At 37.8% G+C, this 40449-nt stretch carries 36 protein-coding genes and 2 pseudogenes; 4 read left to right on the top strand and 34 right to left on the bottom strand.

The genetic code is table 11. The features are described 5' to 3' along the window. Window positions 1–376: 376 nt before the first annotated feature. The 4 genes from sstT to E4K67_RS27955 form a co-directional block, all read right to left on the bottom strand. Window positions 377–1609 (bottom strand): serine/threonine transporter SstT, encoded by a 1233-nt coding sequence (gene sstT / locus E4K67_RS27940; RefSeq protein ID WP_135552772.1) that lies wholly within the window; start codon window positions 1607–1609, stop codon window positions 377–379. Between the two features lie 433 nt (window positions 1610–2042). Beyond that, the gene (locus E4K67_RS27945; protein ID WP_135552773.1) at window positions 2043–3005 is read right to left on the bottom strand and encodes an NAD-dependent epimerase/dehydratase family protein; all 963 of its coding nucleotides are present in this window, start codon (window positions 3003–3005) and stop codon (window positions 2043–2045) included. A gap of 86 nt (window positions 3006–3091) precedes the next feature. Next, on the bottom strand, window positions 3092–4282 hold the full coding sequence (locus E4K67_RS27950) for a glycine C-acetyltransferase (protein ID WP_135552774.1): 1191 nt from the start codon (window positions 4280–4282) through the stop codon (window positions 3092–3094). A gap of 303 nt (window positions 4283–4585) precedes the next feature. Then, window positions 4586–4906, bottom strand: coding sequence for a DUF6897 domain-containing protein (locus E4K67_RS27955; RefSeq protein ID WP_135552775.1), 321 nt, complete (start codon window positions 4904–4906; stop codon window positions 4586–4588). Between the two features lie 1060 nt (window positions 4907–5966). On the opposite strand from E4K67_RS27955, the gene E4K67_RS31240 reads away from it, so the two are divergent. Together E4K67_RS31240 and E4K67_RS30345 are read left to right on the top strand one after the other, a co-directional pair. Continuing rightward, on the top strand, window positions 5967–6101 hold the full coding sequence (locus tag E4K67_RS31240; protein WP_274594919.1) for a hypothetical protein: 135 nt from the start codon (window positions 5967–5969) through the stop codon (window positions 6099–6101). 149 nt (window positions 6102–6250) lie between these two features. Beyond that, window positions 6251–6418, top strand: coding sequence for a hypothetical protein (locus E4K67_RS30345; protein WP_199242677.1), 168 nt, complete (start codon window positions 6251–6253; stop codon window positions 6416–6418). Window positions 6419–6433: 15 nt separating this feature from the next. On the opposite strand, the gene E4K67_RS27960 is transcribed toward E4K67_RS30345, so the two are convergent. The 15 genes from E4K67_RS27960 to E4K67_RS28030 form a co-directional block, all read right to left on the bottom strand. Beyond that, window positions 6434–6709, bottom strand: a complete 276-nt coding sequence (locus E4K67_RS27960; protein ID WP_135552777.1) for a hypothetical protein — start codon at window positions 6707–6709, stop codon at window positions 6434–6436. Between the two features lie 102 nt (window positions 6710–6811). Beyond that, a complete protein-coding gene (locus E4K67_RS27965) occupies window positions 6812–7396 on the bottom strand; it encodes a GNAT family N-acetyltransferase (protein ID WP_135552779.1) in 585 nt (194 codons plus the stop codon). A 190-nt stretch (window positions 7397–7586) separates the two neighbouring features. After that, a complete protein-coding gene (locus E4K67_RS27970) occupies window positions 7587–8144 on the bottom strand; it encodes a class I SAM-dependent methyltransferase (RefSeq protein ID WP_135552780.1) in 558 nt (185 codons plus the stop codon). A 308-nt stretch (window positions 8145–8452) separates the two neighbouring features. Then, the gene (locus tag E4K67_RS27975; RefSeq protein ID WP_135552782.1) at window positions 8453–9616 is read right to left on the bottom strand and encodes an NAD(P)/FAD-dependent oxidoreductase; all 1164 of its coding nucleotides are present in this window, start codon (window positions 9614–9616) and stop codon (window positions 8453–8455) included. A gap of 192 nt (window positions 9617–9808) precedes the next feature. Beyond that, window positions 9809–10009 carry a hypothetical protein gene (locus E4K67_RS27980; protein ID WP_135552784.1) on the bottom strand — a complete coding sequence of 67 codons (201 nt, stop codon included), beginning with the start codon at window positions 10007–10009 and terminating at the stop codon, window positions 9809–9811. A 478-nt stretch (window positions 10010–10487) separates the two neighbouring features. Next, window positions 10488–11339: a DMT family transporter gene (locus E4K67_RS27985; RefSeq protein WP_135552786.1), complete on the bottom strand. Its 852-nt coding sequence runs from the start codon at window positions 11337–11339 to the stop codon at window positions 10488–10490. A gap of 197 nt (window positions 11340–11536) precedes the next feature. After that, complete coding sequence (locus tag E4K67_RS27990) at window positions 11537–12010, bottom strand: VanZ family protein (protein ID WP_135552788.1); 474 nt, start codon at window positions 12008–12010, stop codon at window positions 11537–11539. 219 nt (window positions 12011–12229) lie between these two features. Next, complete coding sequence (locus E4K67_RS27995) at window positions 12230–12622, bottom strand: iron chaperone (RefSeq protein ID WP_135552790.1); 393 nt, start codon at window positions 12620–12622, stop codon at window positions 12230–12232. A 112-nt stretch (window positions 12623–12734) separates the two neighbouring features. Beyond that, window positions 12735–12962: an arsenate reductase family protein gene (locus E4K67_RS28000; RefSeq protein WP_135552792.1), complete on the bottom strand. Its 228-nt coding sequence runs from the start codon at window positions 12960–12962 to the stop codon at window positions 12735–12737. Between the two features lie 345 nt (window positions 12963–13307). Continuing rightward, window positions 13308–14162: an NrfD/PsrC family molybdoenzyme membrane anchor subunit gene (gene nrfD / locus E4K67_RS28005; protein ID WP_135552794.1), complete on the bottom strand. Its 855-nt coding sequence runs from the start codon at window positions 14160–14162 to the stop codon at window positions 13308–13310. A 19-nt stretch (window positions 14163–14181) separates the two neighbouring features. Next, on the bottom strand, window positions 14182–14853 hold the full coding sequence (locus E4K67_RS28010; protein ID WP_135552796.1) for a 4Fe-4S dicluster domain-containing protein: 672 nt from the start codon (window positions 14851–14853) through the stop codon (window positions 14182–14184). Between the two features lie 758 nt (window positions 14854–15611). Next, complete coding sequence (locus E4K67_RS28015) at window positions 15612–17351, bottom strand: cell wall-binding repeat-containing protein (protein ID WP_135552798.1); 1740 nt, start codon at window positions 17349–17351, stop codon at window positions 15612–15614. Between the two features lie 247 nt (window positions 17352–17598). Next, window positions 17599–17907 carry a zinc-ribbon domain containing protein gene (locus E4K67_RS28020; protein ID WP_135552800.1) on the bottom strand — a complete coding sequence of 103 codons (309 nt, stop codon included), beginning with the start codon at window positions 17905–17907 and terminating at the stop codon, window positions 17599–17601. Window positions 17908–18215: 308 nt separating this feature from the next. Next, complete coding sequence (locus E4K67_RS28025; protein WP_135552802.1) at window positions 18216–18980, bottom strand: S1C family serine protease; 765 nt, start codon at window positions 18978–18980, stop codon at window positions 18216–18218. A 292-nt stretch (window positions 18981–19272) separates the two neighbouring features. Then, window positions 19273–20118 (bottom strand): ATP-binding protein, encoded by an 846-nt coding sequence (locus tag E4K67_RS28030; protein ID WP_135552804.1) that lies wholly within the window; start codon window positions 20116–20118, stop codon window positions 19273–19275. 612 nt (window positions 20119–20730) lie between these two features. Here E4K67_RS28030 and E4K67_RS28035 point away from each other — a divergent pair. Then, window positions 20731–21228 carry a hypothetical protein gene (locus E4K67_RS28035; protein WP_135552806.1) on the top strand — a complete coding sequence of 166 codons (498 nt, stop codon included), beginning with the start codon at window positions 20731–20733 and terminating at the stop codon, window positions 21226–21228. A gap of 78 nt (window positions 21229–21306) precedes the next feature. Here E4K67_RS28035 and E4K67_RS28040 read toward each other — a convergent pair whose 3' ends face one another. The 8 genes and pseudogenes from E4K67_RS28040 to E4K67_RS28075 form a co-directional block, all read right to left on the bottom strand. Beyond that, window positions 21307–21882 (bottom strand): nitroreductase family protein, encoded by a 576-nt coding sequence (locus E4K67_RS28040; RefSeq protein WP_420841598.1) that lies wholly within the window; start codon window positions 21880–21882, stop codon window positions 21307–21309. A 163-nt stretch (window positions 21883–22045) separates the two neighbouring features. Continuing rightward, on the bottom strand, window positions 22046–22780 hold the full coding sequence (locus E4K67_RS28045; protein ID WP_135552808.1) for a SagB/ThcOx family dehydrogenase: 735 nt from the start codon (window positions 22778–22780) through the stop codon (window positions 22046–22048). 151 nt (window positions 22781–22931) lie between these two features. Next, the gene (locus E4K67_RS28050) at window positions 22932–24845 is read right to left on the bottom strand and encodes a cell wall-binding repeat-containing protein (protein WP_135552810.1); all 1914 of its coding nucleotides are present in this window, start codon (window positions 24843–24845) and stop codon (window positions 22932–22934) included. A gap of 242 nt (window positions 24846–25087) precedes the next feature. Next, a pseudogene (locus E4K67_RS28055) lies at window positions 25088–26281 on the bottom strand (MFS transporter); the annotation flags it as partial. A gap of 40 nt (window positions 26282–26321) precedes the next feature. Continuing rightward, entirely contained in the window at window positions 26322–27026 is a 705-nt protein-coding gene (locus tag E4K67_RS28060) for a DUF6483 family protein (RefSeq protein ID WP_135552814.1), read from the bottom strand. A gap of 97 nt (window positions 27027–27123) precedes the next feature. Then, window positions 27124–29148, bottom strand: coding sequence for an alpha-amylase family glycosyl hydrolase (locus E4K67_RS28065; RefSeq protein ID WP_135552816.1), 2025 nt, complete (start codon window positions 29146–29148; stop codon window positions 27124–27126). 103 nt (window positions 29149–29251) lie between these two features. Next, a complete protein-coding gene (locus E4K67_RS28070; RefSeq protein ID WP_135552818.1) occupies window positions 29252–29806 on the bottom strand; it encodes an NUDIX hydrolase in 555 nt (184 codons plus the stop codon). A 239-nt stretch (window positions 29807–30045) separates the two neighbouring features. Continuing rightward, complete coding sequence (locus E4K67_RS28075) at window positions 30046–30267, bottom strand: CsbD family protein (RefSeq protein ID WP_135552820.1); 222 nt, start codon at window positions 30265–30267, stop codon at window positions 30046–30048. A 244-nt stretch (window positions 30268–30511) separates the two neighbouring features. Here E4K67_RS28075 and tlp point away from each other — a divergent pair, with 244 nt between their 5' ends. Next, window positions 30512–30727 carry a small acid-soluble spore protein Tlp gene (gene tlp / locus E4K67_RS28080; protein WP_135552822.1) on the top strand — a complete coding sequence of 72 codons (216 nt, stop codon included), beginning with the start codon at window positions 30512–30514 and terminating at the stop codon, window positions 30725–30727. A 106-nt stretch (window positions 30728–30833) separates the two neighbouring features. Here the strand turns inward: tlp and E4K67_RS28085 are convergent, their stop codons facing one another. From E4K67_RS28085 to E4K67_RS30940, 7 genes and pseudogenes are all read right to left on the bottom strand, one after another. Next, window positions 30834–31487: a superoxide dismutase gene (locus E4K67_RS28085; protein WP_135552824.1), complete on the bottom strand. Its 654-nt coding sequence runs from the start codon at window positions 31485–31487 to the stop codon at window positions 30834–30836. A gap of 295 nt (window positions 31488–31782) precedes the next feature. Further along, window positions 31783–32055: pseudogene (locus E4K67_RS28090) on the bottom strand (sporulation initiation factor Spo0A C-terminal domain-containing protein); the annotation flags it as partial. A gap of 669 nt (window positions 32056–32724) precedes the next feature. After that, window positions 32725–34233: a hypothetical protein gene (locus tag E4K67_RS28095; RefSeq protein WP_135552826.1), complete on the bottom strand. Its 1509-nt coding sequence runs from the start codon at window positions 34231–34233 to the stop codon at window positions 32725–32727. Continuing rightward, window positions 34230–34727 carry a hypothetical protein gene (locus E4K67_RS28100; protein ID WP_135552828.1) on the bottom strand — a complete coding sequence of 166 codons (498 nt, stop codon included), beginning with the start codon at window positions 34725–34727 and terminating at the stop codon, window positions 34230–34232. The genes E4K67_RS28095 and E4K67_RS28100 overlap by 4 nt, the downstream gene beginning before the upstream one ends. Before the next feature lie 976 nt (window positions 34728–35703). Further along, window positions 35704–36723 carry a protein kinase family protein gene (locus E4K67_RS28105; protein ID WP_158408601.1) on the bottom strand — a complete coding sequence of 340 codons (1020 nt, stop codon included), beginning with the start codon at window positions 36721–36723 and terminating at the stop codon, window positions 35704–35706. Window positions 36724–37652: 929 nt separating this feature from the next. Then, complete coding sequence (locus tag E4K67_RS28110) at window positions 37653–38879, bottom strand: deoxyguanosinetriphosphate triphosphohydrolase family protein (protein WP_135552832.1); 1227 nt, start codon at window positions 38877–38879, stop codon at window positions 37653–37655. Between the two features lie 150 nt (window positions 38880–39029). Then, window positions 39030–39245: a hypothetical protein gene (locus tag E4K67_RS30940; RefSeq protein ID WP_243454670.1), complete on the bottom strand. Its 216-nt coding sequence runs from the start codon at window positions 39243–39245 to the stop codon at window positions 39030–39032. Between the last annotated feature and the right edge of the window lie 1204 nt (window positions 39246–40449).

The following is a 40449-nucleotide window of genomic DNA, read 5'->3' on the forward strand; positions in this document are numbered from 1 at the left end:
GAGTTTCTCTCATTGGCTGTCCTTGTTGTTTAGTTTTCAAAGACCATTAAAGTCCATGGTTTATGAGTTTGTATCCCCTGCACCCGTTTGGGCCGGATCTAAATCTTAGCATTTTCAACTTGCGTTGTCAATGACTAATTTACTGTGTTTAGATTGAATAGTTTGAAGGTTTAACCCCTCACTTGTTCATTCAGTGTGCGTCTTCGTGGCGCTCAGTTAGAATACCATTTCCGCAATGCGTTGTCAACTTTATTTACTCGAAAACGCTAGTTAAGTGATCATATCCACCTATTCAAAAGAGAAAGCCCTCTATCGCAGATCATATACAACGAATAGAGGACTTCAATATGCGTAAAAGCAATACCTTGGGTTGTTTCTATTTATTAATAATGATTTCTTTTCCTTCTTTACGCCACTTAGCAAATTCAGCTGTTGCTGTGAAAAGTGCGTCTGTGGATGAGTTAAGTGCCGTTTCGAAAGAGTCTTGTAAAACACCTACGATAAAGCCTACACCAACTATCTGCATAGAAATATCATTTGGGATACCAAATAAACTCGCCGCTAGAGGAATCAACAATAACGAACCTCCAGCTACGCCTGAAGCACCGCAAGCGCTTACAGCTGCTAATACGCTGAGGATTAGCGCCGTAGCGATATCCACTTCAATACCAAGCGTGTGAACCGCTGCAAGGGTCATAACAGAAATGGTAACCGCTGCGCCAGCCATGTTGATGGTAGCGCCTAACGGAATGGATACCGAATACGTATCTTTATCTAAACCTAGATTTTCACACAAGGTCATATTTACAGGAATGTTTGCCGCTGAGCTACGTGTAAAGAATGCTGTGATACCACTTTCTCTTAAGCACCTAAACACTAGTGGGTAGGGGTTTTTACGAATATTTACGTACACAATAATTGGATTGACAACAAGAGCGATAAAGACCATACAACCAATTAGAACTGCAAGTAACTGTCCATAGCTGAGTAAGACCCCGAGTCCACTTGTAGCAATCGAATCAAATACGAGACCCATAATACCTAAGGGCGCGAACTTTATGACCCATCTAACCATTAGGGTTAAGGCATCCGAAAAATCAGAAATCATCGTTTTTGTAGTATCAGGCACATTTTTTAAAGCAGCGCCAAGAACTAACGCCCAAGCCAATATACCAATATAGTTGGCATTAAATAGTGCTTTCACAGGGTTATCAACAACATTCATCAGTAATGCTTTGAGAACCTCGACTACGCCTCCAGGAGGAATCACATCCTTAGCGCCCGCCGCCAGTGTTAAGGTTACCGGAAATATAAAGCTTGCAGCAACCGCCACAACTGCGGCTAAGAATGTTCCTAAAAGATAAAGGAAGATAATAGATTTCATATTGGTTTGATGACCACTCTTGTGTTGAGAGATGGCTGACATGACCAAGAAGAAAACCAATATTGGGGCAATCCCTTTCAAAGCACCCACAAATAAAGAACCAAAAATTGTGATAGGTTTTGCTAAGTCTGGAACTGTTACAGCTAAGATTATACCAATAATCAACCCTATAATTATTTGTTTTACCAAGCTCAATTGATTCCACTTGTTCATCAGATTTTTCATAATCACTTTTCCTCCTATTATTTAAGATAGAAACAAAACAGCGCAGCAGTTTCTTGTTATTACTGTCCAGATTCCGGGTAACGAGCCTTCGAAGCCTCATAGAGCTTGTCCCATTTCTCATGAATTCATCACCTTGGTCACAAATAACACTGGTGAGTCGATGAGGAATTTAACCCTAATATGATGATGGTTGTAGTTTACCAATCGACGATTTTCTTTATCCATGTACTAGCATATTAATAATAGCGAATTCTCAAGCTGGATGGCTTAGCTGATATTTGAAGGCTCGGAAAGTGAACTCGCTCAACTAAGTCGCTACTTACGCCAAAATCAGAGTACTAGGTCACGCCCATATTAAGTGGGAGTTTAAAATAGATGATACGAGTAAGGAGTGAGGTCTGACATGACGGCAGACCTCTCAATAGTTTTCTCACTAGCTTGCATTCTGTCTTAACTTTTGTTGAATCTTCTGCAGCATATCTGAAGTCAATTTTGCTAAATCATAGTTAGTTGTAAAACCCCATTCTGCAATAGCTGCTGTAGGATCAATGGAATTCGGCCAACTATCCGCTATACCTTGACGGATAGGGTCAACATTATAATCCATTTTAAAAGCTGGTAGAGATTTTTTAATTTCAGTTGCAAAATCATCTGGCTGAGCGCTAATAGCAGTAACGTTATAAGCATTTCTGTGGATAAGCCTAGTAGGATCGGCCTCCATTAATTTAATAATTGCATCTAGCGCGTCGGGCATATACATCATATCCATATAGGTCCCTTGTGCGATATAAGAGGTATATTGTCCCTTTCTCAAGGCTTCATAATATATTTCGACAGCGTAATCTGTTGTTCCGCCCCCTGGTGGTGTGACATAGGAAATCAGTCCGGGGAGACGAACTCCTCTGGTGTCCACTCCGAACTTAAGGTTGTAATAATCACACAGCAGTTCACCAGCCACTTTATTTACTCCATACATGGTTGTCGGTCTCTGGATCGTAACTTGTGGTGTATTATCTTTGGGAGTTGATGGCCCGAACGCACCAATCGAACTTGGAGTAAAAAATTGGCACTGGAGTTCTCTGGCCGTTTCCAGAGCATTGACGAGCCCTCCCATATTTAAATTCCAAGCAAAAAGGGGTTTTGCTTCCGCCGTTGCAGATAACAGTGCCGCTAAATGAATAAATGTGTCGACTTGATATTTTTTGGCTATATCGAACATAGCTTGAGCATTTGTTACATCCAGAGCTTCATGAGGACCTGACTGCGTCAGCCAAAACTGCTTCTCCTGTCTAATATCAGTAGCAATGACATTGTCATTTCCATAAACGTCGCGTAATTTCGGTATAAGCTCTGAACCGATTTGCCCAAGGGCTCCGGTAACTAATATTTTTTTCATAATACTACCTCCGCTCATTTCTTAAGTAATACCCCTTGTGAACCGGCAGGTTCATGGAAGTAAGACTAATAATCTATGGCTCATTTCTACAGAATTTTCATTTCTAATCCAACTTTTCTGTAAATGACTAAAGCCTGGTCCAGCATTACTCTGGTATGAGCAGCTGTCGGCATATTTCTCACTCGGCCCGTTCCTTTGGGAACAGTAGGAAAAATGATTGCCTTGGCATAGACGCCATTTTCATAGAGCTTTCTACTGAATATTTGAGTTTGAATTTCGTCCCCAATAATACACGGAGTGATCGGGGTTTGACTTGCACCAATATTAAAGCCCAGGCCTTTTAGCCCTTCTTTCAGATAGTTTCCGTTTTCCCACAGCCGTTTTTGTAATTCTGTACTGTTTGATAAAATGTCAATAGCGGTAATACAAGCAGCGACATCACCAGGGGTTAACGCCGTAGAGAAAAGGAAGGGTCGGCTTCTCACCTTCAGCCAATCAATTAACTCTTTTTTGCCGGCTACATAGCCACCTATAACCCCTAGAGCTTTAGAAAGAGTACCCATCTGAAAATCAATTTTGTCGGATAAACCAAAATGTTTGACCGTTCCTACCCCGTCTCCTAACACGCCTGAACCATGAGCATCATCGACGTAAGTGATCAAATCAAGTTCTTCGGCGACTTCCACAATCTCAGGCAGCTTAGCGATATCACCGTCCATTGAGAAGACCCCGTCCGTAATTACCATGATTTTCTTATACAAACCCGATTTTTTAGCCTGCAACGATTTTGCTCGCAAATCAGCGATATCAGAATGTTTATAGGCAATGACTTTGGCTCTCGATAAGCGGCATCCATCAATAATAGAGGCATGGTTTAATTCATCCGACAGGATTGCGTCATCCTTATCCATGACAGCGGAAATAGCACCCATATTACAATTGAAGCCAGATTGAAAGGCAATAGCCGCTTCGGTATGCTTAAAGGCAGCTAGTTTTTCTTCTAATTTGACATGAAGTTCCATCGTACCATTAATTGTTCTTACGGCCCCTGCGCCGACCCCATACTTATTGATAGCTTCGATTGCCGCTGCTTTTAATCTAGGATCGGTAGCCAATCCTAAATAATTATTTGAAGATAAGTTGATCATTTCTTTTCCGCAAATTTTAATTAATGGGCCATTGGAACTTTCTAAGGGATCGATCACATTGTACAACCCTTTACTTTTCAAATCTGCCAGGTTTTCTTTTAAAAAGCTTTGTAATATTTTACTATCCATAAATTAAATCCCCCCCATTTGATGTCCGCTAACTGAATCTATGGTTTATAAAACCACATGTCCTCACCACGGAGACACTTTGATATATTATTCTAAATATATTTAATATATCCTCTTTAAAGTACCATTTTATCTCCGAAATGTCCACCCTATAAAGACATTTAAGGTGGAATATTTAAATATATATTTATACTCTTAGGATTAGTTCACGTCTTACCCAAAATATAAAAGGATTGTATTAAAAAAAGACTCCAAAAAACTCGGAATCTTTGAGGCCTAATTCTTTAGATAAGAACTTTGAAATCACACATCTAATATTTTAATGCTCATAATAAACTCCGCATTAATAAGTTCTTTACCCTTTTTCGTTTCTACTTCAAGCCAATTTTCATTGACATCAATAATTTTGCCCTTGACACTATTATTAAAATTCCCTGTAGATATCTGGCAATTCTTGCCGATATATTTCTTGATGAGCTCGTTTATCATCTTTACAACACCTTTACCTTTCCGCTTCTTAATTCTTAATAGTACTGCCTTCTGGGCTGCGCGTTGCTGTGGCAAAATAATTATAAAAATAATGAACAGTGGCATATAGATTGCAATCCATGATCCTGTATCCAATAGCCTCATCCTTCATTCATAGTATTGAATTGATTCAACGTTTTCAACCCAACTTACAACATGCTCAGTGTCGTGTGGGGTACTTTTAAGGTATTAAAACTCATCTTTGCTCCTTAGAGTAGTATTTATAACAAATTATGCAGCTTTTAAATGCGCATTAGAAGATGTATCAATTATCGGTCAAAGTCAGTAAAAAGAGAATCCAATTATTCCACTAGTTTTTAGAAATTCTCTACTTAATCTAAAACAAAAACGATCAGAGTTCATGTCATTGCACAGAAACTTCATGAAGACATTTAAAATAGAGTCTAGATAAGCTAGAGCTACGTTATTTCCTCATGAAATATAACGATATAGCGCCTTAGAAAAGGAACGCCAAGAAGGTGTTCCTTTCTATATACAACACTATGGTTTAATTCACCTTAGTTTCGCCAGAAGCAACAACTAGCCTTAACAACCTCGTTTTTTTAACTCTCCTACTAATTTCCATGAAGAATAAATAATAAGAACAATATAAAAATAAAAACTGAACTGTGCTGAGGACCATCTAGCATTTCCGAGATACACGTCCATAAGTTGGCCAGCCACCCCAGCAGCCATTCCAACAACAATGATAAGCCACATTTGAATTGCAACAATTACTCTTTCGTTGAAAGAATAAATACACATAAAGTGCTATGCAAATAAGAACCACGCCTCTTGAAATCAGTAAAAGTGTTGTCATTTCATTATCTTCCTCATTACTATAATATTCAGACCTAATATTTAAGTATATCATAACGCATTTGATCTTATAACTCATTATCTCGACTTAGTATCTTCCAATAAAAAGCAGTATCAACTTTAATTTTTAACCAAAACGTTCCGTATTTACCGAACATTTCATATTATAGGGTATTATTGGAAAGGGAAGAAATACAAATGGCATTTGGAAACGTTGATGGAGCAACATGCGGTTGCGGAAATGGCCTTGGCGCAGGAATCGCTGCAGTTGTAGTAATAATTCTTCTTCTGATCGCTATGGGAATCGTATTCTAAGTTTAGAAAGGTGGAGTTTTTCATGTACGGAATGGGTTATGGTGGAATGAGCGGAGCATGTTGTCCGCAGGCTGTTGCTCCAGTTGCTGCTGGTGTCGGAGTAGGAATAATCGCAGTTGCGATTTTGATTCTCATCGCATTGGGCGTTATCTTCTAAAAGCACTAATAAGTAAGTGCATACCAGAAACCAGTATGTCAATTGGCAATCAATTCATATACTGGTTTCCTTTTGGCTATTGTTGTTCTAACTCTTGAACAGAAGAAAGTCCTCCTTGACCAAATAGTCACCGATGGTAACCTCCCTCAGTGCAAGCAGACGCTTACAACTCAATAAAGACAAATCAAGCACCTTGTGACGGAACTGGTACTGCTCGAATAGGGAGTAGCATGGGAGCAGGATTTGGTCAAAGTCAAGGAATGGCAAAAGAGCTGGCCAAGGCAGCGGCCTTGGTGGTGGAATGGGCAAGGTTTTAGTTGCCGTTACTAACCCTAATGTCGCCGTTTCTTTAACTCTTGGAATAATTTCCACAAAGAATAAATAATAATCCCAGAATACAGAAAAAAGCTAATCCGCACGGAGTCCCAAGTATAATTTCCGAGATTCACGTCTACGAGTGCACTAACTAAGCCAGCAAACATCCCAACAACAATGGTAAGCCACGTTTGAATTACCACATCATTTTTCTTGCGTCGAGAGAAGTAATAGAGATAAAGTCCTACGGAAATTAGAAATACGCTTCTTGAAACCAATAGAAGTGTGGTCATGTAGTTTTTTTCCTCATTTACCATAAATTCAGCGACAACGCCGTATACAGAGTATAACAAAACATATAGGGTCTATCAAGGATCGCATCGGGCACTAGGTGATTAACTCTCTGTAATTTGCATCTTATGAATTAACGTTTCTCCCATCAGACTGAGATATAGTTCATACATGGACCTTTTAATCTCACGATTGATTGTTTCCTTGGACGCCACCAGTGGCAGTGCCATTAGATACATTGGAATATCCCAGATTGAATAATCCACGCCCTCGATAAGGTAAAATCCTACTCTTTCGTAAAATTCAATGCGACGCCTGCGTGAATCTGCATCCGCTGGAGTTTTGGCCTGGTCTGGCCGTTCCACTTCCACAAGAAGAACCTGTTTATCTCGATACATAAGTCGCAGTCTTTTCAAAAACGCAGATCCTATGCCCTGTCCCCTATACTCCTTAAAAACAGCCAAAAGACTAATCAGAACATAGTTATTTTCATGGCTGTCTGTACAGACTGAATAGGCAATATCCTTTTCGCCTTCACAGAAGATCAGCGCCTTTTGAAGGCCACCTTGAAGATGTTGATATATTATCGAATACGGTGCATATTCTCCCTGAGAAAAATCCCGTACAATTAGTTGATAGAAAGCCTTAAGTTCATCAAGTTCCATACGACGGATGCTGTAATTGGACATAATATGTCGCCCCCAAAAGTTTTTCGAACTATTATATAGATAAAGCTGCTCTTGTTTTTAGAGAGCAGCTTTATCATATTTAGGTTTTTACCCCAATCTATCATACTATCCATATAATCTATTTAAAGTAACATTGTGCTCATTACAAATTTCCCAATATCATGATAAAGCAATTCTTGCGTTTCTTTAATTAAAGACTTTCAAATATTAAGCAATAGAAATTATCTCCTAATGAAAATTTATCGGTAGTTTTTAATCCCCGACTATTACCCATTTCTTCTACATACTCTTCAGCTATCCTATGATCAACTGGTGGACCCATTGGTGTTTTTCTCTTATGAAACTCGATTATCATGAGCTTGCCCTTTTGCTTTAAAATTCGCTTGATCTCATTAATCATTAATTCTTTATTTTCTACTTCATGAAATACAGTTACCATGATCGCCATATCACAGCTATTATTATCTACTGGAAGGATAGTCGAATCAACCTTCTTTATTATTAGGTTTTTAATATTGCGCTCAGCCATTCTATTCGTAAGTAATTCTATCATACTATCGGATATTTCCAACGCATAGATATCATTGTTGCTTATTTCAGTCGCGGGATAAGTAAATACCCCTGTACCAGCACCAATGTCACAAAGTATCATTTTTTCTGTAAATCCTGCTCTAATTAATGAATTCTTTGGATCAAGTTCTGCCATTCTCAATTGATTTTCAAATTTAATAATTTTATCCTTATCCATCTAATTTATCCCCTTACTAAAGTAAAATCTGGTGGTTATAATCTTCTAGGTATGATTAATTTGTCCCAACTGAAAAATAAAGCTTGTTATTGACAATGATCCCATTACCTATAAATCCTTGAATATTAAAACCCGCTCATCTTCCTTTGATGCACCTAATACATATTATTCTATAGCTTCTTTCAGTTTATCCGTTTGAATTCAAAATAGCAAAATGATGCTAATTATTCGCTTTAACTCAATGTCAACGGAAGATTATTGTGCGATGGATATCTAAATGTCTAACAAGCACCTAACTCCGTGTACAATTATTTAATATGCCCAGGGTTTTTAACAAACCGATCCGGATGAACTAAATTAACGTCGATCCGTCCTGTTCTGCCATTCAAAATTAGGTCAGCCACAATGCGCCCAGTTGCGGGAGCATGCATAAAGCCATGTCCACTGAGCCCGTTAGCCAACATAAAGCCGTGTAACCCTGGTGCTTCGCCAATAATCGGGGAAAAATCAGGCGTCTGTTCGCATATACCCGTATAGGTGCTCAGCCATTTTATATCGATGGTCGAAGGGACTATGTCCATCGCTGCCAGAAAAAAATCTTCGGCCCTAGATTTATCAACCACTACTTCAAATCCCGGCCAGGTATATTGATCGGTTCCCCCCAATAATATCGCCTTAGCACTGACTTCCTGATGCAAATAGAAACCAGTAGCCAAATCTAGCAGCAACGGAGTAGCAGGTGGCACATCTATAGGGTTGCTGCAGACGTAAACTTGACGGCGAAAAGGCTGCACAGGAAGCCTAACCCCCGCTGTCGCCGCTAACTGGGCAGCATACGGGCCGGCAGCATTCACTATTAGTTGGCCCCATAGAGTCCCTTGCCTCGTTTCGACGCCTTGAATACTCTCTCCTTCGATGATGATATTCATTGCTTCCCATCCGAAATGAACGACGGCACCTTTTCGTCGTACCGCAGAGTAAAGTCCTGCCAAAACAGCAAACGGGTCAGCATAGGCATCCCATGGGCAAAATGTTCCACCCAAGAAACGGCCTCTGTGGAGATAGGGGAAATCTTTCAGCAGTTCTTCCTCTTTTAGTAACTTCATAGGTATGCCATCCGCATCAGCTTGTTCCTTTGTCAATTGCAGTTCATTCCACAAGTCCTCATTAGAGGCCAACATTAAGCCTCCCTTTTCCAAATACTCGATCGGGGTATCTAACGCTGACTCAAAATTTCGGAAGAAATCTCTGCTAAGAAGACTCAGACTACGGAGTAGCGGACTGCTGAATTGGTAGCGAATACTGCCAGTTCCTTTGCCCGTGGAACCCAGGCCTAGCATTTTTTCCTTTTCCAATATTGTTATCGATAGTTTGGGATCTGTTTCCAGAAGGTGATAAGCAATGCTTAATCCAATAATACCAGCACCGATGATAATTATATCTGGCTTAAGCTGTTTACTACTTATGTGCATTAAGTTTCCCGCCTTTAAAGATGAGTAATATGGATATTGATTGGTTCTACTCAATTAAGCATAACATATCCTCTAGAAATTCAACAAATTCGGTATACTCCACAGGGAAAAACCTATCTCACGTAAATTTAAGAACCTTACCGTAATAGTAAGGTCCTTAATACATTTCTGCAATTGAAATGTAGAATTTTTTTATTGAATTTTTTCCAGATCACCGGGGTCGTATGCAAATTCACCAGGTATAATATCTAACCGTACTACAATAAAGACCCCAATTTCGTCGCGATCAACTCGTACAACTGTTCCTATGCAGTGATTACACGTCTCTACGCGATCCCCAACTTCGAATAGGCATTCGTTCCGGAAGAAGAACTTTTTTTTAGATTCGATCATATTCACCCTCCCCTTTCTTCGAACAAATACAACTGTTTAGAATACCTCTTCAGCTGGATAAGAAATAAACAAATTCTTACGGTTCTTAACGTGATTAATTTCACTAGACTCAGCGTAATATTTCCAAGTGCAAGGGGTCAAGGATCGCTCATAACATACGCCTATATACTTATACCATGAATCATGTGGTCAGATGTTTCTGAGAAAATAATACAGTGTCCATACACACAAATGTTACTTTGCAGTATATTGAAGCTTTATGCACACATATTATACTCCTCTCATAAAGTCTAACATTATGGGCAAACCAAGTCTATAGCAAATCTATATGGCCATAATCAATTCTGGTTATAGTTAATTAATTATTCAAAATACTCATTTTCTTTATTTTCGGTTTAACCGTCTTTTTTGCTTTAGCTCTCCCTTTATTACCTACCTCTTTTATATTATTAATTGTGTCTTCTACCTTTCAGTAGTATCACTTTGCTTTAAGAGTGCTATAAAAAACAGTACTTAAAATCACAATTCCTCCTAAGATTTCTCGTAAGTCTAGTATTTCCCTTATGATAAAAACCGCAAAGATTATGCCATAAACCGGCTCAAGGCTAGAGATTATTCCAGCCGTTTGTGTCTTGAGATTTTTCAAACTATTTATAAAAAGCAAATGAGAAATTCCAGTAAAGATAACGCCCAAGACCACAAGTAGTAATATATCCTTAAGATTTATAACTGGGCGTAGTAAAAAATAAAAAGGAATTAGGACAAGTGTCGCAATAAATTGTTCATAAAAAGCAATAACAAAGCTGGAGTACTCTTTCACAAATTTCCTGTTCAGCATCGATAAAATTGCATATGTGAGTCCGGATATGATTCCCCATATAACCCCTTGAGTTAAATTATTCCCCAACTCTAAGGCTGGAATAACTAGCATTACCCCAAATAAAGTTACAACTGCGGTCAAACTATCGGACAACTTAATTTCTTCTTTGAAAAAAAATGGCTCCAAAAAAGTTACAAAAACAGGGAATGTTGAAAATGTTAATAATCCTATTGCCACTGTAGATACCTGAATCGATTTGAAGAAAGCACTCCAATGAAGCGCTAAAATTATACCCATCATTATTAAATACAAATAATGCTTTTTCTTTTTAAGTTTCACATCCTTCTTAAGATAAAGGATAATCATCATCAGAAATATACTCGAAAATAAAACTCTCCCTAGAACAATAATGGTTGGTGAAAGTATTATTAGTTTTCCGAATAACCCTGATAGACCAAATAACAGGACTGCTAAATGAATTTCCGTTAAACTCCTAGCTTTTGCATTCATATGCGCTGAACATTAACCTTAGTAAAGCCTGCAGCTTGATTAAACGCTCGTTTCCACTGAATAGTGTTCCTAACAATTGCTTTCATCTAACCCCTCCGCCATTATTCTCTTTATTCCTACCCGTTAATGGACTTTTACCACCAATCGGCATACCCTCTCCCTTTGTCTTCTATTAATTCTGGTAATCCTTTAGTAAGTTACTTTTTGTATTTTGTTCCTGTTCCTACCAATTTGTAAATTAGGTAGCCTAATACCCCACCAATCGTATTGAGTAGTACATCGTCGATATCCAAACCTCCGACATTAAATATATATTGGCATACTTCAGCGGTAATACTGGTGAGCAAGGCTATTAGCATTATAACGATCAATCGTTCCGTTCGTTTAAAAACCAAAGGTAATAAAAATCCCATAGGCATAAAAGCCACTATATTACCTACCAGATTAATAAGGAGGATACTTACTCCAAAACTTTCATAATTCTTAATATACCCCACGATTGTCTTCAGGGGCTCTAAATTATAGCGTCTAGAACCACCATGAGAACGATATTTCCCAAGAAAAAGCTCCCAAGCAAGAACTGTTATGTAACCTAAAAAAATTAGCCGATAAACTCGGCTCCATAATCTTGTATTCAATCGCTGGGGCTTATCGCTTGTTTGGTCTGTCATCTAGGAGCTCCTTTTTCCATGCTGTCAGTCAACCACAGAGGATTTCTACATACCCCTCAGTTCCGTTTCTCTGATCTACTGCCCGTCTATTATTGTTTATTACTGATAATAGGTATTTTCATTGTTCTTGTTCAAATTCGTAACCAGATGGCCAAAGGAAAACATCTCCTTAAATAAGGAAATGATGACATTGGCCATACCTCTGTGAACGCAAAATGATTATTTCTTCTTTTTCAATTTCCCTTCTGCTTGTTTTATATTCTCAGCAACTCTAAATTCAACTATCTTGCTTACTAATTGATAAGGCAGTGGCTTTTCTAAAGGAAATTGTACTGAACCTTTCGCTCCTTTATATTTCGATAATTCTTGTTTAAATGCCTCAATTCCGCTAGGACCTGGATAAAATCCTATATGATTTTTATGAGCAGCAAAATGGACCAGATTACCATGTAAGGCAAAAGTGGGCATTTGATAACTTATCTTTTCATTCGCGTCTGGTGCAGAGTCTTTTATGACTTTTCTGAACGTTTTAAGTATTTCTTGAATTTCAGGAGCAAATTCCGAAATATATTCCTCTATCGACTTAGCCGTGATCTTTTTGTTACCTTCCATAATTTTATCCTCTTTTATAAGCTTTTTTCAGCAACTATCATTTATCTATCAGGATAATCATGACCATTGTGTCTTTGGATTATCCTCACTGTGATCTTTAGTTTATCTTTATTCACAGTTCTTTGTAAACGTCTGCCTTAAAACCCAAAATTAGCTTGTTGTTCCCTGTAACCAAAGGGCGAATTATAGCTTTTGGATTAATCATAAGAAAATTGGCAACATCAAATTCGTTGGATACCTCTAGCTCTTTCCCTAATTCTTTGTACGTTTTGCTCCGCTTGTTTAGCCGTCCCTGGACCGAAATTCCCCCTAGTTTAGCTAATTCAACCAGTTCTTCCATTGTGAGTAGTTTTTTTTACAATGTTCCGGTATTCATACTTAACATGCTGTCGCAGAAGACCCGCTTCCGCTTTACGACAAGTTGTTCACTGGGGAAAACAATAAAATGTTACCATTGTTATTTTGCCTCCTCACTGACAAGTCTCTCTTGGAATTCTGTAGTATAGCGTAAATATTCCCTTGAATTATACCATTTTAGCGATGCTTATTGCATAAAAAGTCGCCTAAAACCATTTGTTTTAGGCGACTTTGGGCTAAGTTTCCTTACTGCCCCTCCAACCAGATAGTAAAAAGCCTTAGTAGGATCTTTGATCAGAAATTGTGCGGACACCTTCTAAATCGGTGGTTAACTCAACAGTCCATTCCAGACTGGAAGTGCCGCAAAGACAACCAAATATCGCAAAGTCATTCCACCGACCATCACCGCTCCATCAGAAAGCAATAAGATATTCTGGCTTTTCCCTTTTCCTACAACGTAATATATCAAGGGGGCAATGAGCCCAACTATGACAAACAAGAGCCAGAAAGGTATCGCAAGAGATTCAGTGAGTAGTAGGTTCGCGGATAACATAGCTGCTCCTTGGTTTCCTGCATATATGAACGCAAAGAAAGCAGCGACGACAATAAGTTCAGCGCTAACGAGCCATAAATGGACTTTTGAAACCCGTGTATCATGGACTGTATTTTGTTCGAATAAATGCGCCAATAATGAGGTCAACGATAAACCGGTTGAAAGTGCTGATATTACAAAAATTATCGGCATTAGATACGAGTTCCAAAAGGGTACTCCCTCTATTACACTTAAAAGCATTCCGGTATAAGCTGCTGTCGATAACGCTAATATTGCGCCAACATAAGATAACGCCGCTGGAGCTTGTCTCTTCTTCCATACAAAGTACGATTTAATAAAAGCGACAAAGATAAAACCTGTCAGTATATAAATACCCCATGTCATCACAGATGTATAATTTAAAAACATATTGATGATTAGCCAGGGTTTCTTTAGACCTTGCCCCAAATCTGTGATCAATAACAGGGCTCCAATTGCTACAAGGGGTGCTGAAACATAATAGCCCACACGATTCAAATTAGTTATTTTGCCTAAAAAGCCTTTTTCCGCCGCAAATGAAGATAGATATGCACCTGCGCCAAGTCCACCTAAAAACAAATATATGGCAATGAGCCAACCCCAATGTCCCATTTTTAATCCCTCCAGTTAATTATTCCTTAGGAATCGCAATCATAGATGGGTGCGTAATATCAGTATTAGGAAGCCCTTTATAATTTAGATCTCCCTTTTTAGACAATTCCTTCATATCCCCCATAGTCAGTACCTGAGTAGGACAAACCCCTACACATAAAGGAACGTTTCCTGCATCCTGCAACTCATAACAAAAATGGCATTTCGAAACAGCCCCTAATTGTTTTTGGATATTAGGCGCATGATAAGGACATGCATAGCTACAATAGCCACAACCAACACACTTAGCAGAGTTCTGAATGACAATCCCGTCACTCTCCCGTTTGGAATAAGCTGCAACTGGACAAACTTTGGCACAAGCTGGGTCAGCACAGTGATTACAACTCATGGATAAAGCGTCGCCCTCTGAGTTTTTAAGAAGCTTTCTCCACGGGGCCTCTGTCTCCCAATTGTAATTCGCTTGGCAAGTTTTCACGCACGCCTCACATTTGATGCATTTTCCTTCATCGTAACTAAAACCAACTTGCATTTTGGGGTTCGTTGCTACGCCTTCTTCGACTCCGACTCCGACTTTTTCTTCAGCCTGTAAAATCTTTGTTGGTATTACACCAATTGCAATAGCCGTTCCTAACAGTATTCCACCTTTTATCACGGTACGCCGGGATAAAGTTACAAACTTATTACGTGACATCTCTTCACAGCTCCTTTTCGCATTTGAACAAACAAAGTCGCCCATATGACGCTTGTTGTTAAATGCACAATTCTCTTACTCAGCTAGTCTAACATAATTCGACATCGTTCTCAATGGTGTGCATTATTTGTCAGAATATAAATAAATTGGCAACTTGAAAAGAGGTGATGACAATGATTCTCAAAAGTTATGATATACTAAAACAAAGTTAACTCATTCCAATAGTTGAACATTGAGAAGGATGTCTACACTCACCGAAGCAAGGTGCGGGTGACCACTCCCACAAGTAGAAGTAGGAGTCTCACGATTTGATCAAGAAAGAAGGTTGCGCTATGTCGGATTCATTGGTTTTTATAAAAAATAAAATTGAGTTTAAATATATTTCTGATCAGAATAAAAAATTTTAATTTTCGATGTCAAGAATGATAAAGGGTTACCTGCTTACACATTACCTGAGCAATCTGTAGAACTCGATAAAGCTACTTTCATCAATCTATGTCTAAATATCCGTAAACAGATTGACAAAGGAAGACATCCCATTAGTCAGTGAAATGATTTTGTTGCCATTAGTGTTCAATAGGGCCGGTTACCAAGCGGTAACCGGCCCTGAGATTTATTCTATATTGGAGCATATCCTCATCCCTATGCCCGCGACAGCCATATCGTCACAAACTGCAATTATTTCTTTTTTTGATTGAGGGATGGAAGAGAATTGGTGGGGGGACTATAACCCCATTGAAGAGGTGTACGGGTTTCCATCAATTCCCTTCCTTTTTATAAAGCTGAAAGGTTAAGGTATTTCCATCTACGAAACTACGGATTAGCAGATGAGCGTCTGTACTATTTTTGAATTTAAAATCAAGAATAGGAAAACTTACGGTTGCATCACGCCCGGGAGGAACATAATTTACGGGCAGAGAATGACTATGTCGTTCAAGAATTTCTAAATCAGCAAGAAGAACGACATTATAGAGTGTGGAAGAAACTTGGCAGACTCCTCCTCCGAGACCCGGGGTGAAGGTGTTTCCTTCGATGATCAGCGCCTCTTTATACCCCGCCTCAGCAATTCTTTCTCCTACACTATTATTGAAGGAGAACCTTTCTCCAGGTGCTAATAGTTTTCCATCGAGAGCCTTTGCAGCAAGACGAATGTTCTCCGTACGATTGACCTGTGTTGAGTCAAAGCGAGTTGAATATTGAGCGATTGGCCCTGGTTCTTTGACGGTTAGATTTAGCTTGATTGCTTTGCCGTATCCGTCTACCACGCCATCATAAACACTTGAACCTATGGTGCCGGTACCTACAAACGTGGGATTCCACTGAACCGGCACATCAATAGTATCACTGTTATAAAGCCTAGCTTGAACAGTTGTAGGTAAAGAATAGTCTTGCTTTTGAGTGACCGTTGCAGTTATATCGGCTATAGAATAAATACTAGTTTCTTTCGCTGTTCCCGAAATTAGGTCTCTTGAACTTATTATTAGCTCATCCGTTACAACTCCACTGCCACCAAAAGAGACTACCTTTGGACTTAAATTGTTAGCATAAAGTCTTCCTAAGTAACTGGCTACTGATTTTGGCAATGTTGGTACAGAAGGGTCAATTAATATAATGGGATCTCCCTTTTGGGCCGCCACAACACTACCTGCCAATGCATCAGCAAAACCGTACCCTGTGGCTAGATATATTGTTGATGGATTCAGTGCAAAGGTTTCTGAAATGATAACATTCGTATCAAACCGAGATTGTCCAGACAACCGTTCGACATTAGCCTGCGGCAACAAACTAGTTATTTCAGATTTTACATTGTCTAAGATCGCTCCTACTCCCCCAGTTATGTATACTTTCGAAGGCTTCTTATCCAGTAAAAAAATTTTCATTTCTTGAGGAAGTGTATCGTGAGGAGATAATAGTATCGGCCAGCCTTTATTAGCGGCAAAACTTGAGATACTTAGAGCATCAGGGTATTGTTCTCCAGAGGATATCACGACAGTAGCTAGACTTATATCCTTAAGTGAACTGGCTATCTTATAAGATGTATCATACTTGTCCATCCCGGCAATCCTAACAATATTTTTGAATCCAAGGTCATTAAATTTCGTCTCAAATTCCGTGCCAATTATCCCTGAACCACCAATGATATAAACTGTTCCACTTGGATCAAGATGTTGAATGACATAATCAAATGCTTCCTTAGAGCTATCAACAGAAGAATCAACTAATAGTATAGGGGCTTCCTTTTCGTGGGCCAGGACACTTGCCGATAATGCATCAGCAAATCCATTTCCAGTTGAAAGGATTACATTCTGAACTTTTCCGTTGCCATAATACTCAGCGATAACCTTGGCAGTTTCAAATCTTGTATCTCCTGAAAGCCTATTGGGACTATTTACTTGTGGTAATTCAGCAACTGAACTTAGATTAGTAGTAGCAAAAGCTGGTGCTCCTGCAAGGCAGCTACATGAGATTAAGATTAATGCAATTATCTTTCTGTTCATCTTATCCTACACTCCTTCAAATGACCATCTGGAAGATTATCTCATATTGAAGGAGTTAAGTGTGTCGAAATGAGCATTGTATTAACGTATTTTTAAATACCAATAGTGTCCCATTTAAACGAATATCAATGAAAAATCTTCGATGAGGGTTGATTATTCTGAGAGAAGCCTCCATAATCTATAAATGGTTATAAAAAAGATACCCTCCCAGACGTTAGTCCTAAGAGGGTATCTCTTCTATTAACGATTAATAGTTGTTACGTGAGCGAGGTTGAAAGCACTCACGGCAATATACAGGTTTGTCGCCAGACGGTTGGAAAGGAACAGTAGTTTCAATTCCGCAAGTAGCGCAAACAGCTGGGAACATTTCGCGTTCTTGACGGCCATAGCCACCGCCGCCTTGGTTTCTGGTTTGTGCTTTTTTAGCTGCACGGCACTCAGGGCAACGTCCAGGTTCGTTAGTAAACCCTTTTTCAGCATAGAACTCTTGTTCAGAAGCTGAAAATTCGAAATCCCGACCACAGTCTCTGCAATTTAAAATCTTGTCATTAAACATTATAAAAAACCTCCACTAATTATTTACCCGTGCTACATGGCAAGTTCACAACTTCCTGAAGCCTTAGGCAATAGAGAAGGTAAGCTTTTAATCCACTAGTTACAACGAGCTTTAATAAGTATAACTGAAAAAATAAAATATGTCAAATCTAACGAGCCTGCGATAAAATTGAAGACAAGTTCGTGAAATTTGCGGATATTGAGTCAATCCATTCCAAGATACCCCCTTCTAAAGTGGGTGTTCCATTTTCACTTTGGCGGGGGTAGAAGTGGAACTGTTCAGCTTTAACTAAAACGAGTTCACTATTCCTATGGCAAAACCTGAACAGGAATCGCTAAAGCCCTCGGCTCTGATTTTCCATTTATTTCGACACTAGTGCTAGCAAAGATAACACCTATCACCTTGGACTGATTATCTAAGACGGGACTACCGCTGTTACCTGGATTAATAGGTATATTGATATCAAAAATCTGATTTAGGCTATTCTTCACACTATAAAATTGACCTACTTCTCCTCTCTGCGATATCTTCTCATATCCCAACGGATTACCGATAATAGTCACGGTATCACCAGTTTGAACCCTGTCTTTTGTGTTAAGTGCTATCGTGGGGAGAGCACTTCCTTCTATCTGAATAATAGCTATGTCTACATCTGGGATGACCTCGTATTTTTTGGAGTAATACACCGTTCCATCACCAAAGCGAATAGTAATCGTACTGGCATTGACTACAATATGTTGATTAGTTATTATCGTACCTGTTGGGGATATATTAAACCCAGTACCCCGTTTTACCTCAGTATTGAAAAGCCCATTCGCAACCGTTGCTTCTATACTTACTACTGCGGGCTTGCATCGTTGAACGATTTCGTCTTCCTTTAAAGCCCTATTTTGTTCCAAAAAGTTCAATGTATCCGAGAAGAGAAAAGGGAAATTAGGTACAGAAATAGCTATAAACGCTAATAAAACCAGAAGGGTTACTAGTTTTCTAAAGTAGCCAGGTTTTTTATTGTTCAACATTTCGTCTCCAAGTTCATCGCCAGGCTCTTCATCCATTAATTCGTCATCGTTCATTGTTGCCTCCTGATTTTCAGCTGGTTCATATTTTATCTCTGTTTGGATTATATATTGAATAGTTCCGCATAGCTACGCCTTATATTTAACTCCTAATTTTTTATTATACATTCCATGTTCATGGACAACTTATTTAAGCGATTTGAATTGACTAATTCTGATACGTTGTCTAAACACGAAGAATCTTTCCCTATTCACTTTAGGAAAAGATTCTTAATTTTATCAATATAAATATGAAAGCGATACAACTGCTACACACTTTTTATAAATGTATCTATGTCACAAGAAGTGATTAGGAAATGTTCATCTCCATCGGTTGCGGGAAACGGACCAAAAAAGTAGTTCCATCAGGATCAGATTTAACTTCTATTGCCGCATTATGCCTATCAGCAATACTGAAACACATTGGTAAGCCCAGACCCGTGCCACTTTCTTTAGTCGTAAAAAATGGAGTCCCCAGTTTTAATAGATTCTCTGCATCAATGCCCGTACCTTCGTCGCTCACACGTAGGACTATGCATTCTCCTTCCATATATGTGTTAATAGTCAGGCACCCATTCAGGGGCATTGCCTCTAACCCATTACGAGCAAGGTTTAACACTAGTTGAGTAATTTCATTTGTGTCAATATCAAGGTCAGCTAAATCTCCTGGTTCAAAGACACACTTCTTACCTTGGTTATAGGCATCGGCCAGTAGTAGGGGAAATAGGTTATCTAATAACTTGTTTAAGGATTGTCGTTTGAACTCGGTTGGTTTATTCTTGGCTAGAGATAAAAAACCTGTGATTATCGAATTGGTTCTATCGAGTTCCTCGATCATCAGGTCGAAATAGCTCTTGTATGTAAGCAAATCAGTTTTGTTCTGAAGCATTTGGAGAAAGCCTCTTATAGTAGTCATTGGATTTCGAACTTCGTGGCCAAGTCCAGCTGCTAATTGGCCGATGATGTTAAGCCGTTCTAGTTTAGCAACTTCATGTTCAATGCGTTCTCTTTTATCAATCTCTTGTTTCAGCTCCTTCGCTCTGTCATCAACCATTCCCTGTAGAATTAGTTTTTGAGCTTTCAAATCAATCAATTCGCTTTTCATATTTACATAGCTTTCCCAATCTCCAATGCTGTGGAATCTTAATGTAATCATGTAAAACTCCATTCTGTTACAATACATTCCGCTCGTACCCTAGATACTTAATCTTTGCCAAATACAAGGGCCAACTGTGTTCATTATCAGAAGTTTCTAGGGTTTCCATGCTTAATTTCTTTAATCAATACGAAATGTAGTGCTTCCGATAATATTCTGCTTTGAAACCTTTCTCTGAATTGCTATTGAAGCTACAACTGCTGTCGTTTGCAAAATAGTCATGGGGTGCTCTTTCAACGTTAAATATTCAAAAAAATAGTGTCCCTCTCACTTATGCACAATTAAATCATTTTATAATTCGTCTAATTGCTTTCTATTCCTTTTATGCAGACAGAGGTTCTATGATTGCGTCAAATATTTTCATAAATTCAATCCTTTCGACAATTGTATCTAATAAGTTATACATTGGTATATTCAATCTCTTATATGCCAAGGAACATATTCACGTTGTATAAAATGTAAATTTCAACAACATAAATACTTTCAATAAAGCACAAGATACTTAAGAATAAAATTAAAACATCTTTGTAGAAGCTTATTTTTAAATGTCAATAAATATGTTTATTTCAAAAAGAAAATCAGATATTCTACTTAATAAAGGAGGAACCTTTTTTGTTTAAGGATAAAATTTTAATAGGAGCAGTAATCGGCATACTAGCCGATTCTCTAAAGTTAATAACTAATTATACCTTTTGGGTGTTTGGGTTCACAAAGGTTGTATTTTGGCAGATTGTAGCTACTCGCTTTATCCAAAAGGAGTACCTTTATCATAAGTTAGCTTATATTGTAGGCGCCATTGCTGACATTACATTTACCTCACTTTTGGGAATAGTATTTGTCTATGTAATTTACCTTTTTGGTCCGAAAAACCTATGGACAAAGGGAGTGGGATTTGGTTTAGTGGTTTGGGTAATCGTCTTTGGTACATTGCTTGGACAAACAGTTGAGGATAAATTGCCACAAGAGCCAACTGGCGTGGTTATTACACTTATCGCGCATATCGTGTTCGGTTTTGCTTTGGCTTTCTTTACCAAGGTGCTAGATCAAGATAAACTAGTGCTAGTTAAAAGAAATAAATTAATGCGTACATATAAGTCAAAGGGTGAGTGAACTCGTATAAAGTAAAAGATCTACATCTAAGTAACCCCGCTAGCAGAGCCAGCGGAGTAAGTGAATTGTTATTCATAATTATAAGTTGAAAATCAAGTCATCTAGAGCACGTTTGGGCACATGATGAATTCCTTGTTGATCCCGCCAATATTTAATGTTTCCGGATTCGCTTAGTTCCTCTATGACCACCACCTCTTTTGGTTTCCCTATAGCAATCACAGTCAAGATTTCAAAATGATCAGGTAAGGTTAGTACTTGGGCTAGGGTGACACGATCTACTGAATTAAATTGGCATCCCCCCAACCCTTTTTCAGTAGCACCCAGCAAAATGCTCTGGACAGCAATCCCCTGATCCCAAAAGAAACCTTTACTGATTCTTTGATCATGAAGCACGACTACGTAAGCGCTAGGCTTCTCTCCTTCCTCTGGTCCGTCCCAATCTTTAAAGTAACCCGCCCATTTTAGTGTTTTGAAAATCAGAGTATTAGTTTCGTGCGTCTGGGATAAAAAGAACTTTAACGACTGAAGGTTCCCCCCCGTAGAAGAAAGCCTTGCCAAGTCTATGAGTTCTCTCAAAGTCTCCTGACTTACCTCTACATCCTGATAAAACCGCCGATAGGTCCGGTTTTTTTCGATAAGTTCACGAATCATCATTCTTATATTCCTCTTTTCATTTATTTTATATTTGGAATATCCGCATAAACGATGGGATTAGTCAACACCAGTCTTCGTTTTATATCAGTTTCATCGGATAACGCTCCTTTTTTATAAAAAAGGTTCTATCATTAGTAATCCTACCGTGGTTGACTCTAAGCGTTCATTTAGACCCGACAGTCGCCAAATATATTACGAATTGTTCCTTTCCATCAAGTCCAAGTAGCTGATTCAACTCATCGTCTGAATAAGCAGCTATTGCACAGGTTCCACAATTAACAGATTCGGCACTTATGTATAAGTTTTGACAAACATGTCCGGCGTCGAGATACAAATACCTATAGCCTCTTTCTCCGTATCTCCAATTCATTCTGTAGGGTACCGCGACCCAAAGGAAAGTTACTGCACTGGATTTAACAAAGTTCTGGTTCAAACAAGCCTTTGTAATCTTATCAGCTATATCTTGGTCCAATGAAACGCCAATTAAACCGTGTTCCAATGCTAAAAATCTATATAACCCTGGCTTAATTCCTTCGACATTATTGATCAGCAGATAGGTTTCAAGCGCATGGCGAGCCCCCGCCGATGGGACGTTACGTAATGTTGCTGTTCCTTGGAAAACTTTTTTAACTCCTTGTGTACACCATAGTAGATAAGAAAGTTGATCCATCGTCAAAGGTTCTATGGAATATTTTCTTAAACTTATACGTTGCTCAACGATTTTTCGAGAATCCACAAACTCAGTTACTATTTTACTTGGTTTGGGCAGTTTAATTATTGGTTGGGCCTTGTCGTATTCCAATTGGATCGGTGGTTGAGGCTTACCTAAATACTGATCTGATGGACCAAGATTGCAATGTTTTGTTCGATTAAGGAACTGTTGTCCTGTCTCGTCCATTATTTCAACTCCTATTATCTCTTTGCATTAGTCTGCTCGAACTGATATGACATTATTATCATTTTCTACTGGGTGTCAATCACAAGATGCCGGGTACTACAGACCTCAAAACCTACTAAACAGACCCACCTTGCGGCGGGCCTGTTTAGGACTACTTTTCTAGTACAGCTTTTGCTGAGGCACTCTGATAGCCAGTTCTAGCCCGATCTGTGATCTTGGGATCCAAGCTCGGCCCTTGTAGAACGGTCCAGTAGTATTTTGCCGCAGTAGCGTACGAAGTATCTTTGTCCTCAATGGCCAACGCATCAGCTTCATCTAAGAGTTTGTCATAGGAACTAAGGATTTTCTGTGAGACAATTGTCTTATCCGCAACCGTGACCAACGGACTATTATAGGCGGTAATATAAAATCCTAAGCCTTGTACGTAATAATCGCCTCTAGGTTGGAGATCAATATGAAAATTGTACCAGTAATCTCCGTTAGTAATCAGCGATTCTGGATCGAACGCCAGATCCCCGATATGCACGGGAGTTGGCGTACTCCAGCAGCTGGAGCGACTGGGAGGACTTACAAGAGGCAAAAGGGATTTTGGAAGTTTTGTTGCACCTGGAGCGAACGTAATTGCGGTGTTGTACTTCTGCCCCAGCAGGCCAAACACCTTGTCCTGATAGGCATCTTCACCGGTAAAGTAATTCGGGTTATTCTGTTCGGTCCAAGCATTATAGCCCCATACGGCAAAATACCAGTTTTCTAAAACATTGCGGTTCCCATCCCCAATCTTGGGATTCGCTCGCCATTTATTATTAAGAATTTGGCAACCCACTTCAAGGTTATAATCGAGATCGCTTTTCAGTTTAGCCACGTCGTATTCGGGATAATTGGCTGGGGAAATTTGCATAATCCCAATTCCACCATCGCTTGCGATAAAAGGTTGATCTGTTAAAGGTAGTCCATTCGTTGGATCCACTTTATATTGTTTCCATCCGCTCTCCATCCAGGCAATGGCTTTGAGTAGTGCTGGAGGTATATCATATCTATTTGCCATAGCCTCAATTTTTTTACCTAAAATTGAGGTTTGTACACTTGTATCAATCGCACCAACTCCAAGACGACGTTGACTCTCACTAACTACAGCTTCTCCACCAAGTGCTGTTACAACACTGTTAGCAGACATTTTGCTTAACACAAAGGCTCCTGCTGCAGGAGTCCCAACACCGTCAGTAAGAACAATAGCGGACTTAGTTTGAGCTGCAAGTGGTGCACCGGAAAGAGCATCAATCCCAGTCACGCCATTAGCCAAATAGACATTCTCATACGTCAAAGAAGCGTTAAAGTCTTGAATGATTTGGTTATTCGTGTCATAAGCGGTGTAACCAGCATGACGATTTGCATTTGGCACCATTGCTTTGACAGCGTCGCTGATGATGCCTGTTCCACCAATAACATCACTTGTTGTAATGCCAGGATTAGCAGCTAAGAAGCTTGCTACACTATTAGGAAGAGCATCTTTATCAGTTAGAAGAATGGGCTCATTGGCAGCAGAGGCAAGCGCCGCGATAGAGAGTGCATCTTGCAAGCCGTTAGCCACAGCAACTTTCGTTACTCCAACCATTTTCGAAGCGATGTTCACCGATGTGGCAGAGCGATCAAATCCACCTAGAGGGATAACCGTAATATTCATAGTAACTAACTCATCGAGAACTGCTTGGCTTATTACAGCAGTCCCACTAGTAACATAAACTTTCGTAACAGCAAGTTTTACAAGCTCGTCTTTTGTAGTGGGGTCAAGGACTTTTCCAGCTCCGGTCAGAAGGATTGGCGCTTTCAAATAGGAAGCAAGGGGACCCGAGGTCAGTGCATCAACCATGCCATAAGAAGTTGAGGAAGCAAGAATTGCAGTTCCTGTCCACCCTGTTTGGTCAGCAATCTTAACTGCAGTTTGTTCAGCAGTTGTACCAGATAAGCGAGTTGGGACCGCTCCTGCAGCAAATGCATTAATAGGGAGCATTGTCAGCACCATACCGGCTATAGCTAATATAGCTAGGGATTTTTTAGTTTTTCTCATGTGATGAATTTTCTCCTCTCGTCTTAAGTCTTCTTCTAGAATATTGTAATTCTGTCTCATAGTTTTAAGGCGAACTTGTTCGCTCTAATTTCTCTATTGTCCCAAAGCTAAATATTCGTCATAATAATTCATTTTACCTTTTTTTAATTTGTACGTGAAAATAAATTTCACATTAAACAATTCCTTTCTCCTTGTCCGTTTAAGAACAAAGAGAGCAAAGGGCTTCCCCACTGACTCAATGTTCAAAACGCTGTTTTAGATGAATGAAAAAGCGGTAGTAAGAACAACAACCCAATAATATACAGTGCTCCTGCTGCCTCATACATGACCACCAAGGAAAACATCTCTTTCAGCAATCCTGCCACGCTCATCGTCACAACCATGGCTCCAGTATACAAGGGCATAAGAATTCCATTCACCCGGCCGATAAATTGACTATCCGAATTTTGCAAGATCATTATGTTGATGCCAATCATAATGCAAGGCATAACTAAACCCATCATCAAATACACGAGATAGGTTAACCAAGGGGTCGTCGATAATCCACATGCTGCAATGCCGATTGCCGAAATAAACATCCCGAATGCCAAAAGCTTTTGTGGAGAAATAGCCTTAGCATAAGTCATAACTATGACCCCTCCTAAAAACATACCGATCCCGCTAAGGGTCATTAACCATTGTAAACTTTCGATCGGTAAACCAAGTCGCTCTGTTACCAAAAAGATTCCTAAGGGTTGAACTAGACCTCCGCCCAAGCCAGCAGCCAAAAAGCACAACCCCAAAAGTGTCAAGATTCTCTTCCCAAGTACATAACGGATACCAGCCACCATTTCTTGGCGAAGAGTTGTCCCTATCTTTGCTACAACATTCTCACGATCTGGAGGTAGAAACGTCAATGCACCCGCCGAGAATATAAACGCCAGACCCATCACTGCAATAGAGATTTTAATTCCAAATGTCTGATAGATAAATGTACCAACGATTGGTCCCAGGATCATAAAAATTGTAAAGATTGTCTGATAAATCGACATGACCGCTTGCATATGCTCCGGAGGCAGGTTTTCTTTAATCAACTTCATCCCCGATGGCTGAGAAAACTGAGATAAAATAGCGGAAATGATGGTCGTGAAAAATACAGCTTTCCAGGTGCCAAATACCAAGGTAATCAAAACAGCAAATACTGACACAGCACTAAGTAGATCACACAAAATCATCGTTCGTTTCGGACGCCAGCGGTCCGCAAAAGTTCCACCGATAAAGGAGAAAATGAACATTGGAGCAAATTCTGCCACCGAAATCATTGAGATCGCGAGCGCATTTCCATTTGTTTGTTCCATAACGTAGAGTAACACAGCAAAATTACGTACCCAGATTCCAATTTGTAAAAATATTGCCGATCCTAAGATCGCTTGTACAAGACGATTACGTAGTAAATTAAACGTAAAAACCCCCTATCTATTCTCACCCAATTAAGGACTATTCGGGCAGGCGCCGGTTTCTAAAATGATTCTCTGAATGATTCATTCCTATATTCTCTAAGTTTGCTAATCCTTCTAACACCTCATCGATTGGCAAATTTCCTTTTTTCAGTTCACTTGGGTCGATGTGTATTAATCTCTCATAAAAGGCTATACCTTTAGCTACAAGATCATTGTTTGCCTCAGTTTCTTCAATTAATTTATAGAGTATATCCTCAGCCTTGGCATAGTTATTGGTGAGTTCGTGATATTGAAATAGCAACAACATACTTTCCTTAGGAATATCGTACCCTCTAACTTTCTCTATTAGGTCATTAACCTTGTCTTGGTTCTGTTTCAAGATAGAGTTGTCACTATCTGATATAACATTGATCATGATATTTAAACTCTTAAAGTATAAATTCCTTGCCCTCGACATCTCTCCCGTAATCTCGTATATATCGGCTTGTTGATTTAATAATTCAGCTAGAACAAGACTCTTAACGGTATTGGTATTTTTACTGCCACTTACATTCTGGATTAAGATTTCATAGGGTAGTACCTCGAGTACTTCTTTATTGAGACCAGTAAAGTCTTTTAAGGTATCAGTTAAAACCTCTTGACTCTCTTCAATTTTGCTTTCAGTCTTTAATCCCATAATTTTGGCGATAGCATTTGTGAATTGTCGTATCATTTTCATTATATAATCTTTTTCTTCATACATTTCAACCCCAACGTTCTGTACAATATTACCGTCTAATATCCCAGATTGGTTGTTACTCCAAGAAATGGCTAGGTATACTGTTGGTAGCCCTTATATCTTATAGTTTTCTTAAGACTAATGCTGTACGACTGGGAGCATAAATCGCAAATCCATATTTGTTTTCTCTCTCAGAAAGTAACTTTGTCTGATAAATATAGTCTGTGGCAATTCGGCCTTGTCCACCAAATTGTTTTTCGTCGGTATTAAATACCACTTGATATTCTCCATATTCTTCTACAGGCAGAGCAAAATCAGGAAACGATTTTGTAGGATTAAAGTTAAACAAAAATATCAAGCCACTTTTTTTGTAGGCTAATATATTGTCTTTCTCCTCGGTCCATAAGTTTACTAAATCATCCGCCTGCATTACTTTATTAGTTTTTAGAAATGCGATAGTTTCACGATCAAACGTTGCCAAGTCTGCATAGCTAAGCTCTTGATTATCCATCAGACTCCAATGCCTACAGGCGTATTTATAACTCCAATCGTTTTCCTTTGTTGGGAAATCAATCCAATCAGGGTGGCCGAATTCGTTGCCCATGAAATTCATGTAGCCTTCACCTGCCAGCGTGATCGTGAGAAATTTTATCAGTTTACTTAGTTCAATGGCTCTTTTAATAAGGATATTTTGGTCATTTTTCCCCATGTGCCAGTACATTTCTTGATCGGCTAACCTGAATATCAGGGTCTTATCCCCAACGAGTGCCTGATCATGCGATTCTACATAACCAATGGTTTTTTCTTGTGGACGGTGGCACGTTAATTCATGCCATATTTGGTTCATACTCCAGTTTTCATCCCGGCGTTCCTTAATGGTCTTTATCCAAAGGTCGGGCACTCCCATGGACAATCGATAGTCAAACCCGATACCACCGTCCTTCACAGGTAGGCACATTCCAGGCATACCACTCATGTCTTCTGCTATGGTTACGGCATCGGGACGTACTTCTCGAATTAAATCATTTGCAAATTGAAGATATGTAAGAGCATCTAGATCCGTTTCAGCACTAAAATACTTGCTGTAATCTGAGAAATTGACGCCAAGACCTTGGTGATGGTAAGCCATAGAGGTGACTCCGTCGAATCGAAAACCATCAAAATGATACTCCTCAAGCCAGAATTTTAGATTAGAAAGTAAAAAATGAAGGACTTCATTTTTACCATAATTAAAAAGTTTAGTTTTCCAGGCTGGATGATTCCCTCTTGACCCGACGTGAAAGAATTGGTGATCAGTCCCATCAAAACCATAAATACCTTCCATTTGATTATCAAGGGCGTGAGAATGCACAAGATCCATCAAGACAACGATGCCCATGGAATGAGCAGTATCGACCAATTCCTTTAATTCATCCGGAGTACCAAACCAAGATGACACGGCAAAAAAATTAGAGACTTGATATCCAAATGAAGCATAATAGGGGTGTTGCATTATTGCCATTATTTGTATTGTGTTATAGCCCGCATCTTTTATTCTGGGAAGAATCGTATCGGTAAATTCCTTAAAGGAACCAATACCCTCTTTTTCTTGAGCCATACCGATATGTAACTCATAAATAAACAGCGGAGATGTATGATCGACGCGAAACTTCGTATCATGCCACATGAACTGTTTCTCTGGGTTCCAAATTTGTCCGACAAAATCATGGGTTTCTGGATTTTGTACCGTACGTTTAATATAGAGGGGTAGTCTATCTCTCTCTTTACCGTTAGCTTTTACTCGTACTTTTACAAATGACGTGTGTTTGAGCGTGTCTCTACCTTCTATAAAAACCTCCCAATTTCCGTGCTCTTTTCTCTTTAAAGGATGGGTTTCAGGATTCCAGCCATTAAAGTCTCCCATAAGATGAAGTTCTTCTGCGCCAGGAGCCCATTCTCGGTAATACCAACCTTCTTTAACCAAATGAAAACCATAAAATAGGTGTCCATTTGCAAAGGATTTGAAATCCAAATATTGGCCAAGCAAGGTCTTTTTATGAGAGGAATACCTGTCCATTCGCAGCTGAAGATCCTTTTCAAAGGGCTTAAGATAGGGATCAATTGCTAATATCTTTAGTTCAGTTGTCACAGCAAGTGAACGTTGCATCCAATCCACTCCTTTCATCTGAGGTTAAGCAATACTACTTAGGGTTTCCATAAGGACAGACACTATTACAAACGCCTTAGATGGATTACGGTGCTATAGTGAGTCATAGCATTTCTTTGATTTTGGAAATTAACTTCTCATAAACCTTATGCATATGAGGTTCAGAACTATAGATATTCAGTTCATCAATGGAGATCCATTTAACCCCACTATTTTCATCTTCTTTAACGATAAGCAGATCGTTTTCATCCACTTCAATCAGATAAGTGATGGATAAATGCAAATGTGGGGATACATAGTTTCCCCTTTTTGTATGCCCTAAGACTGTAAGTACGTCCAAGGAGAAAATATCTGAAGAAACAGGATGAAAATTCTTCACCCCAGTCTCTTCCTTTAATTCTTTCATTGCAACCTCTAATAAGTCTTCTTCCCCATCGGCGTGACCTCCGATCCAAGACCAGGAATTATAGATATTATGATGGATCATGAGCACTTTTTCCTTTGATCTATTAACGGCAAATGCTGAGCTGGTAATATGTGCAACCTTATTATTTCTCGTTAAAATATCCTCAAATATCTCAGTACAATATATAATTAATTCTTTATCCTTTTTTTCTTGCTCATTGTAGGGGGCATAGCTTGTTATTGAATCAAACAATGCTTATTCACTCTTTCATTTTCAATCCTGTATCAATATTAGTTAAATCCGGTTAAATAATTAGTACTAGTCATAATTATAACACTATATGGGATGGTAAGAAATCTCTACCCTTTGAACGAGAAATAGTGCCCTTCATTTGGCTGAACCATTCTGTTTCATATAACAATAAGTGGATACATAAAAACGACTTAGATAAAATCCAAGTCGCTTTATGTATCCCATATAAGCAAGACCTACTAAACTCTTTTATCCTCTTCATCCAACTTGTCATTTATCTTTCCAGCAAGCTTCTCTTTGGTCTCGTAAAGCTTCTCCTTTAAATCCGCCTTTATTGACTGAAGCTTCCCTTTCAGTTCCGTCTCTTCACTGCCAGTGGACTTTCCCACAGCTTCTTTAGTCTTTCCTATAACTTTATCCTTAGCGTTCTCAAATTTGTCTTTAAATCCGACATAGTGCACCTCCCTTTTAATTGTTCGAATCTCACATTTACTAATTTATAGATAAACTCTTTAACCTGTATATAATATTAAAATTAAATAAATATTAATTACCAAGACGCATTAACATTAATTAACTCTAGCAAGATACTTTCTTCATCTCCTTATCCATAATAATCCTCTCGAAATATATCTTTATTCGCATAGCATCACCTGATTTTGGTCATCATAAAAACGCAGTACTGATTCAATAGGAGGGATTACTTTGGCCAAACCAGATAATCGTGCAGATAATGAGGTTCACCTACAGCAACATATCGATCATACCTTCGAAAATTTACGTGAAGCAGAGGATTACCTAGATGAGCATGCAGATGAGATTTCATCTGACGAAAAACAAAGTATTGAAGAAAAAAATGATCGACGCAAAGAAAGCATCAAAAGTTTCATAGCGGAAAAGAGAGACGAATCTCAACAGTAAAAGCCTATTCTATCTGCGTTCCACCAAGATAAGCAGCCCCTTCGAGTTCAGGAAGAGGCTGCTTGTTTCTCTTTTAGAAAGATTGTACATCATTTAGAAGCTGTAATTAAGAGCCTAATTCCAATGGAATTTGAGTCTGCATGGCCATGATTAAGCGACGTTCAACATCATACCAATTAACTAGTTGCCACCAGGATGCTACATAATCTTTGCGTTTGTTCTGATAATCAAGGTAGTAAGCATGCTCCCATACATCCATGGCAAGTATAGGAATACCACCCGCTTGATAGAAATCCTGGTGCTTTTCAATGGTCAGTATTTCTAGCCTTCCCCAAGCCAGTTGCCACACTAGTAAGGCCCATCCAGACGCTTCCACATTAATTGCAGCATTCTTAAACTGTTCCCCAAAAACAGCCAGACTACCAAAATAGCTCATTATATGTTTAATCGTTTGAGCCCCGGGGGTCTCCCACCGATTTCCTATAGGAGCCATCGAAGTCCAATAAATACTATGCAAAATATGCCCTGAGCCATGAAAGGCTAATTCCCTCTCCCAATGTTTGATTAAAGCAAAATCTAGTTTTTGCCTTGCCTCGATCAATTTGATCTCCGCTTTGTTCAATCCTTCAACATAGGTTTTATGATGTAAATCATGATGAATTTTTAATACTCTAGAACTGATTACAGGCTCAAGGGCATTAAACGCATAAGGTAACATCGGTAACTGATGTCGACCCGGGGGCACTATAATCGATTGCATAATTATCCCCTCCCACACAATTCCTCTTCTTCGCATTGCTCTAGTTCATATTCTTCCATATTCCACGCTAAAGGTTATTATGTTTCTAACTTTCCTTAGAAGGACTAGCTTCCTTCCAACGGCATTATCATTTTTGTATCTTGTGATCAACAAAGACTTGAGAACTTTCGTCTTTCAGTATCAAGATACAAACAATAATATGGAGTAAAGTAAAAGGGACTATCAGAAATAGAAATTCCGCTTCTATTTCTGATAGTCCCTTTTTTCAAAAATGTCCCTTGACACGGTGCTGCCCTTAGCTCACTTTACCCATTACTCTAAATTTATCAGCGAGAAGTGCAATGAATTCGGAGTTAGTGGGTTTTTGGCGTTCGATATCCATAGAATATCCAAAAATCCGTTTAAGCGTATCAGTATTTCCACGTTCCCACGCAAGCTCTATCGCATGACGAATTCCGCGTTCTACCCTACTTGGTGCAGTATCATGCTTTTTTGCGATGCCAGGATAAAGCTCCTTGGTTACCGCGCCTAATAAGGAAACATCCTCTACCACCATCAGAATTGCATTCGCTAAACACAGTTTCACTTCATAGTTTATAGGTATTAATCCAATTGTTTATTGGATTATCTAAATTAATTTTATCCCATATTTTAGTGAGAGTCAAACTTCGGAAGCAGAGTACATCAAGCCAATATTGGCCCTAGAATCAGAGTTAGTCCTCATACCTTTAGACACACCTTCGCTATTAATTACCCCAAGAATGGAGGGTCTACAACGTCACTCAGGGGCAATTAGGACGTCGAACTATAGAGACTGTTGAGAAATATCTATTCTGGTCATCAGACGATAAGTTAGAAGAATTTCAAAAATATAATCCATTAGACAAAATGGAATTTTGGATGATTGTCCGTCATGGACACCCCCTTTAATAATTTAGTCATTTGTTTGGATTGATCATGGTTTTATGGCAGGTTGTGTGAAAATTCTCCTCCACCACTTTCGCACCGTTTCCACCCTGTTAAGCGTTTGCTATTGAGGAATTTTTCTTAAATCCTAAAGCGTTCAACCAGTATAACAATTTCAGCTATACGTTCTTTTAGTTTTCACACAGCTTGATAATTGGAATTTGTATTCTGTAAACGGTTTCATTTATGATACAGTTCATCTTAAACATTTCATTTGATAAGGGGACATCTATCTCAATTATTAATTTCCCGATATATTGACATACAATATTTATACATCATCAATACGCATTCTGTATCCTAGCCCTGGAGTACTTGGATCTTCATTAAAAAAGCTTTTTTGGCTTATTGATTTAATTATATCTTCATATTTCCACCAATCTTTATCATTAAACCAAAAACAGCCATCAACTCTTGTTTCTTTATCTACGTTAACATAATTAAAATTCTTATCTTTTATATCTTGTGCTATTGATTTTAAAGTATAGCGTACAAGTTGTGTTACTAAGACGCTTTTTCCTTTCAATTTAATAAATAAAAATATCACATCATCATTTAGCTTATGAAGCATAATTTCTCTTCCGTCTGAAATGTATTTTTCAATAGTTGTCTTAATTATCGCATATGGCATTTCAAGATAAATAAAAAGTTCCCTATTAACTATCTGAGGGAATCTTCTTAAGAGTTCTTCATAATCCTCATAAAATAAAATTAGTGGTAATTCATATTTACACAATATGTCTTTACATTCATTATGGCTCGCATAAAAAAGATATCTTTTCCCCCATCCCAAATCATCAAACATCAATAGGTAGAATCTATTCATATTGACTATCCAAATCGAACTAAATAAACCTATATCTAACTTAAATTTATCAATTGGTATATTGTTAATTATTTCATAATTATTTTTAATTGCTATCGGTTTAATTAAGTCCAAATCCTCATATACCTTTTTTTCATTTATATCTTTTGTAATAAAATCTTCTTCACTTCTATTCAATAGAATATCAATATTCTTTTCTAATAAATCCACGCTTATATTTAATAGTTGATACTGACTTTTTAAATAGTTAAGAACTTCTAAAAGGCCATTTTTGTCAATTTTTTGGGTTGAAATATTAGCTTTCTTTATAATCATTTCATCTGTTATATTATTCGCATCTTCTACTTCCAATAAATCATCTAATACTTCTAGTAATAATGAAAATCTTTTATCAGGTTTATAGTCTAATGATTCATTTACTAACATATTAATTAAATTATTCTTATTAAATATACCTTTCTCTACAAAACTTAACATATTAATATTTAATGCAATAAAGCCTATCCTAATAATGAAATTATTGCTAAGAAGCTCCATCCAGTCTTTCCTATCCAAAAATTTTAACATTCTTTTAAGCTTATACATTTTATAAACATCAATGTCTTTTAATTTTGTTACATTATCTAGATATTCATTATTATTCTTTTCCATTTTAATGTATGCATATTGAGCATAATAAGCAATGCTTTCATAAGTAATTTCAGAAGCCTCTTTTAATAATTTTAAAAAATAGCTTAATATTTCGTTCTGATTCAAATTACCGTTATCGAAATTAAATAGGTTATTCGTATATTCTTGATTAATGAAAAATGCAAGTGTTCCAAAATAAGAATTTTTAATTAAATACATATGCATTAATTCATGTATTGAAGGAATAAAAATATCTTCATGTCGATAATTGGACTCTAAATATACAATATCTTGAAAAGAATACTTACCTAGCACTTTATTCATTTTTCTTGATCTCCATTATTATCCTCTTCAAATTCAACACTATAACAATTGCACCAAGCATTTTTTCCAACTTTGGATATGCCTACCATGACCAATGATATTAAGCCTGTTAGCATAGCAGTTTCAATTCCAAATTTAGAGGCAAGAATTGTAGCAATAGCAATGGTACCCTTTTCTAAATAGGACTTAACAGCATTTCTTTGATCTGAATATTCTTTAGAATCAGTACATACTACTTTGTATATCTCCTTTTGTAATGAATAGTAAAGGTTATTCCTGTTCACTTCTAGGAAATATTCATTTTTATAGCTTAATAAACCATTTAATATCCGCAGTTCAATTCCCTCAAATTCATCTCTCGTTGCTTTTGGATCATTATATACATCCTCCCACTCTGTGATGTATAAAGGTGAAACTCCTATTTTAGTCAAGTTTTTAATCGCATTCTTTTTTAGCAGTTCATAATCTTCATATGGTAAAAATCCTTTTTCCAATATTATCCCTCCAAAAATATAATACTTAGTGGTTACATAGATCCTCGTATTGAAGCAAGGCTTTTTACAGACGATTAAGTAATTTGCGATGCCTTAAATCACTCACATCTACAATTCCACTACAATTCCACACATTCCCTTAATATTCCTGCTATATATACAAATATTAGAGATATAATAATAAATCCTGGTAGTTGATATTCTCAACTACCAGGATTTATCCGATGCCTCTTTCAGACCGCGTCCTCAATTTTGGATTAGTTCTATAAGGGAATATTATAAAGGTGTAGCCATCATTTTGACTACACCTTCCTGTTTATTAAAAAGATCGTTTTTGCGTCTTTACAAGTTTTGTTTGCCGTCAGATTTCCGATCTGACACAATCTTACCCCCTTGATCGTTTAGGGTAATTCAGAGTGCTTTCAGCGAATTATGTATTTTGAGGTTTCATAAACTCTGCATATAATAAGGTTTTTTTGATTGTCTTAATTTAATGTTTTTTGATTGATGGTTAGGGTATGAATAATATGCTCCGTGAGAGCCATCGATACGCAAAGACTGAGCGACCCCCTCGCAGGGTGAGTTGCTCTGGGGTAGACTTGACATGGGACCCTGCTTTGGATACTTCAATGGGTCGAGGGCTGTGGCTTATACGGAGGTATTCCTCTTGGGTAAGCCCCTCCCTTGGGTATAGGGTAGCATCCTCAGCCCCCATGTAAAGTCTATCTTTGGGGTCGACGGGATTGACTGTTAACCGTTTATTCAACGAGTGGTTCAACCTGCAACATGGTGGCCATTTTCAGCGTGAAGGTGGCTCAGCCAAGAGCGTATCTGAACTGCACCCCAAATATTCAGGGTAGTTTAGAAAGGCACTTCCTCTTCAATTACTAACGGTATGGTCTTCAGTCTTGCAATTATGTTATTTACTACTATTTTTTTCAAGTGAGTAGATTTTGATTTCAAAAGTCTGTAAAAATCAATAAACACATGATACTTCAATATCTCTCGAGCTATAATAAGAATAATGATCAGTCCCAAAGAAACATGCAAATAATCTTGTATTGTTTAGAATATTTTTTTCAAGTGAACTTTCTGCAAGAAGTATTTCTAACTTATTAAGTATTATATCTGGATTAGATTCAAATTTCGGTTCTTCTTTTGTGAATTTATCCAAATGTGCAGAAAGTGCCTCTGCAAATATACCATAAATATCTATTTCATCCTCCGAAAAATTGATTTGTTGAAAAATATCTGTTGATAATAATTGTAAGATAATTGAAAAAGCATTAATTCTTTTATGTTGATTAGTATTAATCATTTTATCTACAATATATTGGTATTTAAAAGCATCAATACTGTTATCCTCGAGTAGTTTATTAAACATTTTACCCAAAAAATAAATATCTGTTTTGTGGTCATACTTCAAATCTCTAATTTCGTCTGGAAGCTCACTTACTGGCCAGTTTAATAAAATACTTGCTTCATTATTATTGTCAGCTAATATTTTTTTTCCAAATCCAAAGTCAATTATCTTAACGACACCTTCTTTAGTTACTAATATATTTTCTGGTTTAATATCCCTATGTAGAATTGATTTTCTTTCAAGATATTCAAAACCTTCAATTAGTTGTACAAATATTTCCTCAAATGTTTCGGTTTTCTCCCATGCTAAGAAATCTTCTATATTAGTTCCATCAATATGTTCCATCAATATATATCCCGTTATGTGCTCTGGATATAGGAAATAAGTGTAAATTCTCACAACATTAACATGAGAGAGTGTATATAGTATTTTTATTTCATCAATAAACCTATTAAAGCAATCTTCTTTATCATTACCATCGGATGGTTCATATTTCTTACATATGAAAAAGGTATTTAATATATCATCTCTTAGTAAAACTGTTCTCCCTGTACCGCCTCGCCCTACGAATTTTTCAAATAAATAATCCTTGGTTCGAATAAATTTTACTATCTCATCTTTTGCTAATGTCACAAATAAGCACCCCTTACATATATATCATTACATTCAGATTAATATTAACTCTCCATTTTCTCAGGTTTACATAATAAATTAATCATACCCCTTCCTAACGATCCCGAATGAAAGAGTGCTTTTTGCATACGGTTAAGCAGTTTGCAGTCCACAAAATTGCTCTCCCCTATAATTCCACACATTCCCTTAATATCCCTGCAATAAATACAATATTCAGAGAATCTTTGAATGCACTTACATTATGGCTGTTGATTCAACTCTAGTCATATACCAATAACTCTTTCAGCCCTCACTTTTCTCAAGTATTAATTCCCTAAAGGAATATATTAAGGTTTAACCGTTTGGTTACACCTTTTTTGTCTGAAAGGTATAAGTTTTTTGATTTCTACAACCCTTTTAAGACGTTAGATTTCTAATCTGACACAATCCTTACACTCGAAAGATGAACCCTCTTACTACAGGACTCAGTATGCCGATTACGGCGTTTTTGAGGTGTGATAAAACCATTTAGCACGTTCTGGTTTCATAATTGGATGTTTTTGATGGGGTTTATTTGTTTGTTTGTTTGTAAGGTAGGGTACTTGATGATAATTGAGCTAGACATTTCCTAGGTGTTTCGATGATAAATTACATCGGCCCCACTTTGCGGTGGTTGCCGTGGATAGATATGCTCTCCCCATCTTAATGAATGGTACAATGAATGCCGATGAAATCTATCCCTCCGCCTTAGCAAGAAAAAGAAGGGGAATAAGAAAGGAATATACTCATCTCATGAAAAATTAGGCTATGAGTTATTACTTGTCGCCAAAAGGATATGCAAGAAAATTCTGATTTTTTTCTCTTTGTGTATGTTCGGTATTATGCATCAAACCCATCTTTATATCAATTCCATTGTGGAGATGCCGCCAAAAATGGCTGATCTCCCCTGTTCAAAAATTAGTCAACTCATTAAAAACTTTTATCGCGAAGCTGTCAGTCATCCCTGAGATATAATCAATTACAGCTTGAAGATACTCTTCTCTTTTCTCAAGGTCATATAACACTTGATTTCCATATCTATTAGATTTTAATGTTCTGCTATTAACATTGGAGTATTTTAAAAGCCAATCTGAGAAACTCTTTACGAGCAAAGGATAGATTTCCATATTTTTTTTAATTACAGTTAACGTCTCTACTCCTTGATAATAGCCTGATAAGATATCATAAATAGATTCTAAAATCAGTTTAGAATAGCCAATAAATACATTTAACCTTTCATGCTTGTATATATTTATATAACTAAATTCTTTTAACGAGTTAATTAACCCTAGATATTCATCTGAAAATCCAATTCCCGTTTCAGGACTACTTGACTTACATAAATTAATAATTAACTTATGAGTTATTACCGTATTATTTATTTCTGCTATGTTAACATTTGCAAATCCTTTTATAATGCGTATTAAATCTCTAAGTTGACGAAACGATAAAATTCTTAAAGTTAAGGCATCTTCAATATCTCTACCCAGATAAGCAATTTTATCCGATATCTTGACTACGCTTCCTTCCCATGTATATGGAGGATACTGATTTGGTTTTTCAATATTTTCAAGTTCTAATTTATCTTCTCTAGGAAAAATAGAATTTTCATCAACTTCACCACAGTGTGATATTATCCCATCTCTTACCGCATAAGTTAAGTTTAAATTCTGTTCACATCCTAACGGATCAAGTAATGTCTCTATCTTGTCAATAAACCTCAAGCTATTTCTTTCATGCCAAAAAGGCTGTCTAAGTTCAGTTGATGCGATATTCTTTAGAATAGTCTCACCTGCATGCCCAAACGGGGCATGTCCTAAATCATGACCAAGAGCAATAGCATTAGTTAATTCAGTGTTAAGACCAAGATACTTTGCAATCGTGTAGCTAACTGATGCGACATGATTCACATGTTCAATCCTTGTGCAAATATGATCATTCCTTGTAGCGAAAAATACCTGTGTCTTGTGTTTCAGTCGCCGATAAGCGTTTGAATGCAATATTCTATTGTAGTCTCGTGCAAACTCACTCCTTATATCATCATCCCGAAAGTACATATCATGCTCTCGACTATTACACTCAGTCCATTTTGGATTACCAACATTAGTACTTACACCCGAAAACAGCCCTGCACTCATTTTTATCCCCTCCAAAAATTCAATTGAAAATTGAATATAACTAGGTATTACTTACATCGTTAAGGAGTTCGTGATGAAATTGCTCCCGTACCGCCTTATAGTTTTATCTGTAAAATAGAATCCTTTTTCTTGTTCTTCATTGTGTAATAATTAGCTAGAATCAATTTTGATAGAATTTACAGCAATCTTAGCAGGAGCAGGAATTTCTTTTTTGGTAGCATATGGACAGATTCCATTAGGATGTAAATGAGGACCAACACCGCGGTGGTAATGACAACCACCTAAACCACTTGCGTTTCTATTATCTTTATGTCCTCCACTTGAATCTGTTCTTCCAGAATGAGCTAAGGTATCTAATGTAAACATTGACATAATTAAACCAATAACTATAACTGAGAATTGATAATTATTTTGACATTCTCACTTTTCGACAACCATATTGCACGTCCTTTCAGATATAACCAATTCCCATAATATACTGCTTGAAAGCCAATCTCCCCACCAATGAAAATGATACGGATTGAGTGGTTTTCATCCTAGTACACCTTGAACTAAGGATTCCACACATTTCCTTAATATTCCTTTAATAAATACAAATAATTTAAAATAATCCAAAAATTAATATTTATGTTCTGTCAGTTGATCTTTATCTCAAATCAATTTACGCAATGTCTCTTTAAGCACCTTGGCTTAATTTTAGACTTGATTGCCTAAATATATTTAAGGTGTAACCATTTCGACTACACCTTCTTTGTTTGGTAATGTGCATTTTTGTACTTCTGCAAAGATTCTAAACCGACAGATTTTCACACTGACACAATCTTACCCCCTTGATCGTTTAGGGCAATGTAGAGTGCTGTGATCGACTTAGGTGTTTTTGAGGTTTCATAAACCTTACATGTATTAGGTTTTTTTAGGTGTCGTGATTTAATTTTTTTGGTTGTAAGTGGGGTAGGTGTGGATTTTGATGTTTTTGGCAGTCTTTCGCATTTGGGATCAGTCTTCAATTAGAGGATACTCCACTAATTAGTATCGAAACCAATATTGTAAACAAACAATCTATCTATCTATTTATCTCTCTTAATATAGCTAGTCAGTTGGAGAGATTGCAGTAACATTAGTTTACTGTCTAAATCACAGGATAGTAGTATTGGTAGTAAACCAGACACTTCACTAGATATCTCACTAGATACTTCACTGAATATCTCACTAGACACTTCTCTAGTTAGGTCATGAGGTAGTGTACTCGTCAGTCTGACCGAAACCAGGCATGGCCTGGCCTCCACCTCAATCCTCTCCACTCCGTAGCCACATCATAGTTCATTGGGCATTGCTATAAGGTACTATTCAAACAAAATGCACCCCAGATCTCTCATACGCATAAAAGGTAATACTTCCTTCGCTATTTTTTCTAATTCCTACGTCTGAGTAGATGTACTCTCACCGCCTTGATGTGGGTTCAGCTTGTTTTTGATGAAATCTCCCCCCCCCTCTGAATATTACGGTCTTTGAGGGCCATCATTCCGGTTGTCACTGAGCCATGTCTCTGTAAAAAGAGAGCAACCCCTCC

It is taken from the genome of Desulfosporosinus fructosivorans, from assembly GCF_004766045.1.
Lineage (GTDB): Bacteria > Bacillota > Desulfitobacteriia > Desulfitobacteriales > Desulfitobacteriaceae > Desulfosporosinus > Desulfosporosinus fructosivorans.

Bases quoted from the DNA above. Each gene is read 5' to 3' on its own strand.
- sstT (WP_135552772.1), bottom strand. From the start codon at position 1,609: ATGAAAAATCTGATGAACAAGTGGAATCAATTGAGCTTGGTAAAACAA.
- E4K67_RS27945 (WP_135552773.1), bottom strand. From the start codon at position 3,005: ATGAAAAAAATATTAGTTACCGGAGCCCTTGGGCAAATCGGTTCAGAG.
- E4K67_RS27950 (WP_135552774.1), bottom strand. From the start codon at position 4,282: ATGGATAGTAAAATATTACAAAGCTTTTTAAAAGAAAACCTGGCAGAT.
- E4K67_RS31240 (WP_274594919.1), top strand. From the start codon at position 5,967: ATGTACGGAATGGGTTATGGTGGAATGAGCGGAGCATGTTGTCCGCAG.
- E4K67_RS27960 (WP_135552777.1), bottom strand. From the start codon at position 6,709: ATGACCACACTTCTATTGGTTTCAAGAAGCGTATTTCTAATTTCCGTA.
- E4K67_RS27965 (WP_135552779.1), bottom strand. From the start codon at position 7,396: ATGTCCAATTACAGCATCCGTCGTATGGAACTTGATGAACTTAAGGCT.
- E4K67_RS27970 (WP_135552780.1), bottom strand. From the start codon at position 8,144: ATGGATAAGGATAAAATTATTAAATTTGAAAATCAATTGAGAATGGCA.
- E4K67_RS27975 (WP_135552782.1), bottom strand. From the start codon at position 9,616: ATGCACATAAGTAGTAAACAGCTTAAGCCAGATATAATTATCATCGGT.
- E4K67_RS27980 (WP_135552784.1), bottom strand. From the start codon at position 10,009: ATGATCGAATCTAAAAAAAAGTTCTTCTTCCGGAACGAATGCCTATTC.
- E4K67_RS27985 (WP_135552786.1), bottom strand. From the start codon at position 11,339: ATGAATGCAAAAGCTAGGAGTTTAACGGAAATTCATTTAGCAGTCCTG.
- E4K67_RS27990 (WP_135552788.1), bottom strand. From the start codon at position 12,010: ATGACAGACCAAACAAGCGATAAGCCCCAGCGATTGAATACAAGATTA.
- E4K67_RS27995 (WP_135552790.1), bottom strand. From the start codon at position 12,622: ATGGAAGGTAACAAAAAGATCACGGCTAAGTCGATAGAGGAATATATT.
- E4K67_RS28000 (WP_135552792.1), bottom strand. From the start codon at position 12,962: ATGGAAGAACTGGTTGAATTAGCTAAACTAGGGGGAATTTCGGTCCAG.
- nrfD (WP_135552794.1), bottom strand. From the start codon at position 14,162: ATGGGACATTGGGGTTGGCTCATTGCCATATATTTGTTTTTAGGTGGA.
- E4K67_RS28010 (WP_135552796.1), bottom strand. From the start codon at position 14,853: ATGTCACGTAATAAGTTTGTAACTTTATCCCGGCGTACCGTGATAAAA.
- E4K67_RS28015 (WP_135552798.1), bottom strand. From the start codon at position 17,351: ATGAACAGAAAGATAATTGCATTAATCTTAATCTCATGTAGCTGCCTT.
- E4K67_RS28020 (WP_135552800.1), bottom strand. From the start codon at position 17,907: ATGTTTAATGACAAGATTTTAAATTGCAGAGACTGTGGTCGGGATTTC.
- E4K67_RS28025 (WP_135552802.1), bottom strand. From the start codon at position 18,980: ATGAACGATGACGAATTAATGGATGAAGAGCCTGGCGATGAACTTGGA.
- E4K67_RS28030 (WP_135552804.1), bottom strand. From the start codon at position 20,118: ATGATTACATTAAGATTCCACAGCATTGGAGATTGGGAAAGCTATGTA.
- E4K67_RS28040 (WP_420841598.1), bottom strand. From the start codon at position 21,882: ATGATGATTCGTGAACTTATCGAAAAAAACCGGACCTATCGGCGGTTT.
- E4K67_RS28045 (WP_135552808.1), bottom strand. From the start codon at position 22,780: ATGGACGAGACAGGACAACAGTTCCTTAATCGAACAAAACATTGCAAT.
- E4K67_RS28050 (WP_135552810.1), bottom strand. From the start codon at position 24,845: ATGAGAAAAACTAAAAAATCCCTAGCTATATTAGCTATAGCCGGTATG.
- E4K67_RS28060 (WP_135552814.1), bottom strand. From the start codon at position 27,026: ATGTATGAAGAAAAAGATTATATAATGAAAATGATACGACAATTCACA.
- E4K67_RS28065 (WP_135552816.1), bottom strand. From the start codon at position 29,148: ATGCAACGTTCACTTGCTGTGACAACTGAACTAAAGATATTAGCAATT.
- E4K67_RS28085 (WP_135552824.1), bottom strand. From the start codon at position 31,487: ATGCAATCGATTATAGTGCCCCCGGGTCGACATCAGTTACCGATGTTA.
- E4K67_RS28095 (WP_135552826.1), bottom strand. From the start codon at position 34,233: ATGAATAAAGTGCTAGGTAAGTATTCTTTTCAAGATATTGTATATTTA.
- E4K67_RS28110 (WP_135552832.1), bottom strand. From the start codon at position 38,879: ATGAGTGCAGGGCTGTTTTCGGGTGTAAGTACTAATGTTGGTAATCCA.
- E4K67_RS30940 (WP_243454670.1), bottom strand. From the start codon at position 39,245: ATGTTTACATTAGATACCTTAGCTCATTCTGGAAGAACAGATTCAAGT.